The organism is Dorea sp. OM07-5, from assembly GCF_003481355.1.
GTDB classification, from domain to species: Bacteria; Bacillota; Clostridia; order Lachnospirales; family Lachnospiraceae; genus Dorea_D; species Dorea_D hominis.
In genome coordinates this window covers 1-43,658 of the sequence record NZ_QUKZ01000019.1, presented here as the reverse complement: position 1 = coordinate 43,658, position 43,658 = coordinate 1, and the positions used below count along the sequence as shown (strand labels likewise).

Genomic DNA, 43,658 nt, shown 5'->3' with positions numbered 1-43,658 from the left:
CCCAGTGTAATTTCACAGCGGATATGAAGCAGTCCCTTTTCCATTTGATAATAAATCTTTGGAAACCAGACGATTTTTTCCCTTGATCTGCTTTGCAGGTCAGTAAAAAAACCGCTGTCTTGTACGGTATCAGCTTCATACCACTTGTTTTCCAGTATCATTCTTGCCAGCTTTTGACGGTGCAGGAGCTTCTTGAAACTGTCGTAACAGAAGCGGTAATATAGAAAAGCGACCAATGCACAAACACCAGTCGCTATCAGTATGGTTATGAAGTTATAAGGAGAAAGCGTCAAGCCGTTCTCTAACAAGCTGAAATGCTCCCAATCGGTACGCATGAGCTGTTTGATATTCAGTAGCAAAAGAACCGCCACGAATACAAACAGAAGCGTCCCTATGGAAAAGTGATAGACAAGGTGCTTGTCGCTGGCTCTGATACGGTGTCCTTTGTTCCAAATCTTTTGCATAAATCAATCACTCCTTTCTAGGTACGAAAAAAGCAGTCAATCCTAAGACTAACTGCTTTTTCATTACCATTCATTAAAAATCTTCTGAGTCCAACACTTTATATCCAGCCTCAATTAACGCTTGTGCAAATAGACCTTGACCTTTTATCAATTTCCCCGTAAAACTACCATCATAAATATTCTTGACTGCACAAGTTGGGCTTCTTGATTGCAGAATAACTAAATCTATTTCCATACTTCTTATTTCATTTAAAGCCAACTGTACCGCATGACGATATTCCTCATCAACAATATTTCCATTTATATCCATGACAATACCATTTACTATTTCCGCACTAGGACGTGGTGTAGGCATATTCGCTAATAATTCTGGACAAATTTCGATAACTTCTTTGTCTTTTAGAAACTCTACAACTTTCGGATTGAGATTATTCCCACCGTTATATTTGCAGTTTTTTCCCATGATACATGAACTAACTAATACTTTCATAGATAAGCACCTCACAATTTATCCTAATTATATCATTCAACGAATTACCTCACAATAAATATCTAATCTCTAATTTTATTTTTTCGGCTGTCCCTGTGTGTTATTATTCTGTGGATTGCCTACGTTCTGATTGCCTTTGTTCTTCAACACAATATCCTCTGCTTTTACATACCAGTCCACATCTGCACCACCAAACGTCTTTCTTGATACTGTATCGGCTACGGGATTGACAAGCTCCACAACTGCATTGTACGGAAATTCCCTTAACGGTACTTCTGGCGGTACAGACACGGGAATAATGCCACCATGCAGACTGCACTTCAAATCATAGATACGCTTTTTAAGCTGGGTACTCGGTGTCCCGTCCTCATTCTGTAAGAACACATCACGCACCGCTGTAAATTTTAATTCTCCAAATGTTTTCTCTTTGTCAATAACAAACCCGTTTGATAATCTCATAAATTCTTCACTCCTTTACTTCTCTTCAACTGCTACAATATCATCAGCAACTAACACATAATCGGTATGTCCCATATCCCCGATTGCGTAACCTCTGCCGTATAACTTCGGATTGACAAGTTTTACTTTCTGCTCATACTTGAAATGCTTTTCGCCAGCCTGCACAGGAATTTCCACGACAACATTTTCTCCTCTCTGCACATCTGAATAAAGGTTGTAGCTTCGTCTGGCTAAGACCCTGCGGTTGTTTTTATCCCTTTCAAAGATAGGCTCGCTTTCGCCTGCAAATTCAAGAGCCCCAAAAGACTGTGCCATATCTGGCACGACATATTTCATTTCCATATTGTTTTACCTCGTTTCTTTCTATTTTTAATAAGTTTTTTGATTGTGATTTCTTATTCTGGCGGTTCTGGAAGTACCAGCAATCCCCCAGATAGTAAAGGGTAAAATCAATGCTTACGCACCCTTGACTATCCGTGTTCTTGCAGGTTGTTGGCAGACAAGCCAGAATAAGCGGAAGTCTGCCGTTTGACCGCTTCGGCGGAGAGCGTGATTTTTCTTTCATCATACCGTTACTGCCTTATGATTTTTTCATTTTACGGCGTTTGTAAAGATATGTTCCAGCCAATCCACCAGCAGACGCAAGCAACATCACAACAAATGCCATTACATTTGTACTGTCGCCCGTTTTGGGACTGTCGCTAGGTCTGTTAGGCTTTTCTGGTGTCGGTGGAGTTTCGGGTTTCTCTGGTTCTTCTGGCTTTTCCTTAAAGGTAATCGTCTGTCCCTTATCCTCAATATCCTTATGCTCGGTAACTTTCTTTGGTTCGTCTGGATTGCTTAAATCGTACAATTCTTCAAAAGTTACAAGCTGTTTGCCGTCAAGAGAAGTAGCGTCAAACGTAAAAGTAACTTCCACTTTCATAGTTTCGTTGTCAGCAGTAAACGTATAATCACTTTCCACACGCTTTCCATTGATAAGAAGCTCTGCATTTTCTTCTTTCAACATCTGCCAGCCCACAAGTTTGTACTGTGTACCGATTTCTAAGCCCTCTAAGGTTACGGTATCAATGATTGTTACCTCTTTTCCAGCTTCAAGCTCTTTGTTGCCGTCCTTATCGGTAGCGGTAGTATGTATCTTGATGATACGCTCTGTGATAAGTACCGTCTGCCCGTCGTCCTCAATGTCTTTGTGTTCTGCAACTTTTACGGGTTCGTCTGGATTGCTTAAATCATACAATTCTTCAAAGGTAACAAGATTTTTACCGCCAAGTTCGGACGCATTGAATGTATAAGCAATTTCTACTTTCATAGCTTCATCATCAGCGATAAAGGTATAATCATTTTCTACACGCTTTCCGTCAATGATAAGCTCGGCGTTTTCTTCCTTTAACATCTGCCAGCCTTTCAACTGATACTTTGTGCCTTTTGTAAGTCCGTCCAATTTGACAGTATCAACGATTGTAACCTCTTTTCCTGCAAGGATAGTTTTTTCGCCGTCTTTGCTGGTCGCTGTGGTATGGATAGAGATTTCTTTTTCGTATTCATCAGTCAAAGTCCCTAAATCAACCACAAGGTTATTTCTTGATACCACGATTTCAAAAGGCGGGATAAGTTCAAAGCCTTTGTTACTATCAGAGCGTAATTCTTCAATGATGTAGGTATCATAAGGTAACGCACCCTTGCTGTCGTCTGGTTCAGAAGTTCCAAACCACACACCGTCCTCGCTGGTCTTTCCTGCGTTGGTATTATGCTTGTGAGAAGCCCAGTCAGCAAAAGTGGAGAACTGCCCGTTATCATCAGTTACCACAACATGATTTTCGCCCGTCGTCTTGCTTGTGATCCTAAAGGGAACATCAGCAAGACGCTTGTGTGTGCCTGCACCGATTTTTACACCCTCAATATCTCCACGCTTAATCTGATTATAGATAGAATGGGCTTTGTCGGTTAAGTCCACGATTTTTCCATTTTCTGTGATTGTAAAATCAATCGGTTTTGCACCGTCAGTTAAGTAACCGTCGGGAGCTTCACTCTCAACGATACGGAATTTTCCATAAGGTAAGAGGTTAGAAGAAGTAGAAGCGACACCCTCAATATCTGTACGAATTGTCTTTACCACTTCATTTTTCTTGTATAACTTGCCCTCAACCAAAACAGAATTATCATTTAAGGAAATGATGTCAAAAGCAGTATCTTTCAAGGTTGCACTTCCTTGTGGCTTCATATCGCCCGTTTCTAAATCTCGCTTCTGAATTTTCACACCGCCACGGATAACCTTGTCTGATACGGAAAACTGGTTACTTCCAGATAATACGGCAAGGTCGCCGTCCTCGGTAATCTGTGTTACATATAAGCCCTTAATCTGTTCGGACTTATCGCCAGCCTGCATATATGCACCGTCTAATAAGTAGCCGTTTGGAGCTTTTGTTTCCTCAACAGTAAGTGTTCCAAATGGAAGAACCGCCTTGCCGTCCTGCATATAGAAGCTGTCGCCAGATACCTTGTATGCGTCCGCTAATTTTGTGATGTAGTGGGTTGTCCCGTCGCTGTGTGTTTCAGCGATTGTCTTTGTAACCCATGTACGAGTGGCTTCGGCAGGGAGATTGTCTTTATTGTAGAAGCCAGCATAATACTTCCATGTAAATTCCGCACCTGCTAGAGAAGCGTTCCCTTGCGGATTGTCTTTCTGTGTTTCCATGTCAATCTTGAAAAGCTCAATCAAAGTGTCCGTTACTTTTGGCGTATCAGATACGTTCAAGGTCGCTGTTTCGCCAGCTTTGATTGTTAATGGATAGATTGTTTTATCCACTTTATAGCCTGCTGGTGCGGATAATTCCTTGATATAAACTGTGCCAGACTTTACCTCTGCAACATCTGTATTTCCGTTTTCATCAGTCGTAAGGGTGGCAAGCTGTTTTGTGCAGTCCTTATCAGCAAAGACACCGTAAGTTGCACCAGCGATTGAGTAATTCCCGTTACCGTCCGTAATGCTGGTATTACTGGAAACCTTTTGCAGTTTCGCATTTCCGACATTCAGTTTCGCCCAGAATTGTCCCAATTCCTGCCCCTCGCCAGAGTAGATATAACCGCCACATTCATAGCGTCCTCTATTCTCTTTGACAAAGGCTCTTGCACCAGAGAAAACTTCGTCCTGCGTAGCCTTTGGTATTTCATCATAAGAAGCTCGCACGTTATCACATTGCCAGCCAAGATATACGCTCAATCTCTGCCAAACTACACATTGTTCCAACAGATAGACTTGCTTGTAGTTCAATTCCTTGTGAGCTTCGCCATACTGTTTGACATACTCTAAGGATAACGCCACATCTGAAATCTGGTCGGCACTCATGCGTGAGCTTGCGTCAGCTCTGGTCTTGTAGCCGTTCTTAAAATCTGTATTGATGTCAATACAATAGGCAGTTTCGCCCTCAACTTTCATCATGCCCTCATTGAATGTAGAACTGATAGAACCGTCATTCATCACTTTTTCAATGATACCGACACGCTCTGCACTTTCCGTCCAGTATTGCTTACTTTCTGCATGGACGGGTGTAGTCGGTAAAGCAGTAACGACAGTTGCAAGAGCTAAGAAGCCCGTACACAATCGTTTTAACATCTTTTTCATAAATCCAATGCTCCTTTCATTTTGGGTAATAAAATAGCCGTCCAATAAGAACGGCTGGAAATAGAAAAGGAACGTCATTTTAGGCGTTCCATAGTCTATAAGTTATTCAATTTTTTATACTGATGTGTTACTCATCAAAATCTCAAATTAAGGTTATTTGACACCAATTTTGACACCAATTTTTTGTATATTGACGATTTTTGATGAAATGTGATAAATTCATAAAACCCGTGAAAAGCCTGTAAATAGGCACTTTACGGCACTCTATGAACTAAGACAAAAGCTACGCTGTAATAACAAGAGGTGAGTGCTAATTATTTTGTGAAGATTTTGTGAACACTACAAGCCATGCAAAATGGTAAAAATAACGCCCTGCAAGACCCAGCACCGTACAACTGCTGATACTACCGGAGCCGATGTTGTAAAAAATGCTTTGGATCAAGCCAATCATTTTGAAGGATCTGCTGAAGAAGCCCAAGTTGCCATGTTCCTGAAACAATTAGGAATCAAATATAGCAAACTCACCAAAGATGAATTTGTCATGGTCTTTCCGATGAATAGCTGGGCTGGCTTTTCATTGAAATTTCTTATGCTTTTTCGTTGACATTTAATACTGTTCAATGTATCATATAATCAAGAAATGGGTTTGTTACCGTACAGCTATTGCTCAAGCGGGGTGCTCGTTTCTTTTTTTATGTTCACCATGTCATACAGATATAAATTTCCGTCTGCAGCATGTCGTATCAACATTTCTATCCTGAATATATTAAACCGTTCAAGATCTCCAGTATCATTGTTATATACTGGAAGTGCAAACCTTGTCGTAAATCTATACCAGCCAAACTTTGCATCAACGTTATGCTTTCCTTTAAAGTTTTCCTGCCATCGTTTATTCGTAGCACATTGAAGAAGCATAGGAATTCATAGCAATCTCCTATGTATTCTTTTAAATACTGCTCAACTTCTTCCCAATTGATATTCCTCTTTCCTTTAAAACGAATATCACTGATTACAACAATTTTCTTTCCATCCAAATCAGCGCCACAATTAACGCCATTAGCGCCATTTTTAGTGTCATTGGCGTTAATTATGGCGTTATTGGTATCAACCTGACCTCGATAAATATTGATACGCAAATCAACTTTGCCAGACAAAATAACCGATGCAACGGAAAGCCTGTAAAACAGCCACTTTCGAGATACACAAGACAGGACAAAAATCGACTTCCATTATCAAGAGTGCGTGCAATTTTTTGAAATTTTTTCAGATGTAACTATCAAAGAAAAGTGTTATATTATAATTACTTAATATAAATTCCACTTTGATAATCCATAATGAGGAGGAAAATCTATGAAACAAGTTACATTAGGAAAAACAGGTATTACTGTTCCACAGAATGCGTTCGGCACTTTACCAATCCAGCGCGTCTGTCAGGACTATGCTGTGAAATTGCTGCGCAGAGCCTATGAGGGTGGCATGCGTTTCTTCGACACGGCAAGAGCCTACAGCGACAGTGAGATCAAGGTTGGGGAAGCCTTTGATGGTATGCGAGCCAAGGTATACATTGCCACTAAAACAGCCGCCAAGACACCGGACGATTTCTGGAAAGAGCTGGAAACTTCCTTAAAAAATCTCCGTACAGACTATATTGACATTTATCAGCTCCATTGTGTGCCACAGTGTTACCGTCCAGGAGATGGCACTGGAATGTATGAATGCCTGCAAAAAGCAAAAGAAGAAGGTACGATCCGCCATATCGGAATCACTGCACATAAGCTGGGTGTAGCAGAAGAAATCGTCGAAAGCGGTCTGTACGAGACTTTGCAGTATCCGTTCAGTTATCTTTCTTCTAAAAGGGAAATCGCACTGGTGAACGCCTGTAAAGAAAAAAATATGGGATTTATCGCTATGAAGGGACTTGCCGGCGGTCTGATCAACCGCTCCGAAGTAGCCATGGCTTATATGACGCAATACGATAATGCGCTTCCAATCTGGGGAATCCAGAAAGAGGACGAACTGGAAGAATGGCTCAGCTACATGGAGCAGACGCCATCCATGACACCGGATCTGGCCGCTTACATTGAAAAAGAGCAGAAAGTATTGACCGGAGAATTCTGCCGCGGCTGTGGATATTGTATGCCATGTCCTGCCGGTATCCAGATCAACAATTGCGCCAGAATGTCTTTGATGCTCCGCCGTGCGCCATCCGAAGCCTGGCTGACACCTGAAATGCAGGAAGAGATGCGCAAAATTGAAAACTGTCTGAACTGCGGGCAGTGCAGGAAGAAATGTCCGTATGAATTAAACACACCGGAGCTTCTGAAAAAGAATTATGAAGATTACAAAAAAGTACTTGCCGGAGAAGTAAAAGTACAGTAACCAGCCTCTCCACGCACAAAATCAACAAGTCGTGGTTCTCCCACCAAAACAGGACTGGTCACACTTAGAATGATGTGATCAGTCATTTTTCCTTCATCCGCTCCATATATTCTTCCGGTTCTTCAAATGAACTGTCTTCTCCGGTACAGATCACTCTCAAGTCATCTAGGAGCGCCCTCGCTTCCATCATCCCGCTTTTCTCCAGTTCATTCATAAGCTCTCTGCTTTTTCTGACTACAGCTTCCGATATTCCATCCCACTTCTCGTGGAATCTCCGGTATCTGTAATACAGTTCTTTTTCCTTCATATATTGTCTGAGCATCTGTGCCGCACGCTCCGGACAGCCGTGTACATCCAGATATGCAATCACATTTTTCAAATCCACTGCGTCTTCCAGTGCATCATGACTGACAGAAGAGCCAAGTCCGCATAACAGCTTCAGATTCGCAATGCCTATGCTGTGCATATTCAGCTTTCTGGAATAGATTCCCTCGATATCGCGCATCTGTTCAAGCATCTGACTCACTGTCTTGCGGATGTGTTTGGAAATGCCTGTCCGGTAATATTTTAAATCCTGGCTAATCACCTGCTGATCCGGTCCCCATACGCAGATTATTCTGACATTACGTGCGCGCAGTTTTCTTGCCACTTCTTTCATAACCTGTTCATAAGGTGGTGCCTGCAGGAGCTCCTCTTCCGTGATCCCGGTAAGCTCACGGAATTTATCATGCAGCGGTTCATCATTATAAATATAAGAATGGAACCTCTCTACTTCCTCAAAATTCTCCCGACAGATCACCATACCAAGCGATACCAGTTTTGCCGGTGGACCGCCTTTCTTCTGTGACGTCACATATTCGGAATCCAGAAAAGCAATCCTTCCTTCTTCCAGAAAATCTGCAGCTTTAAAAACTGCTTTTGATTTTTTTCTTTTGATTGTATATTTCTTTCTTGTCTTTCCCAAAGAGCCACCTCTTGTTCATCAACTTATTTTTCGCTCCGGCACTTTTTATGCGTCAAAATCTGCCTCGAACGTACCTTCCGGTGTTTTCATTGTTAAGATTCCGAGATTAAAATCTTCATCCTGAATTGTAATATGATATTCAAAAATTACATCATCCTCAATTTTGGATAATAAAATATACTCTCCGTTTTCTTTTCCTTCAATCTGGTCACAGATATCATCATATACATCTGCTCCGGAAATCTTTCTCGGGTATCCTGCTTCTTTTATCTTTTTTTCAATTACTTCGAATAATTCATTCATCTGTCTGCCTCACTCTCTGATATCATCTGTTTATTAAACTCTTACACCATTTCATTATAATGTGCATAAATGCCATTTTTTTTCAAAAGTTCTTCATGCGTACCGCGTTCTTCAATTCCACTCTCTGCTACAACAAGTATCTCGTCCGCATTCCGTATCGTAGATAACCGATGTGCGATCGTAATGGTTGTGCGGTTTTTCGCCAGCTCTTCCAGGCTCTTCTGGATATGACGTTCACTTTCATTGTCCAATGCACTGGTTGCTTCATCCAGAATCAAGATTGATGGATTCTTCAAAAATACGCGGGCGATCGATATTCTCTGCTTTTGTCCACCGGACAGTCTTGTTCCACGTTCTCCTACAAATGTATCATAATCATCCGGTAATCCCATAATAAAATCATGAATATTCGCCTTTTTTGCTGCACTTTCAATCTCTTTCTGCGAAGCTCCCGGTTTTCCATATGCAATATTTTCCCGGATTGTTCCACAGAATAGATAGACATCCTGCTGCACCAACCCGATCGTCTCACGAAGACTCTTGAGTGTAAGATTTCTGATATCTTTTCCGTCAATCGTTATTTTTCCACCTGTCACATCATAAAATCTCGGAAGTAAAGAACAGATGGTTGTCTTTCCACTTCCGGAAGGTCCGACAAGTGCAATTGATTTTCCTGCCGGAATTTCAAATGACACATGGGAAAGTACCGATGTATCATCATCGCTGTAATGGAAAGAAACATCCTCATAGCAGACATGCCCTGTTACATCTGTAAGTTCTTCTGCTCCCGGCGCATCTACAATTTCCGGCTCTGTATCAATAACATCCAGGAAACGATGAAAACCGGATAAGCCTTTCTGCATCATTTCTGTCAGTTCTACAAGAATCTGGATCGGACTGATGAAGATTCCGATATATAATGCATACATGGCAAGATCAGCAGCTTCCATCTGTCCATGTGCGATCAGCCATCCACCAAACACAAGCGTCACCAGATACATCAATCCCTGGAAAAAGAGATTTCCACTCATAAAACTTCCCATACAGTGATAATTGGCATCTTTGGATTTTAAAAATCCTTCATTGCTTTTCTTGAATTTTTCACATTCAACTGTCTCATTTGCAAAAGACTGCACAACCCGGATTCCCGCAAGTGTATCCTGAAGACTCGCATTCACATCTCCAATCTTTCTCCGGTTATCCATAAAAGTTTCCTGCATTTTACGATTTTGTCCATAAGAAAAAAACAGCATAAATACAACCAGCACCAGCAATGGAATCGCCAGTCTCCAGTTGATCAGGAATAAAAATACAAACGAACCGATGATCTTAATCAGTGAGATAAATAAATTTTCCGGTCCATGATGTGCAAACTCAGATATATCAAACAAATCTGAAACTAATTTGCTCATCATCTGTCCGGAATTGTTCTGATCATAATAAGAAAACGATAATTTTTCATAATGTTCAAATAATTGCTGGCGCATGTCGCGTTCCATTCTCGCTCCCATCATATGTCCCTGATAGCTGACATAATATTTACAGCCCATCTGCACAAGATATACAATCAGCAAAACAATTCCGACCGGTAATAGCGCATGCAGTATTTTCTCTGGTGTTTCGGTAAATAATGTCTTCGTCATTGTACGAAGGATCTGCGGAAATGCCAGATCCACAAGACTTATAACCGCCGCGCATACAAGATCAAGGAAAAATACACCTTTATACGGCGCATAATATTGAATAAATTTCTTTATTGTATACATAAAAATGCCCTCTTTCTATCATGATTCAATATGCCTGATTCATTTTCGGCACTTTTCCTATTATAAATGATTTTCTTTCGTACTTCCACCCTTTTATAACCATTCTCTATGTTACATAACTGTTCTTTCACACATTTTTTCAATAAACTTCTTTTCTTATTGATACTTGTTTCACAAACACTTTAAGTATATACTATAGCATATACTATTCTATATATTATCTGAGGAGGTATCGCTATGATTTCTTTAGAACATTTTGATGAAATTGACATGCATGTCGGCACAGTTACTGCCGTGTCCCTGAACAAAAGAGCGCGAAAGCCAGCTTATAAAATCACTGTAGACCTCGGTGATGAACTCGGTATTAAAAACAGTTCGGCACAGCTTACAAATTATGAACCGGAAGAACTGATTGGAAAACAGGTTGTCTGTATATGTAATTTTGAACCGATCCGGATCGGTGATGTAAAAAGTGAAATCCGTATTCTCGGAAGTGATACCGACAAAGGATGCATTATATTGACATCCGTCTCACCGGTGAAGAATGGAAGTAAGATTTATTAAATCTGCTAATTTGCAGTTGCTAATTGTTCCGTATAAAAAGAGATTACCTGATGCAGGGTGTGTCACCTCAACAGGTAGTCTCTTTCTGTTATAGCTTCAAAAATCAGGTTTTCTGATTTGTCATGTATTCATGTTATTCCTGTGCATCCAGTAATTTTCTCATACTCTGATTTGCAAAGCAAATATCTTCTTTCCAACTGTCCTGCCCTACATCCCAGAGTTCCGTTACATAACGGCGCACGCCCAGTTTCCATGCCGTTTTAATGACTCTCTCAAATTCCACGTGTCCGGTCAGGAATGGAACTTCGCGGAAAATTCCCGGTTTTGTTTCTTTCAAATGCAGTGCGATCAGTCTTCCTTCACCAAGCAACAGATCTTCACACACATCTTGCTTATATAAAACCGCTGCATTCGTAATATTACCAGCATCCGGATAGATTTTCAGATACGGAGAATTGACACGGTCTACATAATGAACAGCCTTTCCGACTGTATTCATAAATTCATTTTCCATTGTCTCAAATCCAAGAAGCACGCCTTCTCTCTCTGCCACTTCTGCCATAATATGGATATTTTCAAGGAAATACCGTTTCGTCTCTACTGTAGATTCTCCAAAATAAATATCATATCCCGGAATCATCACTGTACGTATGCCAATTGCTGCTGCAAATTCAATTGATTTAACTGCAATCTCCATGCCACGGTTACGGATCTCCGGATCCGGATCTCCTACTGCGTATTTTGTCAATGCACTGACACTCATAGACTGGATTGGGACTCCCGTCTCAAACATCGCATCTACGATTTCTTTACGCTCCTGTTCACTCATATACACACGGCTGATACGCTTCTCTGAAGCATCAATGCTGATCTCCATGTAATCATATCCACAGTCTTTTGTACATTCAAGCATTTCCTTCCAGGAAAGTGTACTTCTCATTGCTTTTTCATACAAGCCTATCTTATACTTCTTCACACTGCCACCTCTCTCATTTTCTTTGTTACATCTGTTGTCGTTCCTGTAAATAGTCTGCTTTTATTATCCCACATTTTTTTCAGATACGCAATCTTCACAGCATCTTTTATTCTCGGAGCATCCGTCTGATCCACAAGCATACCCCCGTTAAAACCAAAATTAGAGCCTTGTCCGATATAAGTTTCCGGATAGGCTCCATTTTCTTCAAAAACAGATACTATGATTTCTTTGCGTATCCAAGTAATTCGTTCTCATAGTCTCCGCGTTCCTTTTTCTTCTGAACATATGTATCCCATACACCAGCTTCGTCTTCAATACCAACTGTCGCAGGATCAAATAAAGGATCTAATCCAAGCTTAATCTGTGTCTCATAATCCTTTACAATCTTCAGTACTTTCGGTGTAAGAAGCAGAACACTGAATGTATTTACCCATAACATACAGCCGACTCCGATATCACCCATTGGCCAGATGGTATCTCCGTCGATCAAGATTCCAAACAGGCAGAAAATTAAAAATAAAATTCTGACTACAGTTACAATCATCCTGTTCTCTCCAAAGAGATATTTGCATGTTGATTCTAACTGATAAGAATAAGACAACATGGTTGTAAAAATAAAGATAAACAACATCACTGCAAGCAGCATTGCTCCTGCTTTTCCAATTGTATCGGACATCGCTTCCTGCATGAATGCGATTCCGTACTGTACTCCCGGCGCGTGTTCAATCAGAAGTGCTGCGCTCTTACCACCGTCTGCTGAGACATTATAAGTTCCTGCCATCAATACGGAAATTCCGGTACAGGTACATACAAGCAATGTGTCAATATATACAGATAATCCCTGCACAAGTCCCTGCTTTACAGGATGTGAGGTGTCTGTTGTAGCTGATATTAACGGGCTCATACCATTACCTGCATCATTGGAGAAGAATCCACGTTTAATTCCCCATGCAACTGCGGAACCTACGATTCCGCCAAATACAGCATCCTTACCAAATGCACTTGTAAAAATAGATCCAAATACACTCGGTACTTTCTGGATGTTCATTACGATGATCAGAATCGTGATCAGGAAATAAATACCGCACATGATCGGTGCCAGAAATTCTGCAACCTGTCCGATTCGTTTGATACCGCCCATGATGACGATACCGACGATCACTGTCATTGCAAGTCCGACTACAATAAACGGAAGTCCAAACGCTCCGTTTACTGCTGTAGCTGCTGTCTGTGTCTGCATCGCCGGAAGTAAAAATCCCGGTCCGATAAATACCGCAATACAAAACAGTACAGCAAGTACCTTTCCGAAATATTTATTCTTCATTCCTCTGGACATGTAGAATGCCGGACCTCCGGTCAGCTCTCCCAGATTTCTTGTCTTATAAGCCTGTCCGAGCATACACTCTACCATTCCGGTAGATGCTCCTAAGATCGCTGTGATCCACATCCAGAACAATGCTCCCGGACCACCCATGAAGATCGCTGTCGCTGTTCCGGCAATATTACCGGTTCCGACACGTCCTCCGACCGTCGTCGCAAATGCCTGAAATGGTGACAGACCTGTATCTTTGTCATTGTGGCCTTCTTCGAGCAGGCAGTGAACCATATCTTTTAATCGTCTCACCTGCATGCCGCGAAGTCTTACTGTGAACCAAAGTGCAGCAACCATCAGGAACACACACATAACCGGTGCCCATATGATGTCGTTGACCATGTTCATAACTTTTACAAATACTTCCATTTTCCCTTTTCCCTTTTCCCTTAAATATTTTGCCAATGCATTTATGTTACCATAAGACATCCTGCGTTTCAAATATTTTTCGGCATAATCCCACATAAAAAAGAAGAAGTTCTCACACATGATATGGTAGAACTTCTTTGTTAATTTTCTATCTATCGTATAAATACTCTTTTCGCGATCACTACAACGAGAAACCACAGTACTTCTAACAGTACGATTGTTCCTCCCGGTTTCACTCCCACATAGTAAGATAAAAATAATCCTGTAATTGTCGTGACCACTGCAACGATCACTCCACACACCAGCGTCATGCGGTAACTCTTTGCCATCTGCATCCCACAGGCAACCGGAACTACCAGCATGGAGGACACGATCAGTGTTCCGACCGTTCTGGATGCTGCCGATACCGTTAGCGCTGTCAGAATCGTGAAAATAAAGTTCACTTGTCTGACCGGAACGCCGGAGATTCTTGCCGCATTTTCGTCAAATCCAATATAGAAAAGTTCTCTAGAAAAGATGCCAAGCACAAGCAGGACAGCCACACTGATGATACATACTGCGAGCATTTCTCCCCTGCTGATCGACACAATACTTCCAAATAAAAAGCTGTTAAAGTTCGCACTGTCTTCCACAAAACCGGAAAGCACACCTGCCAGCCCGATTCCCGCCGACATAATGATCGCAATTGCCATCTCCGAATAACGCGGTATTTTTTTTCGAATAGCTTCAATTCCAAATGCCGCAACAATGCAAAGCGCCCCCGCACCAAGTACCGGATTGATTCCAAGTAAAAGTCCAAGTGCTACACCTGCCAGTGACGAATGTGACAGTGCATCACCCACCATGGACAGTCGCTTTAATACAATCGTAATTCCGATACACGGCGTGATCACTGCAAGAAGAAGCCCTACTACAAAAGCTCGCTGCATAAATCCATACTGTAAAATCTCCATTACTCTGTAATGCCTCCTTCATCTGCTTTAAAATGTCTGTTTACGCCACAGAATAATTTTGTATTTCCATGTGTTACCATCAAAATCGTAAGTCCTTCTTCGTTCTTTTTCTGTAACACTTTCGCAAGTGCTTCCAGTGAAACAGAGTCTACGCCGACGGTTGGCTCATCCAGTATGAGAAGTCCCGGATCTGCTGCCAGAACTCTTGCCAGCATGACGCGCTGCTGCTGTCCACCGGAAAGCTCACCGATTCTTCGTTTCAGGAAACTTTCCATTCCAAGTTCTGTCAGCGCCACTGTGATCTTTTGTCTGCACGCTTTTCTGCTCAGCCGCTTCTTGAAAGGGCGGTAAAGACCTGTCATCATCACTTCCTCTACGGTTGCCGGGAAGTCTTTGTTTCCACTGATACTGTTCTGTGGCACATAACCAATCTTAAGTTCTTTAAAATCCGCTTTCCCAATTTTTTTTCCAAAAATCTCCACAGTTCCCTGATCCGGTTCCAATTCTCCTAAAAGGAGCTTTAAGAACGTACTTTTTCCACTTCCGTTTTCTCCGGTCAGGATTGCATAATCACCACTGTTCAGACATATATTTACATTTTCCAATATAGGTACATCCCCGGTATAATGAAAAGAAACATCCTTCATCTGTATAACTTCCATTTTGCCACCTGCTTTCTGCATGTTTACTCTCACTGTCTTTTCCCAAAACGCTTTCTTATTTTTCTTAATTATCGAGAGCTTTCTTAAGTGTCCTGAGATTCTCTTCCATCACAGAAAAATAATCTGCACCCGCTTTCTGATCTTCATCGCTCATTCCTTCGAGTGTATCCAACACTGCCGTCTTTGCACCGATTTCTTTTGCGATCGTCTCTGCCACTTTCGGGCTTACCAGTTCCTCAAAGAAAATCGTACCTACATCATGTTTCTTAGCAAACTGGATGATTTCTTTCATTCTTGCAGCATCCGGCTCCGAATCTGACTGAATCCCTTCAATACCAATCTGCTTCAGATCATAAGCGCGGCACAGATATCCAAATGCTTCATGCGCCGTGATCACTTCTTTTCTCTTAATCTGACCGAGTGTTCTTTTATACCGCTCATCCAGTTTTTCACATTTTTCGGCACTTTTTTTGTAATTTTCCTCATAAACAGTTCTGTGTTTCGGATCTGCTTTTATCAGTGCATCTTTGATATTTTCCATTTCCTTTTTTGCATTGAGCGGTGCAAGCCAGACATGCGGATCACTGCCTGTAAGCTTAACTCCCTTACTTGCTTCTGCGACAACAAGCTCTTTGTTATCCAATGTATTTAAAATTGTATCCGTCCAGTGTTCCATCTCTGCGCCGTTATATACAAACACATCTGCATCTTCCAGACTGGCTACATCTCTTGCGCCCGGTTCCCATTCATGTGGTTCTGTTCCTGCCGGAACAAGGTTCTTCACTTCCACCTGATCTCCACCTATTTTTTTTGCAAGATCATACATCATATAAAAACTCGCCACAACCTGTACTTTTCCATTTGCTTTTTTACGCTCCATGCTGCTTTCCTTTCCACATCCGGTTACAAGCATGGAAATTGCCAATAAAAAAAGCACCACTGTGCTGAATCGATAACGGAATATCTTCTTCATCCTAATCATCCTCCAAAAATGCAACTCATTTGCATTTAACACAATAATGCTTTTTCAGTTATTTGTCAATATCTTCTTCGATATTTGCAACTCATTTGCTTATTTATCTTCCATTTTTTTCTCACAGTCACCGCAGATCCCATGCAGCAGATCTCCTTCACACAACAGACGGAACTTATGATCTTCTTTTAGATGGTTGCGGAACTCATCCATAAACCCACAGTCCAGATGCAGGATTCTTCCGCATTTGACACATTTCAGATGCAAATGCTGTACACAATGCCCCATCTCTCCGGAATACTGATAAACTGCTCTTTCTGATCCGGCATCCGCATACTTGATGATTACATGTTCTGCCAGAAGTTTATCCAGATAACGGTAAATCGTTGTCGTATTCGCCTTTATCTCTTTTTCTTCCAGATGCTTCTTAATATCGGAAGCACTGACCGTTACTGACCAGTTCTGTTTCAGATATTCCAGAATCTCCGTTCTCGTTTTTGTTATATATGTTTTTCGCTCTGCCATTGCTTTCGCCTCTTTGTTATTTATTTTTCTTTGCTGCTTTTCTTGCTTTTTTCAGTGCTTTCGTCGCAAGCCATTCTGAACGTCTGAACTCTTTTAATCGTCCAAATTGCTCCTTATGAAGTCTTGGCTGCATCTTCGGGAATGCACGCAGCATACGTGTTGTCATTCTAGGACTGCGTTTCTGCAATTCCAGGTACATACCACGAAGCTCCTCTTTTCTCGCTTCTGTCTGTTCTTTTATGCGCTCCTGGCGTTCCATGCCTTCCATGACACTTTTGTAAATGTCGCTGCCGATCTGATCAGAGATCCGGTGGAACTCTGCGGCAATCTCCTCCATTTTCTCCAGACGTTTATTAAATTTCAGGATTGCAGCTACCGTTACGGAAATATCAACAAAAATACTGATACCAAATGCAACGTCCTCACCGATTGTCAGCCACTTCGGTACAAGCAGTACCAGTTTACAGATCAGCGGATGGACAATCTTTACAACAAATACACACGCTGCACCCCACGCCGCCGAAAAAGGAATACACACATAGCCATTCAGATTAAATGGAACTTCCGAGTAATCCCACCATTTGTGATGAAATAATTTGTCCAGCGCAAATCCGGTCAGCCACTCCAGTGTCGTTGTAAGCACAATCGACAGTAAATATAATAATCCAAGTTGATGCGCGTACGGATCTAAAAGCTGTACAACGATCACAACACCGACTCCATAGATTGGACAGATCGGACCGTTCAAAAACCCACGGTTTACGAATTTCCGTTCCTTGACTGCGGCATAGGCAACCTCTGTACACCAGCCGAGAAAGCCGTAAATAAAAAAGTATAAAATAATATTCTGTATTTCCATATTCATCTCTTTTCTTCTATAATTTTTATTCTGCTGCCAGCTTACCGGTCATTTTAAAACTGAAACAATCCGTCATTTTTCTGCTCCAGTACTTTAATTCCGTTCAGAAACAGCCGGCAAATAGGTGTTGCCACGCCAAGTTCTTCTCCCATGCGTACCATCTCGCCTGCAAACATCTCAATCTCTGTCTTCTTTCCTGCTTCTATATCCTGAAGCGTAGACGGCTTATTCTGCGGCGGGATTCTTTTGATCGTTTCATACTGGTCGTCTAACTGCTCCTGGGTAATGATAATTCCTTTTGCTTTTGCAACTGCACGGACTTCTTCCATTGCTTCTACGCGGATAGCACTTGCTTCTTTGCTTTTTACATAAGCGCCAAACGGAATACCAAGAAGTGCACAGGTCAGATTCTCACCAACATTACACATATATTTAAACCACAGCCCGTTCAACATATCCTTCCGGATCACATATGGAATATCACAGCGTTCTAATACTTCTTTTATTGCTTCTACTCTCCCGGACAATGTCTCATTTATTTTTTCCCCAAAATAAATCTTTCCCCAGTACGGATCAAAATCTGCTTTTCCATCCTTCATTACAATCGACATCCGCATATAAGAATACAGTACATGCTCCCATCCATATGCTGCCGCTACCTGCTCCTCACTGTTCACACCGTTCATAACGCATAAGATCTGTGTATCCGGTCCGACAAATTTCTCAATATCTTTAATTGCCTGTGCAAGTCCCAGATCCTTTGTTGCCATAATGATCAGATCTGTCGGTGTTCCATCTTCCGGAGTACAGATTGGAAAATGATAATTTACACCATTGACTGTCACGCCTTTTGTCTGTAGTCTTTCTTTTCTTTCCCCTTCTGCGATCACGCAGAAATTCTCTCTTCCAAGATGTTCCTCCATACGTGGCGCGAAAAATACGCCCATCGCTCCCAGTCCGATCAGTGCTGCATTTTTTATATCCATCTTTTTTCCTCCTGTCCGTATTCATAAGCTGTCATGTACTATAGATTCCATACGAATTGTTCCGTACTTCGTACTTCCACAATTCTCTCCGATCATTCGCATATCATTTTTATCATAGCAAAATCCGGAATAAATTTCCACACCTACAATATAAAAAGAATCAAGGCTGTTACACCTTGATTCTCCATGCTGCATCATCGCTGATCGCGATTCTCACCTGATTCGTTCCGATGATCAATCCTCCGATAAACTTCTGTATAATGTGGATATCCACACCTTCTTTTATCTGGTACTGTGCCATTAGATCCAGCACTTCCGGTACTCCGAACATCCATTTAATCGTGTAGTCTTCTCCTACGTTCGCCTCTGCAAGTGCCTGCATACTATCACCTCTTTTTTTCATTGTATGAGCGCACCTGCCTGTTAGTCAATCGTAACATTTTTTATTTCATATTTTTCTCCATATCCCGCATCTCTGCAAGTGCCTGGCCACCCATCAGATACAAAATCCCAATATTGAAAATGGTCATAAGTCCGATACCGACATCCCCCAGATCCCAGACAAATGTGTATGTCGCGATTCCTCCGATGAAAAGCATTACCAGTGCCAGCACTTTGTATGCTGTCTGGGAAAACCAGTTATCTCCAAACAGATAAGCAACATTACTTCTCGCATAGAAAAGGATTCCCAAGAATGTTGAAAAGCTGAACAAAAACAGCGTGACCGCAATAAATATAACTCCGGCTTCCCCGAAATGATACCGCATAGCTGCCTGTAAAAGCTCCATTCCTTCTTTTCCTGCCAGCATTTTCTCCGGTGCAAGCAGCATGATCATTGCTGTACAACTACAAATCACGATCGTATCAATAAATACACCTAAAGCCTGTACAAGTCCGGCTTTTCCCGGTCGCTCACATTCAGCAGCTGCGGCTGCACAAGGTGCTGAACCGGAACCTGCTTCATTAGAGAACAGTCCTCTCTTCACTCCGTTCATGATCACGGCTCCAAAGCCACCTGCAGCTGCCTGTCTGAAGCCAAATGCTTCTTTGAAAATTCTGGAAAATACACCCGGCAGGCTCGGAATGTGTGTCATGATCAGAAAAACGGTGATTGCAAAATAAAACACTGCCATAATTGGTACAATTACATCCAGAACTTTCACGGTCGCATTCTTTCTTAACACAATAAACGCTGCCAGAATAACCAGAACGATCGTAGTATATAAAGGTGGAATCGAAAATGCATTTTCAAATGAAGATGCTACCGAATTGCTGATCACCTGGCTGATTCCGCACCAGCAGATCAGTCCGGATATTGCAAATAAAACAGCAATCAGTACATGCTTTTTCTTCGTTCCCTGTCTATCTTCTATATAGTGATGTATATAATAAGCCGGACCGCCCCGGTAACCACCGTACAGAGGGTCCTTCTCCTTGTAAAGCTGTGCCAGTGTTGCTTCTATAAATGCCGTAGATGAGCCGATCACTGCCGTTATCCACATCCAGAACACTGCCCCGGCTCCTCCTGCTGAGATTGCTGCTACCACGCCGACCAGGTTACCCATGCCTACCCGTGTTGCCGTAGACACGATCAATGTCTGAAATGTAGAAAGGCTGCTCTCTTCTTTCTTTTTCTCAAGAAGTGCCTTCACCATCTCCGAAAATAACCGGATAGGCAACACTCTTGTCCTTATTGTAAAATAAATTCCTACCGGTATCAGCAAGATAATAAGCAGGGATATTCCTACAGAGCCACCGCCAGGAAGTGGTATCTGCAGGAAATCTCCCCATAAAAATCTGTAAATTGTTTCAATAATTGTAATGATCATTTTCCCGGTCCTTTCCATAACGTAAACATACTAAGAATTATTTTACCACAGACCGGAACTTATTACTATATTTACTTACATCTGTTTTCTTACAACCATATATTCATCACCATTGCGGTAGTACGGGCACTGGTAATGCTGGTCGGAAATAAGACGCATATATTCGTCTTCATCCATATTAATATCGCATACATAGCTCTCATAATCTTCATCATATGTGAAATAAGTGCAGCTCTCGCAGCTTCCTTTTGTCTGTTTGCTTGCCATCGTTTTTTCCTCTTATTGTAAAATGATGTTAAAGTTAAAAGATGCTCTACTATTTTGTAGGAAGATACGGAAAATGTCAAGCCGTATACCGAAGTGCTTCCACCGTTTTTTTCTTAGCTGCCTTATTTGCCGGATACAATCCGAAGATTACACCGATCGCTACGGAAAAAAGCACGGCGATTCACATAACCGGTACAGACATCTGATACCACCTACTTTTTTTATTCTTTCCCGGTAAAATATCCCGGGTCATCTTCCTGATCGGTATGTGCATAAGACGAGTCAGTAAAATGTTCCTGATACTTTGTTCCATTACCGCCGGTCAGTTTTCCATCACCTGTAAACATATCTGCATCTTCTTTCACTTCTGTCAGATAAAAATTTGCACGCTTTTTCTTCCAGATGGCATACAGATTATATTTACATTCTTCTGGATTGTCTGCATGCATCCGTTCTTCATCCTTGTACATTACTTCGCCACGCTTTTCTTTGCTCCATCCCAGAAATAAATATCCTCTTCTTACATATTGATTGGCAGGAAGCTTTCCTGAATCCAGATATTCCAGCCGGAATACATCCATCGTTCCACTGCCTCCGTTTGCATGAAACCGATAGCTGAACTCTTCCGGTTTCCACACTGCGTTGATGCTAAGATTACTTTTTACACAGCTCATTTCCTCCCCGGATCTATCCCATCCTTCAAAACGATATCCTGTTTTTTTCGGTTCCAATGGTTTACCGACACTTTCTCCTCTTGAAACTTCTTTCTTTATTTCATCTGTCTGCCAGTTTGTGCATCCCGGCGCACGAAATGTAACCTGATACTTAGGACGCTCCAGTGTAATTCCTGCAGTTGCTCCTTCATAACGCGTTCCGGAATATGTCTTTAATCCGGTTTGTGCTGCATTTACCTGCAGGTAAACAGTTACGATTGTCACTTCATCTGTGCATTTCTCTTTCGCAAGCTTCTTCGTTCCGGCAGCATCTGTATAATAGAGACATCTGCCATCCGGGCAGTTCTTTGTGACAGATTGCCCGGTAATCTGGCTATGTGCAGGGATTGTAAACGTCACCGGAATATTAAATATATAATAATATCCCTGATTTGCATCCTTACCGGTACTGACCTGCGTCACTGCCGTAAATTCTCCATTCACATATTTTCCAATACGGAAATTATACCGGTTCACTGCATTTCCTGATCCATCTGCTACTTTCAGACTTACATTCCATTTCGTAGACTTTGCACGCAGTTCTTCTATCGTCGGGGCAGTTGTTCTGGATAGTGTCAGCTTTCCGATTGCTGTCTGCACTCCCGGATTTTTATCTTCCGGTGAGAGAAAAGGCATATTTATTCCGTCCAGTCTGATCTCCATGCTACCAGATTTATATGCTGACTCTGCCGCAAATACATTCCATAGAACCATTCCGGCTGTTGCCAGTACAAGAATGCTCATTGTCAGTATAACGGCAATTCTTTTTCCGGTACAAAGAGACTGTCTATCCTTTTCCTGCATATTTACCTTTCCTCCTTTTTCTTCCTGCATACATTCCCATACTCATACATGCCATCCCTGCGAGCAATAATCCATATCCAATGTGCGCACCTGTCTCCGGAAGTTCTAAAACAGCGCTGTTACTTATCTGGTAAGAAAGATCATAATAATAACAGGAATCCCGAAAAACAACTGCTTTCTCTACATCGGCTCCTTCTTTCTCTGCTTCTTCCTTTTTCAGCACAAGTGGGATTGTTACAGAAATTGGTTTTGTCAGTTTACTTTTTCCATAAGCTGTCTGCAATTCTTTTATCTCATACTGTCCGGTTTTAAGCCCGGAAAATGCCAGTTTTCCATCCTTTCCTGATGTGGACACGGCAACCTGCTTTCCATTAGCATCATAGATTCCAAACAAAACTCCGGCAAGCGCATTTCCATGCTCATCTGTTTTCATAATCTGGATCTTTCCGGTTCTTGCACGATTTTCAAATACAGCATGTCCTTCCAACGTTCTTCTCCCCTGTGACTGTCCGTCACGTCCGATCCGCCAGGTTATCTCCTGGTTTGTTTCATCAATCTTCACACCTTCGTCTGTACAGCTTATCTGTGACAGCCGGTAATAAGGATCTGTCTGCTCTTCCCGCACCGTATAAGTTCCCGGCTGCAGATCTGTAAACTCCAGAGATTTGGTAATATATCCATCCGTTTCTTCCAACAGATACCTGACTTCTTCTTTTGAAAAAGAAAGGATTCCCTGTTGGTTGATTTCCTCGCCCAAAAGCGTCTTTCCATGAAGTGTAAATGAAAACTCCGGTCTCCATTTTTCCCAGTCAATCTCATCTTTTTTAATTTTCTTGAAGATTATAATTTTCCCTTTCTCCGGAACATGCTGGTTCGTAATTGTCGTTTTCAGAAAACTTCTGTTCTCTTCCTCTGTCTCTTCTTCCGTATAAAGCGGTAAATATCCTGTCTCCTTGTTTCCGTCAATAAGTTCTGTCTGTTCTTCCCGGAATTCATAAACATAAGCTCTTCCTTTCTCATCTTCTGCCGGAAGATCCTCAAAGCTTTTTTCATCTTTCCAGTTATTTTCCTCCTGCAAAATTGTTTCCCGATACGGAATACCATTTTGATACAGATACACTTTTACCTTATCCGGACGAATTCCATCCAGATTGTCTTCATCTTCCCACTTCTTCTCTACCTGCAGATTGCATCGCCGGTCCTTAATTTTATTTGTCACCGTCCAGACTCCTTTCTTCTCATCTGTAATCATCCCGTCAGATTCATATCCTTCCGGTACTTCTTCACACAACTTCCACTCTTTCATCTCTGCAACCAGAATGTCTGTTTCCAGCCTCCAGTCATTTTCTTTCGATAATATATATGTCTTTTCTGTTCCGTCTTTTTTTGCAGAAATAAGAATCTCCGAAGGGCGTTTCCCTGCCGCATTACGATTATCATCCCATATCTTCACAAGTTCCGCATATTCAAGTTTCCGGTTGCTGACTGTTACTGTCCTGCTGTTTTCTTTCGGTTCTCCATCAAAACTCCAACTGTTCTTTGTTCCTTTTTCAATCTTGTACCCCGGTGCACTTCTTATTTCTCTTACTTCATATAATCCATCTGCGCCAGAACTGTAAAGATCCGATGGAAGTCCAGAAAACATTACTTTCGAACGTGTTCCTTCTCCTGTACTTTCTGACTGTGCTTCCATAATTCGTTCACCTTTCCGGAAGAGAATTTCTCCGTCCGCATTCCGGATCTCTCTGCCTGCATACATACCAAACAGAGCTCCTTCTACCGGATTTCCACTTTCATCTTCTTTTCCAATCTCAATTGTCTGCGTCAGGAGTGCATCTTCTGCTTCCAACCGGAAATCAACATCTTTCACTTCCTGCCTGTCTGCATCTATTACATCTACAACCTGTACGATTGTCTCTGCTTTCGGATAATCTGCAAGACTTCCTTTTGTAAATACAAATCCAACCGTCTCTTTTCCTTCTTTTTCTGCTTTCTGTGGCAAAATCTGTACTTCTTCGTCCGAAGGATATACTTCTTTCCTGGAACCGTCACTATACACAAGCTGAAAATTAAAATCTTCCGTTTTATAAACACTTCCTACTGTAAAATCATATTTCGGACTTACGTCCGCCTTCACCGGAACCGGCGAGCCTTCTGTCTCCTCATTTTCGATTCTTGTATTGGCATAGATTTTTTCCAGACTCGTACAATTTCGGAACATATTTTTTACATACTTCATGTTTTTTGTATAAAATCTTGTCAGATCCAGTTCTTTTAATTTTGTACACCCGCTGAACATATCATTTGCATTGATCACACTGGAAGTCTCTATAGCATCAAAATAAATCTTCTCCAACATAACCAGTTGTCTGAACACCGCAGAACTGTCTGCGTTCAGAATGACATCCTGTTCTTCCGTCTGCGTGGAAATCATGCAATTCTGATCTTCCATCCACATCACAACACTTCCATCCTCCAATGAAGATACATCTTTATATGACGCTCCTTCCGGTGCCTTTTCATTTGTAAATGTTATTGTGTCAAGCTTATCTTCCACGCTGTGTAGTATTCTTCGGAATTCTTTTCCGGACTTTAAAATATAACGTCCCTTGCTCGCTTCCGGGTATGTAACAGGCAGTGACTCATCCGTATTGTTATCCGGTACATCCGGCGATGTGACTTTATTCTCCTTTTTGGCATTTTCATCCCATGTCAGACGGACTTCATATATCTCTTCATCTTTTCGATAGCCATATGGTGCTTCCAGCTCCCGTACTTCATATATTCCAAGTGGAAATAATTCTGTCTTTGTTCCATCTGCCTGTTTGCGTGTGAATTTTATGTTACCGGATTCATCTGTCCTCTTCTTATCGATCAATGCTCCTGTCTTCCACAATACCGAATCATCATCCAGGCAGATATCTTCCTTTGCATACAATCCATAGACAGCTCCTGCCACCTGCCCAGTTCTGTATTGGAACTGCCCCTGTGAAAATCCATGTAACCGGTCACCCATCTTCGTCATCTGGATCTTCCCACGAACCGGAACATCTTGATCTTCCATTTTCATAATTCCATCCGGCGCATCTTTGAATGTAATTGTAAATTCTTTCTTCTGACTGCATTTGTAACCATCAGGTGATACAATTTCTTTCAGTGTGTAATGTCCGTAAGGCAGACGACACATCCCGGCTCCCTGCTTTTCTGTCTCCTCCCCCTGTCCGGTTGTAAATCTGGCAACCGTTTCTCCTTTCTCATCCTGCACAAGATAAGTTGCATCATTTAAAAGCTTTCCTGTCTCTGCCGAACGCTTTGTTAATTCAAAAGAAATCAAATTTTCTTCATTTATTATAGTAATTACTTCCGTTTTTCCTTTTTGCTCTTTCCCAAGGATGACTTTCCTGTCTTCGCTGAATCTGTGCGTTGACACTCCTTCTATCTGATGAAGCATATATGTTCCAAATGCAAGTTTTCCGCTTACTGCTTCCCCTTTTTCGTCTGTCGTAAGTGTCTCCACTGCTTTTCCCTGCTCGTTCCGAATCTCAAACCTGGCTCCTGCTTCCGGCTGTGTCACAGTTTCTGTCTTTGACGGACGATCTGTAACCATCATTTTCTTTATGTGAATAAACGCATAATCCTCAAATACATCTTTTGCTTTGAATGTATAGACGAGATGACCGTCTTCTTCTACCGGTGTTTCTTTGGACGAATCAAAGATTTCCGCAAAGGAATAACCTTCTGCTCCTTTTGTCTGTCTTACAAAGAATGATTCGCCAGAGGAAAGCATATCCAGTAAAGCACAGGCTTCTCCTTTTTCATCTGTTACAAGTGTCTGCATCTTCTCTTTTTTCTCATTCAATACTTCAAACTCCGCTCCTGCTTCCGGTGTCTCTTTGCCATCCTTTTCCTTGGTTTTTCGTATCCGTATCTTTTGCGCAGTACTCTCATCTTCCAGATAATAAGATAATAAGCGCTCTTCTCCTGACTTTATCGTCACTTTAAAATCCGGAATCTTTTTATAATTTTCCGCACCTTTACTCTGATGTATCGTATAAATTCCCGGCTCCATCTTCTGACTGTATGCTGTTCCGTTCTCATCAGTAACAAGACTCTCCACCTTTTTCCCGGATGCGTCCAGGATTTCAAATTCAGCACCTTTTTCTGCTTCACATTCGTTAATTCCTGTCTCAGCATCAAATAATTTCTTTACTTTTGAAATTGCAATACCTGCATATGCTGGCATGTCATGCCCTTTTATCTCATAGATTTTCTGATTTCTTGTAACCGCAACTGTCAGCGGTGCCAGAAAACTGTATCCTCCAATTCCCTGTATCTGTTCCAGACGATAATGTCCATAAGGAAGCCATTCCGATTCTGCCTTTCCTTCTAAATCTGTAAGCAGAGTCTCAACCTTTCTTCCCTGACTGTCATACAGTACAAACGCTGCCCCTTCTTCCGGCATACTGTCTGTACCATCCTGTCTGCCACATGTTTTATGTATACGAATCTTTCCTCTGATCATAGCATCCTGTACAGTAATTTTCTGATCTTCAGTCCGTAAATCCACCGGATAAGCAGTGTCATCCAACAAGAATCCTCTCGGAGCTTCTTTTTCTCTTAAATAATATTTCCCCGGGCGAAGTCCTCCTGCATTCGCCTGCCCCTTCTGGTTTGTGCAAAGTTCCGTCACTTCTTCTCCCGGTACATAGAGCACCCGCTTGTTATCACTGTCCATTATTTCTGTTTCCGCATACAGACCATAAATTGCATCTGCCAGGGATGTCTCCGCACTCTCTTCTTTTTCTGCACTGATCTTTTCAAGCTTAAGTTCTCTGTCTTCCGGATAATTCCACAATTGTACTTTTAGATCTTTCTCCGTCTGTTCTGTGAGCATCACTCCGTCTGCATCGGAAATCCTGTGACCGAAAGGCGCTTTTATCTCTTTTATATTCCATAAGTGGAACTTACTCTGCAAAGAAGCCAGTTCCGCTTGAACTTTTTTATTTATCTCTCTTTTTGCTGCCTTTTCTGCCAGACTTTTATTCTGATAATAGCCATTTTCTGTCGCCTCTGATTTCTTCTTTTTATCCAGATCATCCCAGTTTGACACATATTTTTTTGACACCGTGTATGTCTTCGTCTTCAACAGCCGCTCATAAATATACTGCGCTTTCCCATCTGCATCCGTTATCACATCCACAATCGCTTTTCCGTCACAGCTTAACTGAAAAACAGCTCCTTCCAGTGCTCTTTCTGTACGAATGTCTCTCTTGTCGATCCGAAGTGATACTTTCTGGGATGACTCACCGGCACCTTTTCTTTCTACATTCTTTATGACCGGTTTTGGATTCGTCACAATTTTAAAAACAGCGATCGGCTGATGAGTGTTTCCATCCCTCTCCAGTTTGTAAGTTTTCTCTGTGATCGTATAATCTCCCAGTATATTCTTTGCTTCCGTATAGAGCTGATCATATAGAATGATCTGTTTCGATGCACCAAAATCCGGAACCTGACTGATCAGCTTTACCGTCTTTCCTTCCGTCCGGTTGTAGGATGCATGCTGCATATACCAGCTGAATCCCTGGGCAAGCATCTGTCTTTTGCTTTTCGGAAGTTTCATCAGTTTACTGCTCCCGGTAATCCCACGAAGTGTGACTTTTCCTGAAAGCAGATATTCTTGTGCGATACCGATATATTTATATTTCTCATATCCGTTTTTCCGTTCATACATCCAGCTTGTGCGGCTGTCTTTTGTCACATCGAATTCTTTCGCAGGACCAACCGGTGTATCCTGCTCCGCATAGACACACTGCCCCAGTTCGCCATCCATATAATGAAGCAGCACACAGGCATTTTCCCTTATATACTGTAACCCTTTTCCGGTATTGAACTTTGCATTACTTTTCCACTGATAAGTCACAATGTGACTGCTCGTATCTATTTTCTTTGACAAGCTGTGTCTGGCAGCCTTTGCAGACATTCCCCATATTCCGGTCAGCAATAATATAAGCAGAATTATTCCGCAGATTTTCCGGAAATGCTGCTCTAACCGTACATCCTGCGTTTTCTGTATCTTCCTGCATTCTGTCATGCTCCTGTCTCCTTCTTTTCTTCGCTTTCTGACTGAATATACCAGGTAACGGAATTTTCCATTCCCCCGATATGGATGACAGGTCAGAAGCGTAAGCATATCTTTCTCTTTTTTTATTTTCTGTGTTTCTTCCAGCCGGATGATATCCATATCCTGCACTCTATATTCCAGTTTCTGCTCAGGTGTCCGCACATAAATTACATCACCATACTCCAGCTTTTCAATATCCCGGAAATAAGGCTTTCCCCGGTATCCCCGGTGCGCTGCAATGATACAATTCTGCCCTTTTTCCTCTGGAAGTCCACTTTCTTTTAAAATAGCAGCTCCCCACGCAAGATGTTCTTCTGTCTCATTTCTATAAAGTGGCAGCGTCACATTCATTTTCGGGATCTGAATATATCCGTATTCTTCCTGCCTGCTTCCTGTTACACTCCTTCGTCTGCTTTTATGTTCACGCTCATACGTTTTTACAAATGCCTGTACTTTTATCTCCTGCAGATCTGTTGCCACATCCGGATAAAAGTACAGACATATTCCAAGTAACCACAAAACAATTCCCGCAAGCTTTGTCTTTTTCATCACTCAGATGTCCACTTTCTTTTTAAAATTCCAACGCACACAACCATCGACGCTGCGATCAGCAAAGTTTTCCGATACTCCTTTTGCCATCTGGTCTTCCTTTTCTTATGCTTTTCTTCTCTGTATGCTTCCTTCCGGTAAGAAATACGATGTCCTCTGACCAGTAATCTGTGACTGTTCACTCCATACGGCGTGCAGGTTAAAAGCGTCACCAGATCTTGCTCTCCCTGCACATACAGTTTCTTCGTATCATCGGGACGTACAACAGAAATATCGTCCACTTCATATGCCAGGACTTTTCCCAGCACATGAATATAAAACTGATCTTTTTTTCTGACCTCTTCCAAATCTGTAAATAATTTTGCTTTATCCAGTCCTGTATGCCCGGTAAGTACTGCATGGGTTCCTTTACCGCCAACCGGAACACTTGTCGCACCGAGGTGCCCGATTCCTTTTTCCAGCACCTCACCGTCCGTTCCATGATATACCGGAAGATATATACGGATTCCCGGAATATCCACATATGCCATTACTTCACTTCCGGGGATATGTAATATCTCCCGGTAATCCTTTCCGGTATTTTTTTTACTCTGTTCTGATGAAAATGGATCTGTCAGTATCACATCCGCTTTTGCAAGATTCGCATTGTAATCTCTTGCTTCCCGCATAAGATTTTGATAATTTTTCTTCGGAAGTTCCCTGCTCTTTTTTTCATATACCTGTATCCGGGAACCTGCTTCTTTTTCATACAAACTGTTACTGATCCATGGATAAGAAGCCATTCCGATCCCTGCCAGGATCAATCCGATCTGTATTATTTTACGCATGGAGTTTTTTCATCTTTTTTTCTTTTTCCGGTAGTAAACATCATTCCTGTTCCTGCCAGAATCACACCTGCAATCGTAAGCAGATACAGCCCTCTTCCTCCTGTCTTCGGAAGCGAAAAACCTTTTGCATTCTGCACTTCCATTTTCACAAGCGCATTTGCAGAAGCCGGATCAGTGGAAGATTTCTCCATTATTGCATTTGTCCCATCGACTGTTGCAGAAGCCGCTGTAACCTGCACCGAGCTTTCTGTTCCTTTTGCCGAACTGCTTACTACACCTTTTGTCCCATGGATCACAATCTGAAGTGGTTCTTTCAAGAGACTGTATCCCTGATCCGAATGTGTCTCTGTCAGCACGTAAGTATCTCCTTCCAGTCCATGGATCAAGAGCGTTCCGTCCGCTGCAGGTGTAAAGTCTGTTGCTTTATTTCTCTCTTCTTCTTTTCCTGTGACATAGTAGACACCGTCTGTTCCATTCGCCTTAACATAATATCTATCTGTCTGATTCTGCAATACAAACTGTACCTGCGTGGCATCTCCTTTTCCATCTGAAAATGTCTTTTTCAAATGGATTCCATAAGTATAAACAAGTGCCTTATCATCCTGCGTGTCGTAATAAGAGTCGCTTGTTCTTCTCCATTCAAGCGTAACATCGTTTGGATTTCCTTTATCTCCGGTTACAACCGATTCTTCAGATCTGACGGTTGCGGTATAGTACACAACCAGATATTTATCCGAATAATTTTCGTTAATTTCTTTTAATCCTTCTTTTGTCATGCCAAGAAGCATCTGGGAACTTTCATCCTCATTTTTCGTATAATCCTGTGTGAATTTTCCTGAATCCTTCGTCCACACTGCCACCGCACCGCTTCCGGCGACATTATCTATATTTGTTGTTGTTGCTTTTTCTGCGGAATCATAAAATGCAAGAACTGCATTTTCTCCATAGCGAAGACCTTTCGCCATTGTATCTTTGAATGTGTATTTACTAAGATAAGTTGATGTGCTTGTAATATGCGGAAGTTTTGATATAAACTGATAATCCAGTGCTGCACCTTCTGAAGCTGTCACCGTGTCTTTGTACCCAGATTTTCCATCTGCCCGGTCCTTTACCTTCTTATCCAGTGTCGGATCTCCAGTCTGGTTCTTCGGATAACAGGTCACATCATAAAACCAGCTTTCTCCACCTGCATCCGTCATCGGAAGTTGTACAAACCACGGATCTGTCGTATCGGTAACATCCTCGGGTACTTTCGTCTCTACAAGCAGATACAAACCAAGTTCCAGACCTGCTTTCGTTGTCTTTCCGGTTGTATCCGTGAGCGTCATCTTCTCTCCGGCTTTTACATAATCTTCCAAACGGTTCTTCGTTGTCACATTATCCGCAAGTGCATTCCTCATGGCTGTCTGAATCTGATCTGCTGTATAATAACAAGTTCCATCTTTTGTCTCTGTGGCTGCTTTCTTCTCCAGACCTAAAATCTTCTCCAGAATATCCGGGATTCCATATATTAGTTTCACATCCCCATTCTTACTGTATGTGTCCACATCTCCGACACGAAGAAAGGTAAATTCCACACCTTCCATTGCGTAATCCTTCAACTTGTTCTCTACAGATTCATCTTTCCGCCCGTTTCCCGGTTCTCCTGCCTGTATACCAGCTTTGCCGGCACCTGTTATATCATATTTGTAAATCGTAAGTGAACCTTTTTTCGATGTGTCTACAATGTGTTCTGCTGCAAATGCGGGAAATACGCTTCCCACTGCCAGTGCAAGCGCAATTACAAATGCACTTAATCTTCTTTTCTTCATAAAATGTTCTCCTTTCCCTTGTCTTGCATTATGGCAATCCCAGGATAATTTGAGAATTGGTTCCAGAGCTACGTCTCTTATAAATACAATCCTCCTTCGAAGAAACATCACTCTCCCATAATTAAACTAACTGTCTTCATCGGATCTTGTTTTGAAAATAAAACACCGAATGTAAGATGCCTTACGGCTAAGAATCACTTTCTGGATTACAGAATGTTCTCCTAAAAGTGAATATAGAATAACACGAGTTTTTCTTTTATGCAAGCATATTTTTTATAATATTTGTCAGTTCTTTCTCCGATATTTTTTCTCCGAATGCACAAAATGCAGAGTCTGCCACTGGCAGTTTCCTCCGTATATCATAACAATATCAGAACCAAAACACCGCACAGACTCTATTCATCTGTGCGGCATCCATATTTTCTCTTATTCTTAGAAAAGACCTGTAATTCTGCCCTCATCATCTACGTCTATACGCTCTGCTGCCGGTACTTTCGGCAGTCCAGGCATAGTCATAATATCTCCGGTCAGTGCGACAATGAATCCAGCTCCTGCAGAAATTTTCAGATTTCTTACTGTAATCTCAAAATCTTCCGGTGCGCCAAGTTTCTTTGGGTCATCCGTCAGACTGTACTGCGTCTTCGCCATACAGATTGGTGCATTGTCAAATCCAAGTGCTGTAAGCTGATCTGCCTGCTTCTTCGCATTTGCAGTCAGTACCGCTCCTTTACCGCCATAAATTTTCTGTACGATCTGGTTGATCTTATCTTCAATCGTTCCTTCCAGCTCATAACTGTAATGGAAGTCACTTGGTTCATCACACAGACGGATTACTTCTTCTGCCAACTTGATTCCGCCTTCTCCACCTTTTGCCCACACTTCGGAAAGTGCCACATTCACACCTGCTTCTTTACATTTTTCTTCAATTAACGCAAGTTCTGCCGGTGTATCTGTCGGGAATGCATTGATTGCAACTACGCAAGGAAGTCCATATACATGTTTAATATTATGTACATGTTTCATAAGATTCGGAAGTCCCTTCTCAAGTGCTTCCAGATTCTCTTCATTAAGCTCCTGTTTCGGAACTCCTCCATTGTATTTCAGTGCACGTACAGTTGCAACGATCACTACCGCATCCGGCTTAAGACCTGCCATACGGCATTTGATATTCAGGAACTTCTCTGCTCCAAGATCCGCTCCAAAACCTGCCTCTGTGATCGCATAATCGGCTAATTTTAATGCCATCTTCGTTGCTGTCACAGAGTTACATCCGTGTGCAATATTTGCAAACGGACCACCATGCACAATTGCCGGAACATGTTCCAATGTCTGTACAAGATTCGGCTTCAATGCATCTTTCAGAAGTGCACACATCGCACCTTCTGCATGCAGATCGTGCGCTGTTACCGGTTTCTGCTCGGACACTTTTCCATATGTGTATCCGACAATCAGTTTACCGAGACGTTCTTTCAGATCCTTGATATCATTGGACAGACATAAAACTGCCATAATCTCAGAAGCAACTGTAATATCATAGCCATCTTCTCTCGGTACACCGTTGACTCTTCCTCCCAGACCATCTGTTACAAAACGAAGCTGTCTGTCATTCATATCCACGCAGCGTTTCCATACGATCTTTCTCGGATCAATGCCAAGCTCATTTCCCTGATAAATGTGATTATCGATCATTGCTGCAAGCAGATTATTTGCCGCACCAATCGCATGGAAATCGCCTGTAAAATGCAGGTTGATATCTTCCATCGGAACGACCTGTGCATATCCGCCGCCTGCTGCTCCGCCTTTCATTCCAAATACCGGTCCGAGAGAAGGCTCTCTTAAAGCAACCATAACCTTCTTATCCAGCTTCTGCATCGCATCCGCAAGGCCTACCGTTGTTGTTGTCTTACCTTCCCCTGCCGGAGTTGGATTGATCGCAGTCACCAGAATCAGTTTACCGTCTTTTGCTTCTGACTTTTTCAGCAGATTATAATCAATCTTTGCTTTGTATTTTCCATACTGCTCCAGATATTCATCCGGGATTCCTGCTTTTTCTGCTATCTTCGTAATCGGTTCCATCGTACATTCCTGTGCAATTTCAATATCTGTTTTCATCGTCATATCCTCCTGATCTGTGTCCTTTTTACCGACAGTTTCTCTCGGTCCTTTATTTTCTCCTGTCTATACAATAGTAGTAAAATAAAGGACAACATCTATCCTTTCGAATAAATGTTGCCCAGACGGTCGGCTTGTCTTTCTAATACTTGATTCCCCTGTGGTTCTCCACAATTATCCGTCAGTAATCAGTACCTATATCTGCCATTTATAATATTATAGAAAAATACAATTGTCAAGACTTTCTCCTTTTTAGTCCTTCCAGTTTTTTTAATGCTTATTTCTTCCCTTTTTTCTGAATCCTTTTTCCTATAATTCTAAATCAGGCCGTACCAGATAACGGTATCTCAAAACTGCTCCTCATATTTCCACTCACTTTTCCCGCTGTGACCCGCTGTCTTTCTGTTATCTGATTTTGTCGTCCATATTCAGAAGTTCACTAACTTTTAGTACTGCCCCCCCCAGATTTTTCAGACATTTCTATTATCTTTCCTATCTTCTCATGTTCTTTCTGGGCAGAATCAAACATTACAACATCCGTATCGTAAACCATCTCCTGTATCTCACCTTCTATATCTTTGAGACAGGTAAGAAGCAGCGGATTAAATGCACCGCACTCTCCGTTCAGAATCATCTGCATTGCTTTCTCATGGGAATAGCTTGCCTTATATACACGCTTGCTCACCAGTGCGTCATACACATCTGCCAGTGATACAACCTGTGCACTGATCGGAATATCTTCTCCTTTCAGTCCATCCGGATATCCTCGTCCGTCGTAACGTTCATGATGCCATCTGCAGATCTCTCTCGCTGTCTTCACCAGAGGTTCATCCTGATAATACTGTAAATCTTCCAGAATCTCCACACCAATCACAGTGTGTTGTTTCATAATCTCAAATTCTTCATCTGTAAGCTGGCCTTTTTTATTCAGAATCTTATCATCAATCCCGATCTTACCGATATCATGCAGGGAAGATGCCATCACGATCAGATCACGATCCATCCATGATAAATGATACTGATCCGAGATCTGAACCAGTCTTCCGAGCAATAACTGTGTCAATACATTGATATGCTGCACATGCGGTCCACTTTCACCATTACGGAACTCTACAATATGACTCAGAATTCCGATCATGATCTTACGGCTTTCTTCTTTTGCACGGATTTGTTCTGTCAGAATTGCTGTCAGTCTCCGCTGTTTCGCATACAGCTTGATCGTATTATAAACACGCTTATATACAATCTGCGCATCATACGGTCTGCTGATATAATCCGATACACCCATCTCATATGCACGACGGATAAAAGATGCGGAATCTTCACTGGAAATCATGATAACCGGAATCTCTTCGATCATATCTTTTTCATTCATGTGTCCAAGAACTTCAAATCCATCCATGATCGGCATTACAATGTCCAGAAGCACCAGTGATATCTCGCATCCGTACCGTTCCAGGACTTCCAGTGCTTCCTTTCCATTCTCAGCCTCAAGTATATCAAATTCATCTTTCAGCATCTCGTATAAGATCTCTCTGTTCATCTCGGAATCATCAACAATCAGTATCCGCTGGCGCTTTTTCTTCTTTGCGTTCACCTGTGGCAGGCTGTCATCCATGGCAATGGTTCCCCATTCTGTCACGATTGCATTCTTATGTGACTTTGCCTGATACATATAACGGTCCGCACGTGCAATTGCGTCCCAGATCTGCTCTCCCTGAGCCATAACCGCTCCAACACTGGCGGAAATCCTGCTTCCGATACTCTCCGGCATCTCCACCAAACAGATCTGTCTGCGGATATCACGAAGCTTCTGTTCAAAAGAATCTTCCGATATTCCCGGCATAATCAGCAAGAACTCATCACCGCCATAGCGAATCAGGGCATCTGTCTTACGGATCATCTTCTTGATTACAGCAACTTCTGTCTTTAAAAATGCATCCCCGATATCATGTCCGTATGTATCATTTGCTAATTTGAAATCATCCAGATCGAACATTGCAACTCCGGCATGCATGGATTTCTTCTTGATCTGGTCTTCATAATATCTGCGGTTGTATGCTCCTGTCAGAGCATCCGTATACAATGCTTCATAAAATGCTTTCGTATCTTTGATCTCATCTGACTGAGCAATGTCTGCTCCATTTCCCAGATTCTGTATCATCTCCAATACACAGGACTGCCCGTCAACTTCCACATACTGTGCAGTTACCTCATATAGTTCTGTGTCTATATATTTCAGCTTTGTCTTCCGTGTTTTCTCTTTCAACGCAACTACGGAAACACAATCGTCGCAGTATTTCCCTGCGCCAAGGCATGACTCTTTCCAGTAGTTTTCGCCTTTTCCTGCCTGCGTTGTATTTTCTTCTTTGAGTTCTTCTGCACTGAGCAGTCGGACTTTACTGTATATCCGTCTAAAAATCTCCAATTGTTCTTCTGCCTGTTCTTTTGTCAGCCTTATCTCTGATAACTGTGTATCCATTTATTCTCCTTTTAGCCGTTCCGGCTTTTAATTCTGTTCCTGCTGCCACTCCCTGATTGCTTCTACTGTGATCTGATACTGTTTCTGTACCGCTGCAAACTGTTCTTCATACCCTTTGAGTTCACGATCTCTTAATGCCTCTGTTAGTTCAGCGCTCACTTCGTATAACTTCTGAAAGCCAAGATTCAGACATACTCCTTTTAATGTATGTGCACCTCGGAAAGCTGTCTCTGCATCTTTTGCTTCAATGCCATCTGCGATCATCTGGTAGCTTCCGTCACTTAAGAAACTTCCTGTAAAACGTGCTACCAGCGCATCGCTGCCCATTCTCTGCAGAACATCATCATAACTTGCTCCCATTTTTTCATAACACTCTCTTATATCCATCTCTATGTCCTCCATTACTCTGATTTTCTATAAAAAATGATACAAACATTCCGTATATCTGTATTCTGTCCATGTTCATGCATTTTTTTGCATATATATGCAATCATTGTATACCAAAATCCGTCTTACCTCAATCTTTTTCGACATTTTCTGCTATCGTTTAAACCAATGTACAGACTATGGTCTGTCTGTAATTTTTTCCCGGTTTTCCTTATATTTCTCACTACAATATCTATAATCCAGAATCCAAAGGCAATCCCAATGCAGGTTTCCGCTATAACTGTCAGATGCTCAAATGCGATTGCATATTTTCCGGCAACCATCCCCGCCATCATATAGTAAAGACGTGCTCCCGGCATCAGCGGAAAAACCGAACCTGTCAGGAACAACGTTGAAGGAGATTTCATGAGTCTGGACATCATATACGCATAAGCTGCCACAAAGCAGGACGATATAATAACTGAATAGAAATTATTTCCATTGCATGCAAATGCAAGCAAATAGATTCCCCATGTAATGAATGCGCCGATTCCGGAATATACCATCCTTTTTCCGCGGATGCCAAACCAGCTTGCATATCCTATACAGCCTATTGTGCAGGATACAATCTGTATCCAGACACTTGGATTTATCACAAAGTGATCTGTGCCGTTCCATTTCATCAACATCATGGCAAGTGCAATTCCGAAAGCAATTCCAAATGCTCCCAGCAGTGAATTCATGATTTCCAGAAAGCCGGATATAAAATTTGCCTGCATTACGTCCCTGATTCCGTTAATCAGACCAAGCGAACTAACAAGCAGCATTACAACACCAATCATGATCCAGTCCGGATGCCCCGTAATTCCTGCCCGGAATGCCAGAACAACAAATACTTCTGACAGAAAAGAAAGTATCAGATTGTAGATCAGGAGATTTTCTTCCCACTTCTCCAGCCATTTTCCAAAGAACACGATGAACACGGACAGCACCAGCGCTATCAGCGCGTCTCCGAAATTACATCCAAAAAACACCGCAAAACTGGTACCTCCAACAATCTGCGCAAGAACGATTATCCATGCTTTCTGTGTTGGTGCGTCCATAATTTCCCGATATCTTTTCTGCAATTCTTCATCGTCCGGTCTGTTGGTGCATATATATCTGGATAACCCGTTTAATGCATCCAACCGGTCATAATTGAATCCTGTCGTCTCGACATGACGAATCTGCGTGATCATTTCATGCTCTTTTGTTTCCACCGTGATCTGAATATTGTTCTGTATCACAAATACATCCTGCCGAAGGAAGCCATAGCTTGCACACATGCGATCAATACTGTCCTGCACCCGGTAGATTTCCGCGCCTGTACACAGTAGCGATTCGCCAATATCCATAATTCCCTGAACGATTTTATCGTAATTCACAGGTATTTCCCTTTCTATTGTTTTCAAATTCTATATATTACTTACAAGCTTTTTCCATCAGCGACAGTTATCCAAAATTTTCGAATAACTGAATCATCCTCATGTCCGGAGGTCTATTAACCGTGTTCTCTGCTCATCACCGCCACAGTCTCCACATGGTACGATACGTCCAGATTGATGTCAGTTTTCGGGAACCGATCCAGACTAATATAGCATGTACCCAAATATCTCCGTTTGTTTGCGGAAACATATCAATAAATTCTGTAGCAAAAATATCTTGATACATTCTGCTATATATATCGCAGCCTGAACCTCGTCCGTTTACGGAAAAAGTTCAACTTTTTTAATCATTTCTACTATTATAGTGATTCCAACATAAAAGTCAAATTTGACGAAGAACCGCCATCGCCTCCACCTTGTCTGTTCTTCGTATAAAAACAGGTCAACAGCTATTTTTCGTCCTAACTGATAGCCAGGTTTCCATGCACTCGACCTTATTAATTCTGAAAATGCGGCATTGAAAGGGAGAAACAATCCCGTTATTTCTTCGCATTCTCTTCCAATTCCATCATGTACTTATCAAAGTCAGACATAAACAATCTGTCCTGGATAACACGATACTTTTCAAATTCAGTCTCGGCATGAAGCTTTGCAATTTCAGCTGACACTTTCCCTGCATCCTGTAAAATACCATAATCAAACATTTCAATAAAGCTATTAAGCCGTTTTTCCCAATCCTGCATCGTGAGTGGAATATGCCGTAATGTCATATTCTCAGCAAAATCCAAGTATGCAGTAACCATACGATTCAGCTGTTTCATTTCATCCTGACTCAAATAATTCTTGGCAACCGTAACATCACTCTTCTTAATTTTGCCTTCAGGAGCATCTGCCCAAGTAGTTAATCCCATATGCTCTCTTGTATGGTCAGCTCTTTCTACAATCAGTTCAGCCGCCGTATGACCATGAACTGCGTAATGCATTTTATTCTGAACTGTTGCGTAGAATCTCCTGGTAGTTGCAGAATTCTTATCGTAATCAATGGCTGTGGCATACAGGTCAGTTATTTTCTGATAAAACTTTCTTTCGCTTGCTCGAATTTCACGAATTCGTTCTAACTGCTCATCAAAATACTTTTCTGTCAGATAAGTTCCGCGTTTGAGACGCTCGTCATCCATAACCCAGCCTTTGATGGTATAGTCCTTTGCAATTTGATTGACCCATTTACGGAACTGCACCGCACGCTCAGAATTTACCTTAAATCCTACTGCAATGATCATCTCTAAGGAATAGTGATTTGTGCTGTAGCTTTTTCCGTCGGCGGCAGTTATTCGAAATTTTCGAATAACTGAATCCTCTTGTAACTCACTGTCCTCAAAGATTTTCTTAATATGATAATTTATAGTGTTAGTGCCGACATCGTACAATGTTGCCATCATCTTCTGTGTCAGCCATATATTCTCATCCTCATAGCGCATCTCAATACTGTCCTGCTGATCGCCAACTGAGGCAACATAGGTCAGGTATTCTGCCGCGCTGGAACGGATAGTTATTTCATCTTTTTTCTTTTTCAATAGGAGGCCTCCTTTTTATTGCATCTCATTTCACAATTGAAAATCACACCAAATTTAATAACTTTAATATGCCTTTGTTAATCCAGAAAAATGTGACTCCACAATTCTATCCATTTGACTAGCAATCTCAGCAAACGGTAAATTCAAATCAAGCGTCTTAACACTTATCTGACTACCATGCATCTGATACACATTGTCCGGTTGGATTTCTTCTTCCGTCTTCGCGTAAAGAAGCATACCTGAAACTGTATTCTCTTTTTCTCCAAATTGATAGCTACGGTTTTTCACATAGGTAAAAATCTGATATAAATTATTTGAATGAAGAGTATGTTTATCATACTGTACCTGTGTTGTGTGACTGTAGTATTTTGCATCAATTATGAGTACCGTATTTCCATGCTGCAAGTGAATATCACTTTGCATAACTGGAAGCATAGTCCCAACACCATCATCTAGCGACCACGGAATCTGTGATGCACTGACAGATAATGCTGGATAATGTATGCTGTAATACTCCAGAATGAATTTTTCATACAGTCTGCACATGCGCTGCTCATCTACAAAGGACGCCAATCTATAGTCACCTGCATCTGTTGTAATAAGCATTCCTTCGATAATCAACTGACAGATACTAACCAGCATTCTATAAGTTTGATTATTACGTTGAAAACGAATGGACGACCATTTTATCCCCGTAGGCTCTATAACATCCACATTGGAGAAGTACAGCATTTTTTTCTTCAAGTCATCCTTATATTTTTCCTGCACTTTTCCGTTTCGCAGAAGAAGCATCACTGTCGTTTTCAGGATTTGGTTTAATGTGTTGTTTTCTGACAGCTCATCAAAATCACAGGTAAGCACTCTTTCATGTGCCAGCTTGTTTTTTATTGTTCCTGGCATGTTTATTTTACCACGCATAACAGGCAGCTCTTCCTGACGACTTATGTATTCTCTGTAGAGTCCCTGCTTCAGCTGCACCCCTATGCCTTTTGCTAGGATTGCAGCCAGCAGATTATACATTTCATCAAAAGACTCCACTGCAACATCATCGTATGTCTCTTGATTCAGCGTCTGAAAGGCATAAGAAAGCATGTGATAAATATTATTGATTAGAATGCTTTTATCCTTTGTCATTGAAATACACCGTGCAAAATATTCTCCCAACGCTGCAGTTTATCGGTATCATCAAACCAATACTCAGCTAACATTGGCAATACATCAAAATCAACCACATCTTGCATCCACTCATCAGTACATTCATCTGCATTGCAGAAATAACTATGGCCAATGCAGAATCCTTTACCTAACGACTTATCTTTTGCAATTTCTCTATTCAGTTCCTTAATGCGGTCAATCAGAGTATTGAATGTGTCATTTGCGAATCCTTCCTGATACTTAATAAAACCTTCCGAATCAAATCCTGGCTCCATATCAAAGAAGCTAAAACGACGACGAAGTGCGTAATCAATCATAGCCAGACTTCTATCAGCAGTATTCATCATGCCAATGATATGTAGACGCTTTGGGACAGAGAAGCTTAGTCCATTGTAGGCTAATGTTGCTTTCGTATCTCTATAATCTGCCTCAATTAACATGAGTAACTCACCAAAGATCTTACTCATATTTCCACGGTTGATCTCATCAATGATAAAGAAATAATCTTTATCAGGATGGTTTGCAGCCCTTTGGCAAAATCTATAGAAAATACCATATTTCAATTCAAATCCATCTTCAACCGGCTTATACCCCATCATGAAATCTTCATAGGAATAATTCTGATGGAATTGCACAAACTCTATGCGATCATCATCCTTCTCACCCATAATCGAATATGCAAGTCTCTTTGCCGCAAATGTCTTTCCAACACCTGGAGCACCTTGAAGAATAATATTTTTCTTCTTTTTCAAAACTGCAACTAAGCGATCATACTTTGCTTCAGTCATATATACATCATTTAAGAACTTTTCTTTGTCATATTTTTCAATACTATCTGCTGCAGGTGGTGCTGGATTTTCATCACGAATCATGTCATAAATGAAATCATATTCACCCCTTGTCAGCTTGAACAGACTCCCCTGCGGATTACCAAAGTACTCCATCTTTTCAAGTTCTGGACAAGCTTTCAGAGTTGCATAATCAATTGGAGAAGACAGCCCTTCTATTTTTTCAAAATAAATTGATTTTCCATCTTGTTCTGCACTAATTTTGAGAATTGCAACGACCTGCTTTACCGGTGTGGACTCATAGCCGATTATCATATCGCCAGCCTTTGCATCTAAGAAATTCTGAAAAATACGACGCTTATTACCATTATCATTATATAATGTATAATCTTGTACTTCTCCAACGGGCATGCTGGACATGCTCCACATTTTAGGATTTGCATTCAAGAACCAGTATCGCTGTCCGTCTTCTCCTTCAGGAAGCTGTGCATAAAGATGCACACTCGTTAAATCAACCTGTTCAAGTGCTTCTGATAACTCATCACGAAGTTTCCAAACATAGGAGCCCTCCTCATCTTTGTTGGCATTTTTTCCAACATAAAGCACTGGCCAAAAACGAGCATTCTCTTCATCTCTTGCCATAACTGGGCATCCCGTTTTGGTAACAACTCTTCTAGCAAGTGAAACAGAGCCACTATTATAGAAGTTCTTTGTCTCTCCATATTTCACAGCAAGCTGAGTGCATGTTGCCTTGCCGCCGTAGTCTTTCATTCTTTTCATGATTTCCAGACTACTTTCATTGAACACTTCCGAATCACCCAGAAGACCAACCCAATCTTCAACAGTTAACGCCGGAGTATAATCTGTCGGCCACCACTCATCCACTTTAGGACCTGGTTCCTCCTTGTTCCAATAGCGAGAAATAAAGAAGCACACATCTATTGTAAGAGTTCGTAATTCAAGATCAGCATAACATGTAGATGTCAGCTGAGAATTAAGCAGATTTTTAAGTTCATCATCCTGCTGAAGTTCACCACAAATCTCATCATAAAATGCCACAAAGTTCCTGATGTTATCAGCATAGGCCCCCTTTTTGAATCGATAATCACTTTCCAGCTCCGATGAGACAGTTTTTACTTCACTCAATTTATAAATGTAGTATTTATCCGGATAACGAAGCCATAAATATGTCATTATCGCATTTTCATACTGGTAATGCTGAGCTGTTCCATTGCCATACCTCTCTAATAACATATTAGATTTATTTTTGAAGCTGGCTACTCTCTCATATAAATCCTTACTCTCATCATATAATTCAATATACATTGAGCGCACTTCTTCTGGCGCAATCTCTGCAAACTTGGTAATCATTCTTGCTGGGAAGTTATTTACCGACGCCAGCAAATTAGCCGTCTGAGCAAGTGACTTTGTTAGCATCTGTGCAAAATCATCTGAATTGACATCCCAATTCAACTGAAAGCATTGCACAGCCTCCCATTTATATTTTTCATTAGGCCACTGTTGTTGCACAAAGCGTTTTTTGTACTCTACCAGCACTTCTTTTAGTCGAAATTTATCGAACACTGTCTTTCACCGCCTTTATACTGATTCTCTAAGACTTGTATAAATCTCATCAGAAAAAATTCCCATCACCTGATGTTTCATTTCATCATTTGACAACAACATTGAAAAGAAATCTTGATTCTTTGCTAAAGCATCTCGGAATTCTGACCAAGTTTTTCTTATTGTCTTTTCACTTTTTTTAATTTCACTAAAATCAAATATTTGACCCATGAAAGTTTCTCCTTCACTAACATCTATTCCACTGCCAAGTCTGCCCCTTAGTATCGAGTGGCCTAAACTGCGGTCGTCTCTGACAACAATCCCAGTGCCACAACCTATGACATCTAATCCGCAGCCTAAACCCTACTGCATTTTTTCGGTCATCCACTTTTTCTCCGGTCAGACTAAAAAGTAGATATGTTTCCATATAAGAAAACCGAGCTTTCCGCAAGGCTTCTATGATAATACTAACCTCACAAAAAGCCCGGAAATACGCCACTTTTCAGCCTTTATTTATCTTTTCTCGACAGCAAACAGACCGTTTCGACAGTTGTTTTAGTTTCCAAGGGAAGTTCTTTCACTTC

The 43,658-nt window shown here is 41.6% G+C and carries 35 protein-coding genes, 1 pseudogene and 1 riboswitch; of the genes and pseudogenes, 3 read left to right on the top strand and 33 right to left on the bottom strand.

Annotated features, from left to right (window positions below; translation table 11 throughout):
• From DXC04_RS15930 to DXC04_RS13775, 5 genes and pseudogenes are all read right to left on the bottom strand, one after another.
• Positions 1 to 464: pseudogene (locus DXC04_RS15930) on the bottom strand (ATP-binding protein); the annotation flags it as partial.
• A 73-nt stretch (positions 465 to 537) separates the two neighbouring features.
• Positions 538 to 954, bottom strand: coding sequence for a DUF523 domain-containing protein (locus DXC04_RS13795; RefSeq protein ID WP_002322983.1), 417 nt, complete (start codon positions 952 to 954; stop codon positions 538 to 540).
• Positions 955 to 1,029: 75 nt separating this feature from the next.
• A complete protein-coding gene (locus DXC04_RS13790) occupies positions 1,030 to 1,413 on the bottom strand; it encodes a YdcP family protein (RefSeq protein ID WP_009243528.1) in 384 nt (127 codons plus the stop codon).
• 15 nt (positions 1,414 to 1,428) lie between these two features.
• Complete coding sequence (locus DXC04_RS13785; protein WP_009243529.1) at positions 1,429 to 1,755, bottom strand: YdcP family protein; 327 nt, start codon at positions 1,753 to 1,755, stop codon at positions 1,429 to 1,431.
• Between the two features lie 238 nt (positions 1,756 to 1,993).
• Positions 1,994 to 5,038 (bottom strand): SrtB-anchored collagen-binding adhesin, encoded by a 3,045-nt coding sequence (locus DXC04_RS13775; RefSeq protein WP_009243530.1) that lies wholly within the window; start codon positions 5,036 to 5,038, stop codon positions 1,994 to 1,996.
• 355 nt (positions 5,039 to 5,393) lie between these two features.
• On the opposite strand from DXC04_RS13775, the gene DXC04_RS13770 reads away from it, so the two are divergent.
• Positions 5,394 to 5,642 carry a hypothetical protein gene (locus DXC04_RS13770; protein ID WP_118520114.1) on the top strand — a complete coding sequence of 83 codons (249 nt, stop codon included), beginning with the start codon at positions 5,394 to 5,396 and terminating at the stop codon, positions 5,640 to 5,642.
• Between the two features lie 148 nt (positions 5,643 to 5,790).
• On the opposite strand, the gene DXC04_RS13765 is transcribed toward DXC04_RS13770, so the two are convergent.
• Entirely contained in the window at positions 5,791 to 6,174 is a 384-nt protein-coding gene (locus tag DXC04_RS13765; RefSeq protein WP_330422632.1) for a hypothetical protein, read from the bottom strand.
• A gap of 214 nt (positions 6,175 to 6,388) precedes the next feature.
• On the opposite strand from DXC04_RS13765, the gene DXC04_RS13760 reads away from it, so the two are divergent.
• On the top strand, positions 6,389 to 7,417 hold the full coding sequence (locus DXC04_RS13760; protein ID WP_118520116.1) for an aldo/keto reductase: 1,029 nt from the start codon (positions 6,389 to 6,391) through the stop codon (positions 7,415 to 7,417).
• 82 nt (positions 7,418 to 7,499) lie between these two features.
• Here DXC04_RS13760 and DXC04_RS13755 read toward each other — a convergent pair whose 3' ends face one another.
• The 3 genes from DXC04_RS13755 to DXC04_RS13745 are packed head-to-tail and all read right to left on the bottom strand — an operon-like array spanning position 7,500 to position 10,450.
• Positions 7,500 to 8,381: an exonuclease domain-containing protein gene (locus DXC04_RS13755; protein ID WP_118520118.1), complete on the bottom strand. Its 882-nt coding sequence runs from the start codon at positions 8,379 to 8,381 to the stop codon at positions 7,500 to 7,502.
• A gap of 45 nt (positions 8,382 to 8,426) precedes the next feature.
• Entirely contained in the window at positions 8,427 to 8,684 is a 258-nt protein-coding gene (locus DXC04_RS13750) for a hypothetical protein (RefSeq protein WP_021861417.1), read from the bottom strand.
• Positions 8,685 to 8,725: 41 nt separating this feature from the next.
• Positions 8,726 to 10,450 carry an ABC transporter ATP-binding protein gene (locus DXC04_RS13745; RefSeq protein WP_021861418.1) on the bottom strand — a complete coding sequence of 575 codons (1,725 nt, stop codon included), beginning with the start codon at positions 10,448 to 10,450 and terminating at the stop codon, positions 8,726 to 8,728.
• Between the two features lie 237 nt (positions 10,451 to 10,687).
• Between DXC04_RS13745 and DXC04_RS13740 the strand changes: the two genes are divergently transcribed.
• A complete protein-coding gene (locus DXC04_RS13740; protein WP_118520120.1) occupies positions 10,688 to 11,014 on the top strand; it encodes a tRNA-binding protein in 327 nt (108 codons plus the stop codon).
• 133 nt (positions 11,015 to 11,147) lie between these two features.
• Here the strand turns inward: DXC04_RS13740 and DXC04_RS13735 are convergent, their stop codons facing one another.
• The 24 genes from DXC04_RS13735 to DXC04_RS15925 all read right to left on the bottom strand — a co-directional run bounded on the left by DXC04_RS13735 (position 11,148) and on the right by DXC04_RS15925 (position 43,305).
• Entirely contained in the window at positions 11,148 to 11,990 is an 843-nt protein-coding gene (locus tag DXC04_RS13735; RefSeq protein WP_118520122.1) for an L-ribulose-5-phosphate 3-epimerase, read from the bottom strand.
• Positions 11,987 to 12,124 (bottom strand): hypothetical protein, encoded by a 138-nt coding sequence (locus DXC04_RS15625; RefSeq protein WP_158575503.1) that lies wholly within the window; start codon positions 12,122 to 12,124, stop codon positions 11,987 to 11,989. The genes DXC04_RS13735 and DXC04_RS15625 overlap by 4 nt, the downstream gene beginning before the upstream one ends.
• 83 nt (positions 12,125 to 12,207) lie before the next feature.
• Positions 12,208 to 13,731, bottom strand: coding sequence for an alanine/glycine:cation symporter family protein (locus DXC04_RS13730; RefSeq protein ID WP_158575504.1), 1,524 nt, complete (start codon positions 13,729 to 13,731; stop codon positions 12,208 to 12,210).
• Between the two features lie 152 nt (positions 13,732 to 13,883).
• Entirely contained in the window at positions 13,884 to 14,684 is an 801-nt protein-coding gene (locus tag DXC04_RS13725; protein ID WP_021861422.1) for a metal ABC transporter permease, read from the bottom strand.
• Positions 14,684 to 15,379 (bottom strand): metal ABC transporter ATP-binding protein, encoded by a 696-nt coding sequence (locus tag DXC04_RS13720; protein WP_243112159.1) that lies wholly within the window; start codon positions 15,377 to 15,379, stop codon positions 14,684 to 14,686. The genes DXC04_RS13725 and DXC04_RS13720 overlap by 1 nt, the downstream gene beginning before the upstream one ends.
• A 31-nt stretch (positions 15,380 to 15,410) precedes the next feature.
• Entirely contained in the window at positions 15,411 to 16,328 is a 918-nt protein-coding gene (locus DXC04_RS13715) for a metal ABC transporter substrate-binding protein (RefSeq protein WP_442873167.1), read from the bottom strand.
• Positions 16,329 to 16,418: 90 nt separating this feature from the next.
• Positions 16,419 to 16,844 carry a Fur family transcriptional regulator gene (locus DXC04_RS13710; RefSeq protein ID WP_021861425.1) on the bottom strand — a complete coding sequence of 142 codons (426 nt, stop codon included), beginning with the start codon at positions 16,842 to 16,844 and terminating at the stop codon, positions 16,419 to 16,421.
• Between the two features lie 16 nt (positions 16,845 to 16,860).
• Positions 16,861 to 17,703 carry a putative ABC transporter permease gene (locus tag DXC04_RS13705; RefSeq protein ID WP_117537427.1) on the bottom strand — a complete coding sequence of 281 codons (843 nt, stop codon included), beginning with the start codon at positions 17,701 to 17,703 and terminating at the stop codon, positions 16,861 to 16,863.
• Between the two features lie 53 nt (positions 17,704 to 17,756).
• Complete coding sequence (locus DXC04_RS13700) at positions 17,757 to 18,689, bottom strand: ketopantoate reductase family protein (RefSeq protein ID WP_117537386.1); 933 nt, start codon at positions 18,687 to 18,689, stop codon at positions 17,757 to 17,759.
• Between the two features lie 169 nt (positions 18,690 to 18,858).
• Positions 18,859 to 19,092 (bottom strand): FeoA domain-containing protein, encoded by a 234-nt coding sequence (locus DXC04_RS13695; protein WP_330422633.1) that lies wholly within the window; start codon positions 19,090 to 19,092, stop codon positions 18,859 to 18,861.
• Between the two features lie 40 nt (positions 19,093 to 19,132).
• Positions 19,133 to 20,518 carry an alanine/glycine:cation symporter family protein gene (locus tag DXC04_RS13690; protein ID WP_118520128.1) on the bottom strand — a complete coding sequence of 462 codons (1,386 nt, stop codon included), beginning with the start codon at positions 20,516 to 20,518 and terminating at the stop codon, positions 19,133 to 19,135.
• A gap of 75 nt (positions 20,519 to 20,593) precedes the next feature.
• Positions 20,594 to 20,785, bottom strand: a complete 192-nt coding sequence (locus tag DXC04_RS13685) for a DUF6472 family protein (RefSeq protein ID WP_021861429.1) — start codon at positions 20,783 to 20,785, stop codon at positions 20,594 to 20,596.
• Between the two features lie 221 nt (positions 20,786 to 21,006).
• On the bottom strand, positions 21,007 to 22,302 hold the full coding sequence (locus DXC04_RS13680) for an InlB B-repeat-containing protein (RefSeq protein ID WP_158580515.1): 1,296 nt from the start codon (positions 22,300 to 22,302) through the stop codon (positions 21,007 to 21,009).
• Positions 22,286 to 28,972, bottom strand: coding sequence for a sortase (locus DXC04_RS13675; RefSeq protein WP_118661236.1), 6,687 nt, complete (start codon positions 28,970 to 28,972; stop codon positions 22,286 to 22,288). The genes DXC04_RS13680 and DXC04_RS13675 overlap by 17 nt, the downstream gene beginning before the upstream one ends.
• On the bottom strand, positions 28,972 to 29,799 hold the full coding sequence (locus DXC04_RS13670) for a class C sortase (protein ID WP_118661235.1): 828 nt from the start codon (positions 29,797 to 29,799) through the stop codon (positions 28,972 to 28,974). The genes DXC04_RS13675 and DXC04_RS13670 overlap by 1 nt, the downstream gene beginning before the upstream one ends.
• On the bottom strand, positions 29,787 to 31,610 hold the full coding sequence (locus DXC04_RS13665) for a SpaH/EbpB family LPXTG-anchored major pilin (RefSeq protein ID WP_158580513.1): 1,824 nt from the start codon (positions 31,608 to 31,610) through the stop codon (positions 29,787 to 29,789). The genes DXC04_RS13670 and DXC04_RS13665 overlap by 13 nt, the downstream gene beginning before the upstream one ends.
• 432 nt (positions 31,611 to 32,042) lie before the next feature.
• Entirely contained in the window at positions 32,043 to 33,728 is a 1,686-nt protein-coding gene (locus tag DXC04_RS13660) for a formate--tetrahydrofolate ligase (RefSeq protein ID WP_118661233.1), read from the bottom strand.
• A gap of 106 nt (positions 33,729 to 33,834) precedes the next feature.
• Positions 33,835 to 33,921, bottom strand: a riboswitch (ZMP/ZTP riboswitch).
• 240 nt (positions 33,922 to 34,161) lie between these two features.
• A complete protein-coding gene (locus DXC04_RS13655) occupies positions 34,162 to 36,204 on the bottom strand; it encodes a diguanylate cyclase (protein WP_118661232.1) in 2,043 nt (680 codons plus the stop codon).
• 27 nt (positions 36,205 to 36,231) lie between these two features.
• The gene (locus DXC04_RS13650) at positions 36,232 to 36,591 is read right to left on the bottom strand and encodes an Hpt domain-containing protein (protein WP_118520140.1); all 360 of its coding nucleotides are present in this window, start codon (positions 36,589 to 36,591) and stop codon (positions 36,232 to 36,234) included.
• Positions 36,592 to 36,716: 125 nt separating this feature from the next.
• Positions 36,717 to 37,994 carry a threonine/serine ThrE exporter family protein gene (locus DXC04_RS13645; protein WP_118661231.1) on the bottom strand — a complete coding sequence of 426 codons (1,278 nt, stop codon included), beginning with the start codon at positions 37,992 to 37,994 and terminating at the stop codon, positions 36,717 to 36,719.
• Between the two features lie 539 nt (positions 37,995 to 38,533).
• Entirely contained in the window at positions 38,534 to 39,568 is a 1,035-nt protein-coding gene (locus DXC04_RS13635) for a virulence RhuM family protein (RefSeq protein WP_021861438.1), read from the bottom strand.
• 63 nt (positions 39,569 to 39,631) lie between these two features.
• A complete protein-coding gene (gene mcrC, locus DXC04_RS13630; protein ID WP_021861439.1) occupies positions 39,632 to 40,702 on the bottom strand; it encodes a 5-methylcytosine-specific restriction endonuclease system specificity protein McrC in 1,071 nt (356 codons plus the stop codon).
• The gene (locus DXC04_RS13625; RefSeq protein ID WP_118661229.1) at positions 40,699 to 43,095 is read right to left on the bottom strand and encodes an AAA family ATPase; all 2,397 of its coding nucleotides are present in this window, start codon (positions 43,093 to 43,095) and stop codon (positions 40,699 to 40,701) included. The genes mcrC and DXC04_RS13625 overlap by 4 nt, the downstream gene beginning before the upstream one ends.
• A gap of 15 nt (positions 43,096 to 43,110) precedes the next feature.
• Positions 43,111 to 43,305, bottom strand: coding sequence for a hypothetical protein (locus DXC04_RS15925; RefSeq protein WP_021861441.1), 195 nt, complete (start codon positions 43,303 to 43,305; stop codon positions 43,111 to 43,113).
• Positions 43,306 to 43,658: the final 353 nt, after the last annotated feature.

Coding starts and splice junctions, on each gene's coding strand:
- DXC04_RS13795 (WP_002322983.1), bottom strand. CDS start 954: ATGAAAGTATTAGTTAGTTCATGTATCATGGGAAAAAACTGCAAATAT.
- DXC04_RS13790 (WP_009243528.1), bottom strand. CDS start 1,413: ATGAGATTATCAAACGGGTTTGTTATTGACAAAGAGAAAACATTTGGA.
- DXC04_RS13785 (WP_009243529.1), bottom strand. CDS start 1,755: ATGGAAATGAAATATGTCGTGCCAGATATGGCACAGTCTTTTGGGGCT.
- DXC04_RS13775 (WP_009243530.1), bottom strand. CDS start 5,038: ATGAAAAAGATGTTAAAACGATTGTGTACGGGCTTCTTAGCTCTTGCA.
- DXC04_RS13770 (WP_118520114.1), top strand. CDS start 5,394: ATGGTAAAAATAACGCCCTGCAAGACCCAGCACCGTACAACTGCTGAT.
- DXC04_RS13760 (WP_118520116.1), top strand. CDS start 6,389: ATGAAACAAGTTACATTAGGAAAAACAGGTATTACTGTTCCACAGAAT.
- DXC04_RS13750 (WP_021861417.1), bottom strand. CDS start 8,684: ATGAATGAATTATTCGAAGTAATTGAAAAAAAGATAAAAGAAGCAGGA.
- DXC04_RS13745 (WP_021861418.1), bottom strand. CDS start 10,450: ATGTATACAATAAAGAAATTTATTCAATATTATGCGCCGTATAAAGGT.
- DXC04_RS13740 (WP_118520120.1), top strand. CDS start 10,688: ATGATTTCTTTAGAACATTTTGATGAAATTGACATGCATGTCGGCACA.
- DXC04_RS13730 (WP_158575504.1), bottom strand. CDS start 13,731: ATGGAAGTATTTGTAAAAGTTATGAACATGGTCAACGACATCATATGG.
- DXC04_RS13725 (WP_021861422.1), bottom strand. CDS start 14,684: ATGGAGATTTTACAGTATGGATTTATGCAGCGAGCTTTTGTAGTAGGG.
- DXC04_RS13715 (WP_442873167.1), bottom strand. CDS start 16,328: ATGATTAGGATGAAGAAGATATTCCGTTATCGATTCAGCACAGTGGTG.
- DXC04_RS13710 (WP_021861425.1), bottom strand. CDS start 16,844: ATGGCAGAGCGAAAAACATATATAACAAAAACGAGAACGGAGATTCTG.
- DXC04_RS13705 (WP_117537427.1), bottom strand. CDS start 17,703: ATGGAAATACAGAATATTATTTTATACTTTTTTATTTACGGCTTTCTC.
- DXC04_RS13700 (WP_117537386.1), bottom strand. CDS start 18,689: ATGGATATAAAAAATGCAGCACTGATCGGACTGGGAGCGATGGGCGTA.
- DXC04_RS13695 (WP_330422633.1), bottom strand. CDS start 19,092: ATGAAAAAAAGAGGTGATAGTATGCAGGCACTTGCAGAGGCGAACGTA.
- DXC04_RS13690 (WP_118520128.1), bottom strand. CDS start 20,518: ATGATCATTACAATTATTGAAACAATTTACAGATTTTTATGGGGAGAT.
- DXC04_RS13685 (WP_021861429.1), bottom strand. CDS start 20,785: ATGGCAAGCAAACAGACAAAAGGAAGCTGCGAGAGCTGCACTTATTTC.
- DXC04_RS13680 (WP_158580515.1), bottom strand. CDS start 22,302: ATGCAGGAAAAGGATAGACAGTCTCTTTGTACCGGAAAAAGAATTGCC.
- DXC04_RS13675 (WP_118661236.1), bottom strand. CDS start 28,972: ATGAAAAAGACAAAGCTTGCGGGAATTGTTTTGTGGTTACTTGGAATA.
- DXC04_RS13670 (WP_118661235.1), bottom strand. CDS start 29,799: ATGCGTAAAATAATACAGATCGGATTGATCCTGGCAGGGATCGGAATG.
- DXC04_RS13665 (WP_158580513.1), bottom strand. CDS start 31,610: ATGAAGAAAAGAAGATTAAGTGCATTTGTAATTGCGCTTGCACTGGCA.
- DXC04_RS13660 (WP_118661233.1), bottom strand. CDS start 33,728: ATGACGATGAAAACAGATATTGAAATTGCACAGGAATGTACGATGGAA.
- DXC04_RS13655 (WP_118661232.1), bottom strand. CDS start 36,204: ATGGATACACAGTTATCAGAGATAAGGCTGACAAAAGAACAGGCAGAA.
- DXC04_RS13650 (WP_118520140.1), bottom strand. CDS start 36,591: ATGGATATAAGAGAGTGTTATGAAAAAATGGGAGCAAGTTATGATGAT.
- mcrC (WP_021861439.1), bottom strand. CDS start 40,702: ATGACAAAGGATAAAAGCATTCTAATCAATAATATTTATCACATGCTT.
- DXC04_RS15925 (WP_021861441.1), bottom strand. CDS start 43,305: ATGGGTCAAATATTTGATTTTAGTGAAATTAAAAAAAGTGAAAAGACA.